Origin of the sequence: Burkholderia sp. Bp9031 (assembly GCF_003857965.1) — a bacterium.
Lineage (GTDB): Bacteria > Pseudomonadota > Gammaproteobacteria > Burkholderiales > Burkholderiaceae > Burkholderia > Burkholderia ambifaria_A.
Genome location: NZ_QTPW01000002.1, coordinates 173,015 through 229,877, shown reverse-complemented (window position 1 = coordinate 229,877; position 56,863 = coordinate 173,015). Strand labels below are relative to the sequence as shown.

Genomic DNA, 56,863 nt, shown 5'->3' with positions numbered 1-56,863 from the left:
TCGTCAGGCTCGCGGCCGCCGACACGACCAGTTCGCCCGCGGCGGAAGCCGGCGCACTGAACGCGATGCCCGCGGCAAGCGTGGCGAGCGGCAACAGACGGAGCAGGGTGCGGCGAAGCGGGCGGACGGTCGAGCGCATGGTCTGGTCGTTTGAATGGTTGAAAACTGTAATCGTAATATAGGGCGGGTTATAACGCTCGACATACCGTTCATGCGATGGCGCGCATGAAACCTTCAGACTTGAAAGGCGGCGGGAATGACGCTCGTGCGGCCGGTCACGCGTGCAGCAATGGCAGCGACGATCCGGTGCGACGCAGCGACGACGGCTGCGACGCGGGCCGGTAGTTCGGGTTGGTTTTCCAGCGCGCGCGGACGAACGGCCGCTCGTGCCCCGACAGTTCCAGCGCGACCTTGGTGACCCACCGGTGCGACGGCACCGTGATGCCGTGCAGCGCGACGGTGACGAGCGCGAGGCTCGCGACGACCGCCGGCACCGACCAGCGGTGCGGCACCGCATGCCACGAGCCGGCGATGAACGCCAGCGCGGCGATCGCGCCGACGATGCAGCCGGTGATCGATTCGGACGGCGAATGCGCGTCGAGCGCGACGCGCGACACGCCGACCGCGATGCCGGCCGCCAGCCCGAGCGCGATGCCGGCGATCCGCGCCGGCGTGCGTGTGCGGATCAGCGCGAGGAAGATCGCCACGGGGTAGACCGACGTCGACAGCATCGCGTGGCCGCTGAACCCGGTGAAGTCCCACGAGCGAATGCCGATGCCCCAGCCGAGAAATGCGATCTTGGTGAGCGTGACGACCCCGATCGCGGCCGCGAGCACGCCGAGCCACGCGGCCGCGCGCTGCAACGAGTAGCCGAGCGCCAGCCATACGGCGATCGTGATCGCGAGCGGCAAGGTCAGGCCGGCGCCACCGAACGCGGTGATCGTGATCCACAGGTGAGACGACAGGTCGAACATCGGGAAGGGAACGAACGGAGGCGGGACGAATGCTTGAATCAACGCGCGAGCCGGAAAGAACGACTACAACGGATACGAGCGGCCAAGCCCCAGTATAGCGCCGCGTGTGATCGAGGCCCGTTTTTGCGCCGCGGGGAACTATCCGCGTGCAGGAAAAATCCCAGAAACAATGTTATGGTGCATTGCACAAAGTCGAACGATGCATCCGGCATCGTGTCCTTATTTTTCCTGATTGCGAGCCCGATCGATGACCAAAAGTCTGACGAAGGTATGGCTGGGCGGCATGAAACGCATGCTGTCCCCGGCGACCAAACACGCGGCGCGCGATGCACAGCGCATCGCGCGCGATACGCTCGAGGCTGCGGCGTCGAGCGCCGCAACCGATCCGTCGCCGCCGCGCGAGTCGCGCGTGCGGCCGCGCGCAGCTGCATGGGCAGGCGGCGAGTGGACGCGCGGCGAGCATCCGATGGCGCCCGCGCTTGGCCGCCTCGTCCAGCAGCTTGCATACGGGCTTTATGTCCCGTCTGGCCGCCGGCGCGGCGCGATGCCGCTCGTCGTGATGCTGCACGGCTGCCAGCAATCGGCCGACGCGTTCGCGCAGGGCACCCGGATGAACCTGCTGGCCGACAAGCACGGCTTCGCGGTGCTGTATCCGGAGCAGTCGCAGCGCGCGCACGCGCACGGCTGCTGGCACTGGTATGAGGATACCGACCGCGCGGGCCGCGGCGAAGCGGATGCGGTCGCGTCGCTCGTCGACGCGCTCGTCGACGAGCACGGCTTCGACGCATCGCGCGTCTACGTCGCCGGGCTGTCGGCCGGCGCGGGTCTGGCCACGCTGCTTGCGTTGCACCATCCGGACCACTTCGCGGCGGTTGCGCTGCACTCGGGCCCCGCGCTCGGCGAGGCGAATTCCGGCATCAGCGCGATGGACGTGATGCGGCGCGGGCTGCGGCAGAACCCGGCGGCGGCCGTCGATGCGCTGGTCGATGCCAGCGCATATCCGGGCATGCCCGCGCTGATCGTGCAGGGCGACGGCGATCATGTCGTCGCGCCGAAGAATGCGGACCAGCTGACGGTGCAGTTCATGCGCCTGAACGGGCTCGCGGACAGCCGCGGCGCACTGCGCGGCGGCGAGCGCGTGGAGACGCGCGAGGCAGGTGCGCGGATCACCGACGTCCGCCGCGACGGCGAGTCGGTGGTGCGGCTCTGTCACGTCAAAGGGCTCGATCATGCATGGGCGGGCGGCGACGAGGCGGTGCCGTTTCATGCGGCGGTCGGCCCCGATGCGAGCGCGATGATCTGGTCCTTTTTCGAACAGAATCGTCGCACTGTGGCGACCGAACGACGCACCGTCTGATCGATGCTAGCCAAGATCTAGGGTTTTCCCTATAATTCGGGAAAACCCTAGTCAAAGAACCTTAGATAGCGAGATCGAACATGTACCTGCTGAGCCACCTCTTCCTGATGCTGACCAAGAACGCCGAGAAGGCCGCGAAAGAGCGCGCCGATGCGTACCTGTCCGAAGCAACCGACATCTACGATCTCGAATTCCGTATGCGCAAGATCGACCGCGAAGCGGCGATGAACCGTTCGTTCTCGTTCGGCGCGCGTTAAGCAGCGCAGCGCGGGCCGGCTTGTCAGCCGGTCCGGCGAATCACGCAAAAGGGCGTGTGCGGCAAGCAGCCGCACACGCCCTTTTTGCATTCGGCGCCGCGCGGGCGCCGCGCGGCGCGTCAAACGACCGTCAGGCGCACCGGCACGTTGTTGCGGGTCGCGTTCGAGTACGGGCACACGTGGTGCGCCTTGTCGACCAGTGCCTGCGCATCGGCCTTGTCGAGCCCCGGCAGCGATACGCGCAGTTCGATGTCGAGCCCGAAGCCGCCTGCGTCGTTCGGGCCGATGCCCACTTCCGCGGTGACTTGCGTGTCGGCCGGCAGCGTTTGCTTGTTCTGGCCGGCGACGAATTTCATCGCACTCAGGAAACAGGCCGAGTAACCTGCGGCAAACAGCTGCTCCGGGTTCGTGCCTTCCGCGCCCGTGCCACCGAGCTCACGCGGCGCGGCCAGCTTCACTTCCAGCTTGTGGTCGGCGGATACCGCGCGGCCGTCGCGGCCGCCGGTGCTCGTGGCGCTGGTCTTGTACAGAATGTTCATCGTGCAGCTCCTGTCGGAAGAAAGGGAGGAAAGCGGTCCGGTCGGATGGAGTATCGCCGGCCACGAACGAAATATAGAACACAAATAATTTGTGTGCAAATGAAATTTTGAAGAAAAAGCCCGACACTACCGCGCCCGTTTGCGATCGAGCGGCGCTTCAGTCTTCGTTGGCGGTCGACAGTGCGCCGCGCAACTGGTGGAGATCCGCGCGCAGCCTGACCAGGAATTCGGGCGTTTGCTGCATCGCGCAAAAGAGATCGGCGGGCACCGAGCGAGCCTTGTCCTTCAGTGTGCGGCCTTCCGCCGTCACGCGCACGTTCACGACGCGCTCGTCGGTCGCGCTGCGCACGCGCTCGACGTAGCCGAGCGCCTCAAGCCGCTTCAGTAGTGGCGTGACGGTGGCCGGGTCGAGGTCGAGGCGGGCGGCGATGTCCTTCACCGCGATATCGTCGCGCTCCCACAGCACGAGCATCGCGAGATATTGGGGATAGGTCAGCGACAGCTTGTCGAGCAACGGCTTGTACGCCTTCGTCATCGCATGCGAAGTGGCGTAGAGCGCAAAGCACAGTTGCTCGTCGAGCGTCTGGGGCAGCGGGGGCAGGCGGTCCATGATTCGGGCGGCGCGGCGGACGCGCTAACGATTTGCACACAAATTATTTTGCGCGCAAAAGGTTCGATTGAACAGGGCCGGGCGGCGGGGAGCCGGGCGTGAGCGGGGGCCGCGAGACTGGCGCCGAGTCGGCCGGGAGGAGGATGGACGGCCGGCGGCGTGCGCCGGCCGAGCGGCGTCAGCGGCCGGACGTGGGCGTCGCGGCGCCCGGTTCCTGCACGCCGAAGCAGCCGCGATAAGTCGCGTAGAACGAGCAGTACATCATCGTGACGATGATAATCGTCACCGGCATCATGATCGTCAGCACATAGGCACCGGCGCCGAGCGCCTGCAGCAGCAGCGACAGGCCGAACGACGCGCCGAGCGCGACACCGAACCACAGCAGGCCGTACACGACGAATGCGCCGCGATTGCGCCAGCAGCTGACGATGCTGAAGAACAGCGCCTTGGCGGGCGGGATGTCGTGCCACGCGGTGAGCACCGGCGCGAACCAGAACAGCATCGCGACCGGCGCGTAGAGCAGCGTCGCCAGCAGCAGCGCGCCGAGCGTGCCCTGCGCGGCAAGCGCTTCGGGCGCCGGGCTTGCGTCGCTCGTCGCGCCCAGCATCATCTGGAGCAGCCCGCCGCCGTCCACGAGCGACGATGCGGCAAACACCAGCACCATCAGCGCGACATAGACCACGCCGAGGACGAGCAGCCGCTGCGTCGTCGCGGTGCCGTACGAGCGGAACCCGTCGATCAGGATCGTCGGCATCACCGGCTTGCCGGCGACCGTGTCGCGGCACGCGGCCATGAAGCCGACGGCGATGCCGGGGATGAACAGCAGCGGCAGCGCCGCGCCGATCACCGGCACCATCGACACCAGCGTGATCGCCAGTAGATACGTGAAAAACAGCGTGATGAACGCGAGCGGGTTCCGGCGGAACAGCCAGATGCCTTGACGGAACCAGACATAGCCCGCTTTCGCGGGCACTTCGATCAGTTGCATGCGGTATGGGTCTCGGGAAGCGCGGGCGTGTGGGCGATACGCTCACGCAGGATGCGTTCGAAATGACCGGGGTCGTGCGGTTTGAGCATTTCGGCCGCGCGCGGCAGGTAGAAGTCGTACAGGCGCGACACCCAGAAGCGGTATGCGCCCGCGCGCAGCATGTCGCTCCAGTGGCGGCGCTCCTCGGCCGTGAACGGCCGCACCGTCTGGTACGCACGCAGCAGCGCGTCCGCGCGTGCGACGTCGAGCACGCCCGTCGCGAGGTCGACGCACCAGTCGTTGACGGTCACCGCGACGTCGAACAGCCATTTGTCGCAGCCCGCGAAATAGAAATCGAAGAAGCCGCCGAGCCGTACGTCATGACCGGTGCCGGGCGCCGCGTGCGCGAACAGCACGTTGTCGCGGAACAGGTCGCAGTGGCACGGCCCGCTCGGAAGCGCCGCGTAGTCGTCGGACGCGAAGAACGCGGCCTGGTGCGCGAGTTCGCCCTCGAGCAGCGTGCGCTGCTCGTCGGTAATGAACGGAACGATCGCCGGCACGTTCTCCTGCCACCACGGCAGGCTGCGCAGGTTCGGCTGGTGGCGCGCGTAGTCACGGCCCGCGAGGTGCAGGCGCGCGAGCATCTGCCCGACCTCGATGCAGTGTGCGACCCCCGGCGCGAGTTCGGCCGCGCCGTCGAGCTTCGTGACGATCGCCGCCGGCTTGCCATGCAACTCGCCGAACAGCGCGCCGTCGTCGCGCGGGACCGGATCCGGCACCGGCACGCCGTGGCTCGCCAGATGGCGCATCAGGTCGAGGTAGAACGGCAGCTGTTCCGCCGTCAGTTTCTCGAAGATCGTCAGGACGTATTCGCCGCGCGTCGTCGTCAGGAAGAAGTTGCTGTTTTCGATACCGGACGGAATGCCGCGGAACGCCAGCACGTCGCCCAGTTCATAGTGGCGCATCCATTGCGCGAGATCGGAGTCGGAAACAGCAGTGAAAACGGCCATGCGAGATGCGTCTGGTCAGTTGTCGGCACGCGCGCGGCGTGCAGCGCGACAGGAGGTGAAGGGGAAGCCGGCGCGCCGCGTCGGGGCCGACGCGGCGCGGCAGGAAATCAGTAGCGCAGGTTGACCGACGGCAGGCGCGTGATCGGTACGCCCGCGTCGTGCGGCTTCGGCGACGTGTCGAGCGTCGAGCTCATCTGGTAGCGCGTGCCGAAGTTCGACTTCACGTCGATCTCGACCGGCTTGCCGCGATCGCGGTATTCGGTGACCTCGGTGCCGTTCTTGCTTTTTTCATGGAAGCTCGGCGTGCGGCGAATGTCGGCGAAGTCGACTTTCGACGTGACTTCGGCGCCGGGCCGGTTGATCTTGCGGAGATCGGGCAGGCCGGCGGCCTCGTTGGCCTCGGCCCGGGCCCGCGCGTCGGCGTCGGGCGTGCCGCCGGCGGCGTAAGCGGCGCCGGCAGCGGCAAACGTGCCAGCAAACACGGCGGCAGCGGCGACGAGAATGAGCGGCTTCATGATGAGTCTCCAGTGAACCTTCCGATTTTAGCAAATACTGCGCGCGGCCCGGCCCTCTCGTGCAAGCGGCATGCAAGCAGGCAGCCATGAGCGTGACCGGGTTCCGTGGTAATGTCGTTCGACCAGATGAGGTGATGAAAATGAAGAACGATTTGAGCCGCCGGCATCGGGTGCTGACGCCCGAGAGCCCGCCCGTCGAAGCATTCGACGATTCCGTTGCCGCCGTCGCGCGGCTGTCGGCCATCTACGACATCAATACGGGCTTCCTGCGCGACGCGTTCGCGCGTTATCGCCGCCACGAACCGATCACCGAGCACGTGCGCGCGTGCTATCCGTTCGTGCGGATTCGTACCGATGTCAACACGCACGTCGATTCGCGCCGCTCGTACGGCTTCGTCGCGGGCCCCGGCGTATTCGAGACGACGGTCACGCGTCCCGACCTGTTCGCGAACTACTACCGCGAGCAACTGCGCCTGCTGTCGAAGAACCACCATGTGAAGATCGAGATTGGCGTGTCGTCGCAGCCGATTCCGATTCACTTCGCGTTCCCCGAAGGTATCCACCTCGAAGGCGAACTCGACCGCGACCGCCTGCTCGCGATGCGCGACATCTTCGACACGCCCGATCTCTCCTACCTCGACGACCGGATCGTCAACGGCACGTTCGAGCCGGCACCGGGCGAGCCGCATCCGCTCGCGCTGTTCACGGCCGCGCGCGTCGACTTCTCGCTGCACCGGCTGCGCCACTACACGGCCACGTCGCCGACGCATTTCCAGAACTACGTGCTCTATACGAACTACCAGTTTTACATCGACGAGTTCGTGAAGCTGGGCCGCACGGTGATGACGGAGAGCGACGATCCCGAGGTGCGTGCGTACCGCAGCCAGTACAGCGCGTTTGTCGAGCCGGGAGATGTCGTGACCTACAACGCGAACCTCGGCAGCGAGCCGGCCGAGGGCGCCGCGCCGCCGCGCCTGCCGCAGATGCCCGCGTATCACCTGAAGCGCGCGGACGGTAGCGGGATCACGATGGTCAACATCGGCGTCGGTCCGTCGAACGCGAAGACGATCACCGACCACATCGCGGTGCTGCGTCCGCATGCGTGGGTGATGCTCGGTCACTGCGCGGGCCTGCGCAACACGCAGCGCCTCGGTGACTACGTGCTCGCGCACGGTTACGTGCGCGAGGATCACGTGCTGGATGCCGACCTGCCGCTGTGGGTGCCGATCCCGGCGCTTGCCGAAGTGCAGCTCGCGCTCGAGCGCGGGGTGGCCGAGGTCACCCGGCTCGAAGGCGCCGAACTGAAGCGCGTGATGCGCACGGGGACGGTCGCGAGCGTCGACAACCGCAACTGGGAGTTGCGCGATCACCGCGAGCCCGTGCAGCGGCTGTCGCAGAGTCGCGCGATCGCGCTCGACATGGAGAGCGCGACGATCGCCGCGAACGGGTTCCGCTTCCGCGTGCCGTACGGCACGCTGCTGTGCGTGTCGGACAAGCCGCTGCACGGCGAGCTGAAGCTGCCGGGCATGGCCGATACGTTCTATCGCGGGCAGGTCGACCAGCATCTGCAGATCGGCGTGAAGGCGATGGAGATCCTGCGCACGAACGGGCTCGACAAGCTGCATAGTCGCAAGCTGCGGAGCTTCGCGGAAGTGGCGTTCCAGTAACGCCACTGCGCAGCCGCACCGCCAACGAAAAAGGCCGCACGCGAACCTTCGTTCGCATGCGGCCTTGTTCCTTGCGCTTCAGTGCGCGGGCCGGAAGGCCCGCCGCTCGGATGCTCAGCATTCGCCTTTCTTTGCGTGTCCCGGCGGGCAGTGATAGCCGCGGCGCCCTTCGTGACCACGATAGCGCTGGTGGTCTTCCCACTCGCGGCGCTCCCAGTAGCGGCGGCCGTCCCAGTAGCGGTCGCCGTGCCAGCCGACCACCACCACGGGCGCAGGCGCGACGACGACCGGCGCGGGCGTGCCGATGTTGACGTCGACGTTGACGGCGTGGGCGAGGCCGGACAGCGAAAGACCGAGGCCGGTGAAGGCGAGGGCGATCAGCGAGCGTTTCATGTTGTTTTCCGTGATGTCGTTGTCAAAAAGCCGGCGCGACGCGATGGACGCGAGGGGGGATCGTTCCACCGGGGGGACGCCGCGCCGACGAGATGCAGTGTGCGGGCACTGCGCGGAAAAGGCGACGCGTATTTGTTACGGCGGATTCTCGTGCAGCGGGCCAGCCGGACCGATGGCAGGCCGCATGATTTGACAATGACGGGGCGCAGGCGCGGAACAGGGCAGCCGCGTTGCGCGGCACCGGCCCCCCGGATTTGACATTCGGCGGCGCGCGGCCGCGCAGCGCGATTAATGCGGCGTTACAAAATGACGCGCGGCAGATGGCGGAACCGCCACGCCTGCCGCGCGTGATGCGGGATGCCGGCCGCGAGGCCGGTCATCGACATCGATCGAATTACAGATAGAACATGCGGTCTTCTTCGGGCCGCGGCGGCTGGCCGTCGCCGTCCGGGCCTTCTTCCTCGCCGCTGTCCTCGTAGAACGCGAGCACGGCGTCGAGCACCTGGTCGGGATCGTCGATCACCTGCATCAGGTTCATGTCTTCCGGATTGATGAGGCCGTTCGGGATCAGTTGGTCGCGGAACCATTGCAGCAGCCCCTGCCAGAACGTGCTGCCGACGAGAATGATCGGCACGAGGCGCGATTTCTTCGTCTGGATCAGCGTGAGCACTTCGGACAGTTCGTCGAGCGTGCCGAAGCCGCCCGGCATCACGATCACCGCATCCGAATTCTTCACGAACGTGACCTTGCGCGTGAAGAAGTGGCGGAAGCGCAGCGAGATGTCCTGGTAGTGGTTGCCGGCCTGCTCGTGCGGCAGCTCGATGTTCAGGCCGACCGACGGCGCCTTGCCGGCGTGCGCGCCCTTGTTCGCGGCTTCCATGATGCCGGGGCCGCCGCCGGAGATCACCGCGAAGCCGGCGTCGGACAGCTTGCGCGCGATCTGCACCGCAAGCTTGTAGTGCGGCGTGTCGGGTTTGAGACGGGCAGAACCGTAGATGCTGACAGCCGGGCGGATCTCCGACAGGTACTCGGTCGCCTCGATAAACTCTGCCATAATCGTGAACATCTGCCACGATGCGCGCGCCTTCTTGGCCGTCGCGCGTTCTTGATCTGCGAGCGAACGCAGACTCGGAATCACTTTTCTCTTGTTCATAATGCCTGAAGAACGAAATCTGGAAGGTAAGACCCTGCTATTGGTTGACGGTTCGAGCTATCTGTATCGGGCTTACCATGCGATGCCTGATTTGCGTGGCCCTGGCGGGGAGCCGACCGGAGCGCTCTACGGAATCATCAACATGCTGCGCCGTATGCGCAAGGAAGTCAGTGCAGAGTATAGCGCTTGCGTGTTCGATGCAAAGGGCAAGACGTTCCGCGACGACCTTTATGCCGACTATAAGGCAAACCGTCCATCGATGCCGCCCGATCTCGCATTGCAGGTCGAGCCGATCCACGGCGCGGTGCGCGCGCTCGGCTGGCCGCTGCTGATGGTCGAGGGCGTCGAAGCCGACGACGTGATCGGCACGCTCGCGCGCGAAGCTGAGCGGCACGGAATGGACGTGATCGTGTCGACCGGCGACAAGGACCTCGCGCAGCTCGTCACCGATCGCGTCACGCTCGTCAACACGATGACCAACGAGACGCTCGATCGCGACGGCGTGATCTCGAAGTTCGGCGTGCCGCCCGAGCGGATCATCGACTACCTCGCGCTGATCGGCGACACCGTCGACAACGTGCCGGGCGTCGAGAAGTGCGGCCCGAAGACGGCGGTGAAGTGGCTGTCGCAATACGACAGCCTCGACGGCGTGATCGAACACGCGGGCGAGATCAAGGGCGTGGTCGGCGACAACCTGCGCCGCGCGCTCGATTTCCTGCCGCTCGGCCGCACGCTCGTGACCGTCGAGACGGCCTGCGATCTCGCGCCGCATCTCGAATCGATCGAGGCGTCGCTGAAGACGGACGGCGAGGCCCGCGACCTGCTGCGCGACATCTTCGCGCGCTACGGTTTCAAGACATGGCTGCGCGAAGTCGAGAGCGCGCCCGCCGAAGGCGGCGGCGCCGATGCGCCGGAAGGCGAGCCGGCGCAAGTGATCGCCGCGGACATCGTCCGCGAATACGACACGATCCAGACCTGGGCGCAATTCGACGCGTGGTTCGCGAAGATCGATGCGGCCGCACTGACCGCGTTCGACACCGAAACCACCTCGCTCGACCCGATGACCGCACGGCTCGTCGGCCTGTCGTTCTCGATCGAGCCGGGCAAGGCCGCCTATCTTCCGGTCGCGCACCGTGGCCCGGACCTGCCCGAGCAACTGCCGATCGACGACGTGCTCGCGCGCCTGAAGCCGTGGCTCGAATCGGCCGATCGCAAGAAGGTCGGCCAGCATCTGAAGTACGACGCGCAGGTGCTCGCGAACTACGACATCGCGCTGAACGGCATCGAGCACGACACGCTGCTCGAGTCGTACGTGCTGGAGTCGCACCGCACGCACGACATGGACAGCCTCGCGCTGCGTCATCTGGGCGTCAAGACGATCAAGTACGAAGACGTGGCAGGCAAGGGCGCGAAGCAGATCGGTTTCGACGAGGTCGCGCTCGAGCAGGCGGCCGCGTACGCGGCCGAAGATGCGGACATCACGTTGCAACTGCATCACGCGCTGTACCCGCAGATCGCGCGCGAAGCGGGCCTCGAGCGTGTGTATCGCGAGATCGAGATGCCGGTATCGCTCGTGCTGCGCAAGATGGAGCGCACCGGCGTGCTGATCGACGACGCGCGTCTGCAGGCGCAAAGCAACGAGATCGCGGTGCGGCTCATCGAGCTCGAAGGACAGGCGTACGAACTGGCCGGTGGCGAGTTCAACCTCGGCTCGCCGAAGCAGATCGGGCAGATCTTCTTCGAGAAGCTGCAGTTGCCGGTTGTGAAGAAAACGCCGAGCGGCGCACCGTCGACCGACGAAGAAGTGCTGCAGAAACTGGCCGAGGATTACCCGCTGCCGAAGCTGCTGCTCGAACATCGCGGGCTGTCGAAGCTGAAGTCGACGTACACCGACAAGCTGCCGCGCATGGTGAATCCGGAAACGGGCCGCGTGCACACGAACTATGCACAGGCTGTCGCGGTCACCGGCCGGCTCGCATCGAACGATCCCAATCTTCAGAACATTCCGGTGCGCACGGCCGAAGGCCGGCGGATCCGCGAAGCGTTCATCGCTTCGCCCGGTCACCGGATCGTGTCGGCCGACTATTCGCAGATCGAACTGCGGATCATGGCGCACATCTCCGGCGACGCGTCGCTGCTGCGCGCGTTCTCGCAAGGTGAGGACATCCACCGCGCAACCGCAGCCGAAGTGTTCGGCGTGACGCCGCTGGAGGTCAACTCGGACCAGCGCCGGATCGCGAAGGTGATCAACTTCGGGCTCATCTACGGGATGAGCGCGTTCGGTCTCGCGTCGAACCTTGGCATCACGCGCGATGCGGCGAAGCTCTATATCGACCGCTACTTCGCGCGCTACCCGGGCGTCGCGCGGTACATGGAAGACACGCGTGCCGTGGCGAAGGAGAAGGGCTACGTTGAAACCGTTTTCGGCCGCCGCCTGTGGCTGCCGGAGATCAACGGCGGCAATGGCCCGCGCCGTCAGGCCGCCGAGCGCGCGGCCATCAATGCACCGATGCAGGGCACGGCGGCCGACCTGATCAAGCTGTCGATGATCGCAGTGGATGACTGGCTCACGCGCGACCGGCTCGCGTCGCGCATGATCATGCAGGTGCACGATGAACTGGTGCTCGAGGTGCCCGACGACGAACTGTCGCTCGTGCGCGAGAAACTGCCGGAAATGATGTGCGGTGTGGCGAAGCTGAAGGTGCCGCTGGTCGCCGAAGTGGGCGCCGGCGCGAACTGGGAAGAGGCACACTGACGCACCCCGTGCGATTCCTGTTTCCCGCGGCATATTGTTGCAGGGATGCTGAATATCGAGATGGTTTGCTTGTGGTCAACGCGCAAGCTCCCGGACAATGCAGGTGACACGTCATTGTCGTTGGGGCGGCGTGCCCGCGTTCCGGGATCGGACGCGTCGAGGTGCTTCGAACTGCACATCGATGATGTCCGAACCGGTTAATCCAACGGGCGGCGCGAATGCATGCGTCTGCATCGTCCGGCGGCAGCAGTTTCGAATCGCAAAGGGGGGAATCAGATGCATCGGATCATCATCGTAGGCGGAGGCGCGGGCGGCCTGGAACTGGCGACGCGGCTCGGCGACCGTTACGGCGCGCGCGGCAATCGTCCCGCGCGTGCGCTCGTCACGCTCGTCGACCGCAATCCGACTCACATCTGGAAGCCATTGCTGCACGAGGTCGCAGCCGGCAGCATGGACCCATTCACGCAGGAACTCGAATACGCGGCACAGGCGCGCTGGCATGGCTTCGAGTTTCAGCAGGGCGAACTGACCGCCCTCGACCGCGCGGCCAAGCGCATCACGCTGTCGCCCGTCAACGACAGCGACGGCGAGGAACTGCTGCCCGCGCGTGACCTGGAATACGACACGCTGGTGATCGCGATCGGCAGCACGACGCACTTCTTCGGTGTGCAGGGCGCGGCCGAAAACGCGATCGCGCTCGATACGGTCGGCGAGGCCGAGCGTTTCCGCAAGCGCCTGATCGCGGCGTGCATGCGCGCCGAGCACCAGGCACCGGCCGAGCCCGCGCCGGGCGCGGCGGCCGAGCCGCGCATCCAGGTCGTGATCGTCGGCGGTGGCGCGACGGGCGTCGAGTTGTCCGCCGAGCTGCGCAATACCGCGCAGGTGCTGTCCGTGTACGGGCTGCACAAGCTCGACCCGCGGCACGACGTCGGCATCGTGCTGATCGAATCGGGGCCGCGGATTCTGCCGGCGCTCCAGGAGCGCGTGTCGGCCGCAACGGCCGAACTGCTCGAAAAGCTCGGCGTGCGATTGATGCTTTCCGAACGCGTGACCGAGGTCGCGCCGGGATTCGTGCACACCGCGAGCGGCAAGGCGGTGCGCGCGGACCTCACGGTCTGGGCAGCCGGCATCAAGGCACCGGCCGTGCTGTCGCATCTCGACGGCCTGCAGGTCAACAAGCTCGGCCAGCTCGACGTGCGCCGCACGCTGCAGACCTTCACCGACGACAACGTCTTCGCGCTCGGCGACTGCGCGGCATGCGTGTGGCCCGGCAACGAACGCAACGTGCCGCCGCGCGCGCAGGCCGCGCATCAGCAGGCGAGCTTTCTGCTGACGGCGATCGGATGCCGGCTCGACGGGCGTGCGCTGCCCGAGTTCACGTATCGCGATTTCGGTTCGCTGGTGTCGCTCGGTCACTTCAGCGCGGTCGGCAACCTGATGGGCGGGCTGATTGGCGGCAGCATGCTGATCGAGGGGCTCTTCGCACGCTTCATGTACATGTCGCTGTACCGGCTGCATATCGCGGCGCTGCACGGCTATCCGCGCATGATGCTCGATACGTTTGCGCACTGGCTGCGCCGCACGACGCTGCCGCGCGTGAAGCTGCACTGAGCGCACGTTCATGCACCGGGCGGGCAGGGAATGCGCATCGAGCGCGTTTCCTGCCCGTTGTCTTTTCGGGCGCAGGATGACTGCGCAGGCGCGTGCCAGACGACCCGTGCACCGCGCGTTTTCTCGTTTCGATCCGAAAGCATTCGATCGCGCAACGACACTCGCTGCGTGCGTGCGGCACATGGATCGGAGCGCCGGTCGGCAGCCATCGACACCACGATCGATGTCACCGGATTACACCGTCGTAATCGAGTCTTACACATCTGACAGTTGACGCGACAACGGATTATTGGGCATCTTGTCCGGGTTTCCGATTGCGGCGGGGTGCCAACCGCCGCGACATCCGCGCCGTCCGCCGGCGCGATGCCCCGTCAGGTCGAATCCGTGGCCATGACGGCGGCGCCCAATCGAGGAGTGCATTCATGTTGAAACCCGAAGTCGACAGCCTGGTTCCCCACGTTCCGTTCTCGCGCCGCAAGTTCATGCAGGCCGCGCTGGGCGGCACCTTCGCGGCCGCCGTGCTGCCCGTGTCGGCGCAGACGGTCACGACCGACAGCGTCGGGCTGGACGTCGACACCATCGAGATCCGCTCGGGCGACGCGAGTATCCCCGCGTATCGCGCGCAGCCGGTCAACAAGACGAACCTGCCGGTCGTCATCGTGATCCACGAGATCTTCGGCGTGCATGCGCATATCGCCGACGTCTGCCGCCGTTTCGCGAAGCTCGGCTATCTGGCGATCGCGCCCGATCTGTTCGCACGGCAGGGCAACGCGTCGAAGTATCCGACGATGAAGGAACTGTACGACAACATCATCAGCAAGGTGCCCGACCGCCAGGTTACCGAGGATCTCGATGCGACCGTCGCGTGGGCCGGCAAGAACGGCGGCGATCCGTCTCGTCTCGGCGTGACGGGGTTCTGCTGGGGTGGCCGCCAGGCGTGGCTGTATGCGGAGCACAATCCGCACGTGCGTGCGGCTGTTGCGTGGTACGGATTCGTCGAGGGCAAGACCGACGAGATGACGCCGTTCAATCCGGTCGATCATGCGTCGTTGCTGAAGGTGCCGGTGCTCGGCCTTTATGGCGAGAAGGACACGAACATCACGCAGGCGTCGCTTGCGGACATGCGCAAGGCAATCCAGACGAGCGATTCGAAGCTCGCGCGCGAGTCGGAGATCGTCGTGTATCCGGATGCCGGTCACGCGTTCTTCGCCGATTACCGGCCCAGTTACGTGAAGGGCGACGCCGAAGACGGCTGGAAGCGCGCGATCGAGTGGTTCCACAAGTACGGCGTGATGTAAACGACAAGCGGCGGCAGATGCCGCCGCTTGATCGTCGCGCCGTGCCGGTGCTTACGGCGTCGGGCCGGTCGCGATCGGCCGCGACGGATCGGCGCTCCATTCGCTCCACGATCCCGGATACAGCGACGCGCCATGCAGTCCCGCGATTTCGAGTGCGAGCGCGTTGTGGCATGCGGTCACGCCGGACCCGCACTGCAGGATCACGCTGTTCGGCTCGGTGCCGGCCAGCAGCGTGGTGAACGTCTCGCGCAGTTCATGGCCGGTCTTGAAGCGGCCGTCGGCGGCCAGGTTGTCCTTGAAGAACCGGTTGCGTGCGCCGGGAATGTGGCCGCCGACACGATCGATCGTTTCGTTTTCGCCGCGATAGCGGTCGGGCGCGCGCGCATCGATCACGACGCGCTTGGCTGACGTCACGTTCGCGAGCACCGCTGCCGCGTCGACCGTCGATTCGAGCGGAGTGGCTGCGCGGAAGTCGCCGGCGGCCGGGTGCGGCACGTCGGCGGTCACCGGCTGGCCGGCCGCTTCCCATGCCTGCAGCCCGCCGTCGAGCAGCGCGACGGAATCGTGCCCGAGCCAGCGCAGCAGCCACCACAGGCGCGCCGCATAGGCGCCGCCTTGTGCGTCATAGGCGACGACCTGCTGGCCCTGCTTGACGCCGCGGCTGGCGATCAGCGTGACGAGTGCGTCGCGGGTCGGCAGCGGATGGCGGCCGTTGGTGCCGGTCTTGCGGCCGGACAGGTCGCGATCGAGATGAAGATACTGGGCGCCCGGGATGTGTCCGGCCGCATAGGCGGCTTCGCCTGCGGCCGGATCGACGAGATCGAAGCGGCAGTCGAACACGACGACGCTGCCTGGCGCCGCGGCCAGGCGCTCGGCGAGATTGGCTGCGGAGATGAGCGTGGTGTAGTGGGTGTGTGGCATGACGGCTCCCTGGAGTGCAAACGGCCTGATATTCCAAGTCTAAACAAAAAAAGACGGGCCGAAACCCGTCTTTTCATATGCCGAATGCCGTGCGGCGCTGGAGCGCCGCGCGCGGTCAGAGATCGCCGAGGTGGCGGCGCAGGAATTCGTGGAAGTGTTGCATGCCGTCTTCCATCGGGCTCTGGTACGGGCCGACCTGCGATTCGCCGCGCGCCATCAGTGCACGGCGGCCTGCGTCCATCCGCATCGCGATTTCGTCGTCCTCGACGGCCGTCTCCATATAGGCGGCGCGCTCGGCTTCAACGAACTCGCGTTCGAACAGCGCGATTTCCTCGGGGTAGTAGAACTCGACGATGTTGGTCGTCTTCTGCGGGCCGCGCGGAATCAGCCACGACACGACGAGCACGTGCGGATACCACTCGATCATCAGGCCCGGGTAGTAGACCATCCAGATTGCGCCGAACTCCGGCGGCACGCCGTTGCGGAACTTGAGCACCTGCTCGTGCCACTTCTGGTAGGTTGCGCTGCCCGGCTTCGCGAGGGCGTTGTGCACGCCGACCGTCTGCACGCTGTACCAGTCGCCGAACTCCCACTTGAGATCGTCGCACGACACGAAGCTGCCGAGGCCAGGGTGGAACGGGACGACGTGGTAATCCTCGAGGTAGACCTCGATGAACGTTTTCCAGTTGTAATCGCACTCGTGCACTTCGACGTGATCGAACTGGTACTCGGAGAAGTCGAAGTGATGTTTCGTGCCGAGGTTCGCGAGATCGCGCGCGACGTTGCGGCCTTCGGCCTCGAACAGCAGCCCCTGCCAGTTCTGCAGCGGGCTCTTGCCGAGGTTCAGGCACGGCTTGTCGGGGAAGTGCGGTGCGCCGAGCAACTGGCCTTCCAGATCGTACGTCCAGCGGTGCAGCGGACATACGATGTTCTGCGTGTGGCCGCGCCCGTTGAGCATGATCGCCTGCCGGTGACGGCACACGTTCGACAGCAGTTCGATCTGGTTCGCCGGGTTGCGGACCAGCACGCGGCCTTCCTTCTCGGACGGCAGCGCAAAATAGTCCCCCGCCTCCGGCACCATCAACTCGTGCCCGACGTAACGAGGTCCTTTCTTGAAGAGGGTTTCGATCTCGCGCTCTAGCAGCGCCTCATCGAAGTATGCAGTGACTGGAAGCTGGCTGTGAGCCGACTTCAACTGAAGCGCATCGCTCAGATTGGACATTCCCACTCCCGGTGATAGCGTGAAAGCAGTGAACAACCCAACCATCGAAAAATCGATTTAGGGAAACGGGGAATTATACCCGGTTCGCCTCGCAAGGCTAGGATTAAGTGCCTGATTTGTGTCAATTTTTTGTCGGGCGACGATCGGGTGGCGCACAATGTGTGTCGAAGAAGGGGCCCGAATGCGTGCCCGGGTGCCCAAGTCGGCAGGTCGGAAAATTCTCTTTTGCCGTAGAATGTCCGACTTGTTTTGAAATTTGACACCCTCGTCCATGGCGAAAACCGCATCCCCAGGCGCCACCCCGCCCGACAACGGCACCGAACCGTTGCCGGACAATTACGAAACGGCGCTCGCGGAACTCGAGACGCTGGTTGCCCGGATGGAAGGCGGCACGTTGAGCCTCGAGGATTCGCTCGCTGCGTATCGCCGCGGTGCGACCCTCGTTGCGTTTTGCCAACAGCAGCTTGAGAAAGTGGAACAGCAGGTTCGCGTGCTCGACGGCGCGACGCTGAAGCCGCTTTCGTCCGGAACGGCCGCCACGGACGGCGAAGACGACGATCTATGACATTCGAACAATGGATGCGGTCCGTGCTCGACCGTGTCGAGGACGCACTCGGCCACTATTTGCCGGCTGACAACGTGGTGCCCACGCAACTCCACGAAGCGATGCGCTACGCGGTCCTCGGCGGCGGCAAACGCGTTCGCCCGCTGCTGTGCCATGCGGCAGGCGAACTGACCGGCGCGACCGAAGCGGCGCGCAACGCGGCGGCGGCGGCTCTGGAGATGATCCACGTCTACTCGCTCGTGCATGACGACATGCCGTGCATGGACGACGACGCGCTGCGACGCGGCAAGCCGACCGTGCACGTGCAGTACGACGAGCCGACGGCGCTGCTGGTCGGCGATGCACTGCAGTCGCAGGCCTTCGTCGCGCTGACCGACGCCGCGGCGCTGTCGCCGGTGCAGCAGGCCGCGCTCGTGCGCGAACTGGCGCTGGCGAGCGGCTCGATCGGCATGGCCGGCGGGCAGGCGATCGACCTGGCGAGCGTCGGCGTGAAGCTGACGCGCGCGCAGCTCGAGACGATGCACCGGATGAAGACGGGCGCGCTGCTGCGCGCGGCCGTGCGGATGGGCGCGCTGGCCGGCGACACGCCGTCGGCGGAAGCGCTGGCCGCGCTCGATGTTTACGCGGGGGCTGTGGGCTTGGCCTTCCAGGTCGTCGACGACATTCTCGACGTCACGACCGATTCGGCGACGCTCGGCAAGACGGCCGGCAAGGATGCGGCGAACGACAAGCCGACCTACGTATCGATCCTCGGCCTCGACGCGTCGCGCGAGCTCGCAGCCCAGCTGCGTGCCGAAGCGCACGATGCGCTGAAACCGTTCGGCGCACGCGCACAGCGTCTCGCCGAACTTGCCGACCTGGTGGTGAACCGGGTCAGCTGACGCGAAGCCCGCCGCTGCGCACACGCTACGCTACGGTGCGTGCAATAGAATGCGGGCGCGTTTGATTTCCTACAATGGAACGACGATGTACGACTTGCTGAAAACCATCGACGACCCGGCGGATTTGCGCCGCCTCGATCGTCGCCAACTCCAACCGCTCGCGGATGAACTGCGCGCGTTCGTGCTCGACAGCGTGTCGAAGACGGGCGGCCATCTGTCGTCCAACCTCGGGACGGTCGAGCTGACGATCGCGTTGCACTACGTGTTCAACACGCCGAACGACCGGATCGTCTGGGACGTGGGTCACCAGACCTACCCGCACAAGATCCTGACGGGTCGCCGCGACCAGATGCATACGCTGCGCCAGTACGATGGCATCTCGGGTTTCCCGCGCCGCAGCGAGTCGGAATACGACACGTTCGGCACCGCGCACTCGAGCACGTCGATTTCGGCTGCGCTCGGCATGGCGATCGGCAGCCAGCTGAACGGCGACGACCGCTTCTCGATCGCGGTGATCGGCGATGGCGCGATGACGGCCGGCATGGCGTTCGAGGCGATGAACAACGCGGGCGTGTCGGAGGATGCGAAGCTGCTCGTGATCCTCAACGACAACGACATGTCGATTTCGCCGCCGGTCGGCGCGCTGAACCGCCATCTCGCGCGCCTGATGTCGGGCCGCTTCTATGCGGCCGCGCGTGCGGGCGTCGAACGCGTGCTGAGCGTGGCGCCGCCGGTGCTCGAACTCGCGCGCAAGCTCGAGGAGCACGCGAAGGGCATGGTCGTGCCGGCCACGCTGTTCGAAGAGTTCGGCTTCAACTATATCGGCCCGATCGACGGTCACGATCTCGATTCGCTGATCCCGACGCTGCAGAACATCCGCGAACTGCGCGGCCCGCAATTCCTGCACGTGGTGACGAAGAAAGGCCAGGGCTACAAGCTCGCCGAAGCGGATCCCGTGCTCTATCACGGCCCCGGCAAGTTCAACCCGGCGGAAGGCATCAAGCCGTCGACCACGCCCGCGAAGAAGACGTACACGCAGGTGTTCGGCGAATGGCTCTGCGATGAAGCCGAGCGCGATTCGCGCGTCGTCGGCATCACGCCCGCGATGCGCGAAGGCTCGGGCATGGTCGAGTTCGAGAAGCGTTTCAAGGATCGCTACTACGACGTCGGCATCGCCGAGCAGCACGCGGTGACGTTCGCGGGCGGCCTTGCGACCGAAGGGCTGAAGCCCGTTGTCGCGATCTACTCGACGTTCCTGCAGCGTGCGTACGACCAGCTGATCCACGACGTCGCGCTGCAGAACCTGCCGGTCGTGTTCGCAATCGACCGCGCGGGCCTCGTCGGCGCCGACGGGGCGACGCATGCGGGCGCATACGATCTCGCGTTCATGCGCTGCATCCCGAACATGACGATCATGGCCGCGTCCGACGAGAACGAGTGCCGCCAGATGCTGCACACGGCGCTTCAGCAGCCGAACCCGACCGCGGTGCGCTATCCGCGCGGCGCGGGCACGGGTGTGGCGACGGTGAAGGAACTCACCGGGATCCCGCTCGGCAAGGGCGAAGTGCGTCGCCGTACGTCGCAGCCGGAAGGCAAGCGCGTCGCGATCCTCGCGTTCGGCACGATGGTCGCGCCGTCGCTCGCGGCGGGCGAGGAGCTCGACGCAACGGTCGCGAACATGCGCTTCGTGAAGCCGGTCGATGCGGCACTCGTGCGTGAACTTGCCGAGACGCACGACTACCTCGTCACGGTCGAGGAAGGCTGCGTGATGGGCGGTGCGGGTTCGGCCTGCGTCGAAGCCCTGATGGAGAGTGGGGTTATCCGACCCGTAATACAATTGGGCCTCCCTGACCAGTTCATCGATCACGGCGATCCCGCGAAGCTGCTGTCGCAATGCGGCCTCGACGGCGCGGGCATCGCGAAATCGATTCGCGAACGCTTCCTGAGCCCGGCGGCCGATGTCGCCAGCCAGGCGAAGCGCGTCGCGTAAGCTGGCGCCGCCCGCGGGCGGCGTCGGTGCGACTGGCGCAACCGGTCTACATTGATGCGGAAAACATGGGCCTGCGGGCCCATGTTGCTTTTCCGGCTGCCGCGTGACGCGGCGTGCGCGTCGTCGAACGCGCGGCTTACAAGGATTGAACAAGATGAACCAGATGAATCCCGCCTTCGTGATGCCCGACGTGCAGAGCACGGTGGATACCCGCCAGATTCCGATTCAGCGCGTGGGCGTGAAGGCGGTCCGGCATCCGTTGACGGTGTGTACCGAAAGCGGCGACGTGCAGCCGACCGTCGGTGTCTGGAACCTCGACGTGCGCCTGCCCGCCGATCAGAAGGGCACGCACATGTCGCGCTTCGTCGCGCTGCTCGAAGAGAACCGAGCGCCGCTGACGGTCGAGCGCTTCCGCACGATGCTCGCGTCGATGCTCGTGAAGCTGGAGGCGGAAGCCGGCCGCATCGAGGTCACGTTCCCGTACTTCGTGAACAAGACGGCGCCGGTGTCGGGTGTGCAGAGTCTGCTCGACTATGAAGTGACGCTCGCCGGCGAAAGCCGCAACGGCGAAGCGCGCCTGTTTCTGAAGGTGCTCGTGCCGGTGACGAGCCTGTGCCCGTGCTCGAAGAAGATCTCGCAGTACGGTGCGCACAACCAGCGCTCGCACGTGACGATCGACGCCGAGCTCGCGGCCGACCTGCCGGTCGAGGCGCTGATCCGCATCGCGGAAGAAGAGGCATCGTGCGAGCTGTGGGGTTTGCTGAAGCGTCCCGACGAGAAGTTCGTCACGGAGCGCGCGTACGAAAACCCGAAGTTCGTCGAGGATCTGGTGCGCGACGTCGCGCAGCGTCTCGATGCGGACGAGCGCGTGGTCGCCTACGTGCTCGAAGCCGAGAACTTCGAGTCGATCCACAATCACAGCGCGTATGCGCTGATCGAGCGCGACAAGCGACACGCCGCGTAACGCCGCGTTATTTTGCCGCTGCAACGAAAAATGGCCGCTCGATCGAGCGGCCATTTGTTTGTCGACGTGTGTCGGCGCGTGCGATGTCGCGTCGTACGAATCAGCGTGCGAGCGACGCGAGATCCCAGCGCGGCTTCACCGTGAACGCGTAGTCGGCATTCGCCTGCTCGGGCCAGCGGCCGAGCCGCAACGCGCCGGCGAGCGCGATCATCGCGCCGTTGTCGGTGCAAAGCGCGAGATCGGGATAGTGCACGTCGAAGCCGCGCTTGGCCGCGGCGGCCGACAATGCCGCGCGCAACTGCCGGTTCGCGCCGACGCCGCCCGCGACCACGAGGCGCTTGAGCTTCGTCTTCTTGAGCGCGGCCAGCGATTTCGCGACGAGCACGTCGACGGCCGCGTCGACGAAGCCGCGCGCGAGGTCGGCTTTCGCGCGCTCGAGCGCCTCGCCCTCCAGCTTCGCCGCCTCGAACTTCTTCATCTGCGTGAGCACGGCCGTCTTCAGGCCGCTGAAGCTGAAGTCGAGATCGCCCGAATGCAGCATCGGGCGCGGCAGCACGACCGCGCCCGGCGTGCCCGTTTCCGCGAGCTTCGACACTTCCGGGCCGCCCGGATAGCCGAGGCCGATCAGCTTCGCCGTCTTGTCGAACGCTTCGCCGGCCGCGTCGTCGAGCGTTTCGCCGAGCGTCTCGTACACACCGACATCGGTTACGCGCATCAGTTGCGTATGGCCGCCCGACACCAGCAGCGCGATGAACGGGAACGGCGGCGGCTCGTCGACGAGCAGCGGCGACAGCAGGTGGCCTTCGAGGTGATGGATGCCGACGGTCGGCTTGTTCCATGCCAGCGCGAGCGCATTCGCGATGCTCGCACCGACCAGCAGCGCGCCGGCGAGGCCGGGGCCTTGCGTGAACGCGATCGCGTCGATGTCGTCGCGGTGCGTGCCGCTTTGCGCCATCACTTCCTCGAGCAGCGGCAGCGCGCGACGGATGTGGTCGCGCGACGCGAGCTCGGGCACGACGCCGCCATATTCGCGATGCATCGCGATCTGCGAATGGAGCGCGTGCGCGAGCAGGCCGCGCTGCGTGTCGTAGAGCGCGAGGCCGGTTTCGTCGCAGGAGCTTTCGATGCCGAGAACGAGCATGGGTAAGGGCGGGGCGCGCCGTATCGAGCGCGCCGCAGGAAGGTCAACGTAACCGGAAATTATAGCAGGCGGGGGCTCGCTGCCGCTGCGGGCGGCCCGGGCCGAAGGCCGGGCAGGTACAATCCGCGCCATGGAAACTTATGACATCGCCGTGATCGGCGCGGGCGCCGCCGGGATGATGAGCGCCGCGGTCGCCGGGCAGCTCGGGCGCCGCGTGGTGCTGATCGACCACGCGCCGCGGCTGGCCGAGAAAATCCGCATCTCGGGCGGCGGCCGCTGCAACTTCACGAACCTCTACGCGGGCCCCGACAACTACCTGTCGTCGAATCCGCATTTCGCCCGCTCGGCGCTCGCGCGCTACACACCGCGCGACTTCCTCGGGCTGCTCAAGCGCCATCACGTTACCTGGCACGAAAAGCACAAGGGGCAGCTCTTTTGCGATCACGGCAGCGACGCGGTCATCGACGTGCTGAAGCGCGAATGCGACGCGGGCGGCATCGCGTGGCGCCGGCCGGTGGTCGTCGACGCGGTGCGTCACGCGCCTACCGACGGTTTCACGCTCGACACGCAGCAGGCGGGGCCGATCCGCGCGCGCGCGTTGATCGTCGCGACGGGCGGCCTGTCGATCCCGAAGATCGGCGCGACCGACTTCGGCTACCGACTCGCAAAGCAGTTCGGCCACAAACTCGTCGATACGCGCCCCGCGCTCGTGCCGCTCACGTTTGCACAGCAGGACTGGGCGCCGTTCGCGGCGCTGTCCGGCGTGTCGCTCGAAGTACGCGTGTCGACCGGCGACAAGAAGCGCGGCGGTGAATTCGTCGAAGACCTGCTGCTGACCCATCGCGGCCTGTCCGGCCCCGGCATCCTGCAGATCTCCAGCTACTGGCAGTCCGGCGACCCGATCCGTATCGACTTGCTGCCGCAGCGCGACGCGGTGGCCGACCTGCTCGACGCGAAGCGCACGTCGAAGCGCCAGATCGGCTCGCTGCTCGCGGACTGGGTGCCGTCGCGCCTCGCGCACGCGTGGCTCGACACGCACCGCGTCGCGGCCGATGCGCGGCTTGCGGACCTGCCCGACAAGACGCTGCGCCAGATCGGCGATGCGCTGTCCGGCTGGACGCTGACGCCGAACGGCACCGAGGGCTACAAGAAGGCCGAGGTGACGAAGGGCGGTGTCGATACGCGCGAACTGTCGTCGGCGACGATGATGAGCGCGCGGGTGCCCGGGTTGTTCTTCATCGGCGAGGCGGTGGACGTGACCGGCTGGCTCGGCGGCTACAACTTCCAGTGGGCGTGGGCGTCCGGCACGGCGGCCGGGCAGGCGGCGGCGGAGTTTTCGCGCGGCGCCTGACGCGCCCGCGCAGGGCCGCCGTTCACGGGGCCCGGCCCTTAGTCTTTGCTCGACGCTCTGCTATACTCGTAAATCTTCCTTGCAAACCTTTATTCGTGTCGGATCATGACGATCATTCGCGTTAAAGAAAACGAGCCGTTCGAAGTCGCCATGCGTCGCTTCAAGCGCACGATTGAGAAGAACGGTCTGCTGACCGAACTTCGTGCGCGGGAGTTTTACGAGAAGCCGACCGCCGAGCGCAAGCGCAAGAAGGCTGCTGCGGTGAAGCGTCACTACAAGCGGATCCGCAGCCAGACACTGCCGAAGAAGCTGTACTGAACGATTGAGCGCCGCGCGATTCACTGAGCGGCGCACCGGCGAACTCCGCACGATCGGTCTCGATCAGGGGCCGCGAGTCGCCGATGCCGGATTCGAGCAACCCGCTTGAGACATAGTCCCAAGCGGGTTTTTGTGTTGACGTCCGTTCGCGGGCGTCGAAGTCACGTTTCCATCCCGGGTGCAAGATGAGTTTGAAAGAGCAGATCAGCGAAGACATGAAGGCCGCGATGCGCGCGAAGGAAAGCGAGCGTCTGGCGACGATTCGCCTGCTGCTGGCCGCGATCAAGCAGCGCGAGGTCGACGATCGGGTGACCCTTGACGACGCGGGCATCACCGCCGTGATCGACAAGATGATCAAGCAGCGCAAGGACTCGATCAGCCAGTTCCAGGCTGCCGGCCGCGACGATCTCGTCGCGAAGGAGCAGGCTGAACTGACCGTGCTGGGCGCCTATATGCCCGCGCAGCTGTCGGACGCCGAAGTGGCCGCCGAAGTCCAGGCCGCGGTCGCGGCAACCGGCGCAGCCGGCCCGCAGGACATGGGCAAGGTGATGGGCGTGCTGAAGGGCAAGCTCGCCGGCCGCGCCGACATGACGGCCGTTTCCGCGCAGGTCAAGGCCGCACTGTCGAAGTAAAACCCGCTTCCCGGCGCGTCGCATGCGCGTGCGCCGGGGCGTCGTATTGTCTTTTTTTCGTTCGATCCCACGGTGATTCCGCATTCGTTCCTGCAGGATTTGCTGAACCGCGTCGATATCGTCGACGTGGTGGGCCGGTATGTGCAGCTCAAGAAGGGCGGCGCCAACTTCATGGGGTTGTGCCCGTTCCATAACGAGAAGAGCCCGTCGTTTACGGTCAGCCCGACCAAGCAGTTCTATCACTGCTTCGGCTGCGGCGCGCATGGCACGGCGATTGGCTTCCTCATGGAGCATGCGGGGCTCACGTTCCCGGAAGCCGTGCAGGAACTCGCGCAGTCGGTCGGGCTGACGGTGCCGCACGAGCCGTCGATGCGCGGCGGCGGCGGGGGCGGCGGCGATTATCCTGCGCCCGTGTCGAAATCGGTTGCGACCGCGCTGTCCGACGTGATGTCGGCCGCATGCGACTACTACCGCAAGCAATTACGCGGCGCGACCGTCGCGATCCAGTACCTGAAAAACCGGGGCCTGACCGGCGAGATCGCTGCGCGCTTCGGGCTCGGCTATGCGCCGGACGGCTGGCAGAACCTCGAAACCGCGTTCCCGGACTACCGCGAAGAGTCGCTTGTCGAATCGGGGCTCGTAATTGTCAGCGAGAAGACCGACGCGCAAGGCGTCGCGCGACGCTACGACCGGTTCCGCGAGCGGATCATGTTCCCGATCCGCAATGTGAAGGGGCAGGTGATCGGATTCGGCGGCCGCGTGCTCGGCAGCGGCGAGCCGAAGTACCTGAACTCGCCCGAAACGCCGCTGTTCAACAAGGGCAGCGAACTGTACGGGCTGTTCGAGGCGCGCCTCGCGATCCGCGAGCGCAAGTACGTGCTGGTCGTCGAAGGCTATATGGACGTCGTCGCGCTCGCGCAGCTCGGGTTTCCGAACGCGGTCGCGACGCTCGGCACGGCATGCACGCCGATCCACGTGCAGAAGCTGCTGCGCCAGACCGATACGGTCATTTTCAGCTTCGACGGCGACTCGGCCGGCCGGCGTGCGGCGCGCCGCGCGCTCGAAGCGTGCCTGCCGCATGCGGCGGACAACCGGACGATCCGATTCCTTTTCCTGCCGGCCGAACATGATCCGGACAGTTACGTACGCGAATTTGGCGCGGACGCGTTCTCCGAGCAGGTCGAGCGCGCGATGCCGCTGTCGCAATTTCTGTTGAACGAAGCAATTGCCGGCAAGGCGCTCGATCAGCCGGAAGGTCGCGCGAAGGCGTTGTTCGACGCGAAGCCGCTGCTGCAGGCGCTGCCCGCGAACGCGTTGCGTGCGCAAATCATGCACATGTTTGCCGACCGTCTCGATATCCCGTTCGAGGAAGTCGCGGGGCTGTCGGACGTCGACGCGCGCATCGCCGCGCCGGCGCGCCAGGCGCCCGCACGCAGCGAGCGGCGGCGCGTGACGGACAGCGAAAAGCGGGCGTTGCGCACGCTCGTGATGCATCCGCGGATCGCGTCGCAGCTCGACGACGAACAGCTTGCGACCCTGTGCGCGCTGCCGCGCATCGGCGAGCTGTTCGCCGAAGTCGTCGAGCATGCGCGCGCGCTGGGCGATGGCGCGGAGTTCCGGTTGCTGTCGGACGTTCTGCGGACGTCCTCGAACGGAGCGACTTACGAGGAAATCTTCCGCGAAATTCTGGACTATGATGAAAACGTCCGTGACTTGCTGTTACAGAATCCGGAAGACGAGACGGTGCCCGAGCGGCAGCGTGAACAGGAACGGATCGCGGGGGAGGAACTGCAGGCGGCGGTGCTCAAGATGCGCTATGACGCTTGCTGCGACCGGCTCGATCGGCTGGCGCGGCAATCCACCTTCACACCCGAGGAGTTGGCCGAATTGACGGAATTGAACCAGCAGCGAACCGACATGAAACGTCGGCTCGGGCTGTAGGCGGCCGGGGTGCCCGGAGAGGGGTTCCCCAGCGTGCTATAATATAAGGTTTCCAGCGGTTTGTTTTCTAAGCAGAGGCGAGATTCGCAATGGCAAAGACGACAGGCGGAAAGAAAGCAACGGGCAAGGGCTCGACGGAGCCGACCACCAAGGTCACAGCGGCCAAGTATGCTTCTTCCACCAGGACAACGTCTTCAGCCGCGTCAGCCCCTGCAGGAAAAAAAACCGCGGCCGGCACTGCTCAGGCTGCGCCGGCGCCGGTAGCCAGAACACGGGCTGCCGCCAGACCCGACTCCGGGCCGGCCAAGCCGGCGGCGAAGCGGGCAAGTGCGAAAAGCGCAAGGGACACGACTGCCGCCGCGGACGAAACGGCAGTACGTACTACTCATGCACCCACGGTTCAACCGGCTGTCGTCCAGCAGCCGCGAGTCGATATAGCCGGTACGGCGAACTCCATGACCAAAAAGCTGAACGAAGTATCCGTCGATGACGACGCAAATCAGAGCGACGGGCAGCCCGCAGCCGCGGCTGCCCCGGGCAAATCCAAGGTGCGCGATCGTCGCGCCAAGGAAAAGGCGCTGCTGAAGGAAGCGTTCGCGACGAGCACGCCCGGCACGGCCGAGGAGATCGAAGAGCGCCGCGTGAAACTGCGCGCGCTGATCAAGCTCGGCAAGGAGCGCGGCTTCCTCACGTATGCCGAAATCAACGACCACCTGCCGGACAACTTCACCGAGACGGAAGCCCTCGAAGGCATCATCGGCACGTTCAACGACATGGGCGTGGCTGTATACGAGCAGGCACCGGACGCGGAAACGCTGCTCCTGAACGACAACGCGCCGGCCGCGTCGTCGGACGATGAAGTTGAAGAAGAAGCGGAAGTCGCGCTGTCGACCGTCGATTCGGAATTCGGCCGCACGACCGATCCGGTCCGGATGTACATGCGCGAAATGGGTACGGTCGAGCTGCTCACGCGCGAAGGCGAAATCGAGATCGCGAAGCGGATCGAGGACGGCCTGCGCCACATGGTGATGGCGATTTCCGCGTGCCCGACGACGATCGCCGACATCCTCGCGATGGCCGAGCGCGTCGCGAACGAAGAGATCCGCGTCGACGAACTGGTCGACGGCCTGCTCGATCCGAATGCTTCGGACTCCGCCGACACGGACGGTTTCTCCGCGAAGGAAGCGGAAGCGATCGAGAACGAGGACGAGGAAGCCGAAGAGGAAGAGGAAGAAGAGGAAGAGGAGGAGGATGACGGTGCCGCGCAGGCGTCGGCCAACGCCGCCCAGCTCGAAGCCCTCAAGCGTGCATCGCTCGACAAGTTCTCGCAGATCAGCGAGTGGTTCGACAAGATGCGCCGCGCGTTCGAGAAGGAAGGCTACAAGTCGAAGTCCTACCTGAAGGCGCAGGAAACGATCCAGACCGAGCTGATGACGATCCGCTTCACCGCGCGTACCGTCGAGCGTTTGTGCGACACGCTGCGTGCGCAAGTGGATGAAGTGCGTCAGGTCGAGCGTCAGATCCTGCACATCGTCGTCGACAAGTGCGGCATGCCGCGTTCGGAATTCATCGCGCGCTTCCCGGGCAGCGAGACGGATCTCGACTGGGCAGAGAAGATCACGGCCGAGGGCCATGGGTACAGCGCGGTCCTGTCGCGTAACGTTCCGGCGATCCGCGAACAGCAGCAGCGTCTGATCGACCTGCAGGCGCGCGTCGTGCTGCCGCTGAAGGACCTGAAGGAAACCAACCGCCAGATGGCGGCCGGCGAACTGAAGGCGCGTCAGGCGAAGCGTGAAATGACCGAGGCGAACCTGCGTCTCGTGATCTCGATCGCGAAGAAGTACACGAACCGCGGCCTGCAGTTCCTCGACCTGATCCAGGAAGGCAACATCGGCCTGATGAAGGCGGTGGACAAGTTCGAATACCGTCGCGGCTACAAGTTCTCGACCTACGCGACGTGGTGGATCCGTCAGGCCATCACGCGCTCGATCGCGGACCAGGCGCGCACGATCCGTATTCCGGTTCACATGATCGAGACGATCAACAAGATGAACCGCATCTCGCGGCAGATCCTGCAGGAAACCGGTCTCGAGCCGGATCCGGCAACGCTCGCCGAGAAGATGGAGATGCCGGAAGACAAGATCCGCAAGATCATGAAGATCGCGAAGGAGCCGATCTCGATGGAAACGCCGATCGGTGACGACGACGATTCCCATCTTGGCGACTTCATCGAGGACAACAACACGGTCGCGCCGGCGGACGCCGCGCTGCATGCAAGCATGCGCGACGTCGTGAAGGACGTGCTCGATTCGCTGACGCCGCGCGAGGCGAAGGTGCTGCGGATGCGCTTCGGTATCGAGATGAGCACCGATCACACGCTCGAGGAAGTCGGCAAGCAGTTCGACGTCACCCGCGAGCGGATCCGTCAGATCGAGGCCAAGGCGCTGCGCAAGCTGCGTCACCCGAGCCGTTCCGACAAGCTGAAGTCGTTCCTCGAAGGGAACTGATTTCCAGCGTCTCACTTGCGAACGCCGCCGGTATCCACGTGATGCCGGTGGCGTTTGTCCTCTCTGCCGTCTTTGTTGTTACAATGCCGGCCCGGCTTCATTGCCGGAGCGCCGTGTAGCACGCCTTGCTTCTCATCTGGGCCCCTAGCTCATGCTTGGTTAGAGCAGCGAACTCATAATTCGTTGGTGCCGGGTTCGACTCCCGGGGGGCCCACCAGATTCTCTTCCGGGATCATCCGCGGAATGTGTGCCGTTAAGCATAAGTTGTCCACCTGGACACGTTATGCTTTATTTCCCGATCGGCCACGTTTTGCTTTATCGGGAATCGGTTGTATGTTTGAAGGTTTGGTTCGCGGTGGCAATCGACCGCGATTCGACGCGAAAAAGCCGACCCGGTGGGTCGGCTTTTTCGTTTCTGATGTGCCGCTGCCTAGCTCAGTCCGAGCGCCTCCTAACCGCTCTGACGTCTGTCTATGACGCCTCGGATGCCGGGCACGACCTGCCTGCTGGGGCATCCGGGCGAAACGACTGCGCAGACGACTGATCGACCGGCCCCCAGCTCTCGCTCGGCGATGGCTGTCTGCGCGTCGGCTCTCGGCGGGCGGTAACCCCGGCATCGTCTGTGCTCAAACAGGTGCGCGCCTGTCCATAACGGAGTCGCGATATACACGAGCGAGGAGGGGCCGGTTCTGTCGACGGTGCGTCCCTGAGCGGCTTCCTCAAGACAATGAAGAACCTCGAGCGCATGATTACCGCAGGCATCGCGGTCTCGCCTCGCGAACTCGAGTTCCGTCTTCAGCCCGGTTCTAGCAAATTGAGCGCAAAGCCAATCGAACGTAAAGGCAGCGTCGGATGACCGGCTCGTTGCGCACGGCGGGACTGCGATCGTGTCGGAAACGCCGGAAATCTACGGCGCGGAGCACCTGCTGACGCGCCGCGCGGTGTCGCCGGCCGTCGGCGCGAAGTTGCTCGAACGGGTCCGCTGGTGGGAGGCCTACTGCACGCAGATGAACGCGAGCATGGACAACAATCCGTCCGCGGGCAACAAGGCGGGCGGGCTGACGACGATCCTCGAGAAATCGCTGGGCGCGGTTGCGACGGGCGGCACCGCGAACAGGTCAGGGTGAACGTCAACATCCGGGGGGGCGCCGCTTGTTGCGGCCGCCTACGAGCGACCGCAACAGCATCAATGATGCGCGCAGCGGTGCAATTCTGCGATGCTCACCGGCGTCAGTCCGCCACTTCCTTCAGAAGTGCCGCGGCGGCCAGTTTGCCGATGTTATTGGACGCGAGCGGGCTATCGCCCGTGATGAGTTTGCGGTCCTGGTGGCACCGGCCCGTCATGTCCTTGTTCAGCACCTTGACCCCGAGTTTCTCGAGGCTCTCGGCGACGAGCCAGGGAAGCGGGCCCGGCATGTAACCGATATCGAGATTGGGTCCCTTGTCGAGCGCATCCGGAAACACGCAAACTTCGTAGTCCTTGAACGGATAGTTCTCCGGCTTTTCGTCTACGGCCGAAGCCAGCAAGCATGAAGGGCCATGACATAACGTGATGATGTGCCTGTCGTTGTCGAGGGCCCACTTGAGCGCCCGCTTGACCTCCGTGCTGTGTGGAATGCCGGCCAGCACGCCGTGGCCACCGGGAATGAATACCGCGATGTAAGGCGAATCCGTTCCCAAGTCCTTTTCCAGCACATCGGACAATTTGAGCGGGACTTTAAGTTTCGGCAGGTATTTCCGGTACGTACTCTGCACCGCTTCGTCATCACCCGGCATCGCCCATAGTTCCAGCTTGGCTGGATTGCCCGAAAGCGTGGCGATGTCGATTTCGAAGCCAGCCTTGTCCATGTGATGCATCGGCAGCAGCATCTCGACCGGATGATTGCCGGTCGAGAACATCTTGCCGTTCGTCATCAGCACGTAGCGCTCGTCAGTCGCGATCATCAGCACTTTCCACTTACCACCCTTATAAGGGTTCGGGTAATGTGCGCCGTCGAAGTCGGTCTTCGAAGACGTGTACTGCGATAACGAGTACGGAGACGGAAAGTAAGCGTTGTTCTCAGCGGGATCGGGGGAGGGCATCTTGTCCGTTTGCTGCGGTTCGGTGGTCATGACTACTCCTTTCACTGGACTGGATACAGGAATCGGCTGGGACTCGATAATCGATCGTGCTGGACCGACGGATGCCTTTGAATCTGCTCAAATGAATCGCTTTGCACTTCGAAGCGCAGACGAAGATTCCTCTGGGCCGCACGAGCGCGGCCAGCAAATCTTACAATAGGGGCCGCGATTCAACGCCCCCCCGATCAGGTGGGTTGCGTTCGACGCGTGAGCGTCACGTGCGTGATGGCTCGTCTTGTCGCCAATGCACTCCAGCGCGCTGGCTTGTCCCCCCGAATGTGGGGGTGTTCGGTGAATGCCGGTACTGTATCTTGAATGTCATCACGGCCGACGTGAACCAGCGTCAAAGACGGCTGCTCCGTCGCATGTAGCCTTTCATCGCGCCACGCCGGCCGCTCACGGAGACATTCATGAACCCTTCGTATCCCCGCTCTCGGGATGAGCCATTGCCGTCCGCCTACACCTATCCGCTTCTGATCAAGCAATTGCTTCACACGCCGCTGGCGACACGGCCGGAGCAGGAGATCGTCTACAGCGACCAGGTGCGACACAACTATTGGACTTTTCGCCATCGCCTGGGCCAACTCGCAAGTGGATTGTCGTCGATCGGAGTCGAGGCCGGAGATACGGTTGCCGTGATGGACTGGGACAGTCATCGCTATCTCGAGTGTTACTTTGCGATTCCGATGATGGGTGCGGTGCTGATGACCGCCAACGTTCGATTGTCTCCCGATCAGCTTCTGTACAGTCTCAATCATTCCGGCGCGCAGGTTGCGCTGGTGCATCGCGACTTCCTGCCGATGCTCGCCGGCATCCGTGACCGGCTGGAGACGGTGAAGCGCTTCGTGCTGATCGCCGATGGCGCGGAGATCGACGTTCCGCAGGGGTTTGCCGACGAGTACGAGCATTTGGTTGACGCCAGCCCGCCGGATTTTGTGTTTCCCGATTTCGACGAGCACACGCGGGCGACGACGTTCTACACGACGGGTACGACCGGCCTGCCGAAGGGCGTTGCGTTCACTCATCGACAACTGGTTTTGCACACGCTCGCCGGAATGGCCGCATTGTCGAGTGCGCGCGAGCATGGGCGCATACATCGGGACGACGTCTACATGCCGATCACCCCGATGTTTCACGTGCACGCGTGGGGCATGCCTTACATTGCGACCGCGCTTGGGCTGAAGCAGGTTTACCCGGGCCGCTATACCGCGGAGGGGCTGCTTGCGCTGATAGGGCGCGAATCCGTAACGTTCTCGCATTGTGTGCCAACTTTGCTGGGGATGATTCTCGATAGCCCGTCGTCGGCGGCCGTCGACCTGTCCTCGTGGAAAGTCATTGTCGGAGGGGCGCCGCTACCCGAGGGGCTCGCTCGTGCGGCGATCAAGCGTGGCATCGACGTCTATACCGGTTACGGGATGTCCGAGACTTGCCCGTTAATGACGATCGCGCAAGTCGATTCAGTGCAGCCGGGCATTGATGGAACGCCTGACGACAACGTTGCGCGCAGGACGCGAACGGGTTTGCCGCTACCGCTCGTCGATTTGCGCATCGTCGACGAGAATCTGCGCGATGTACCGCACGATGGTCGCTCGGCGGGCGAAGTCGTTGTACGGATGCCGTGGGCGACACAAGGTTACCTCGGCGACGTGCCGGCATCGGAGGCGCTGTGGGCTGGCGGTTATCTTCATACCAATGATATCGGCGTAATCGACAAGGACGGTCGGTTGCAAATCACGGATCGAATCAAGGACGTGATCAAGACGGGCGGAGAATGGGTGTCGTCGCTGGAACTCGAGGACATTCTGTCTCGGCATCCCGCCGTACGCGAATCCGCCGTCATTGGCATCAAGGATGCCAAATGGGGCGAGCGGCCGCTCGCGCTCGTCGTGCTGACCGACGAATACGTCGGACGAGTCGACTCCGCGGAATTGCAGGCGCACATCAAGCAGGTGGCCGATCGCGGATTGATCTCGAGATACGCCGTGCCAGACACGCTGCTCATCGTCGATGCAATCGAAAAGACGAGCGTCGGGAAAATCAACAAGCGCGTACTACGCGAGCGCTATCAGGCAGCCTGACCAACGCCGATACCGGCTGCGCGATGAGCGACCGGTATCGGAATCGAGTCATCCGAGCGTCGTTTTACCGAGGTCTTCGAAGAGCTTGACGTTGTCCCAATAGGCGGCAAGCCGTGTGATGCGGGCTTCGGCATCAAATTCGAACAGAAATGCATGTCTGACCGAAAACGATTTCCCGCGATTCACGATGCCGAGGAAATTCTGTGCCTGAGTGCCGCGAATCGTGACCTCTACGGTTGCGTGACGCCCGGAACTGTCGGCATGAATTGCCTCGACCTCATTGGTCAAATCGGGAAAAGCGCTAACGAGCGCTGTCCATATCGCCGAGCCCTGGACGGCCGCAGCGCCTGTCGCGGCGATCGGCACGTAGTCGACGGTGGCGCCCGACACAAACAGGGCAAGCATTCCTTCGATGTCGTGCTGTCGATAGCGATCGAAAAATGCTTCCGCAATGTCTCGGCAATTCATGGCAACTCCCGGGCGATAACCGCGGTTGACGGTTTTGGGCGACCGGCCGCCTATCGGTCGCGCAGGGGGGGCGGGCAAGTGGTTGGCGCCGACTGGCGGCACCGTCGAGCTAGCATGGAGCGAGTCGCCGGATTGAGGTAGCCCCCCAAATGGGGGGCTGAACATTGGATGTCGGATCGAGAACAATGCGAATCCCTCGCACTCGACCGGTACCGGCTGCGATTCCGGTACTGATCAGTCCGGAGATCACCTAGTGTTGATGGTGGATATCGCGTGGTTATGCTGTATTTGCCGCGCATCGAACCTGACGCGCGTCGGGCAGGTCGGCCGAGAACCTTTTATCCACGCGGGCGGACAGTACCGGGAGAACAGGAAATAAATGACGTCCACAGACAGCAGAAAGTCGGCCATGCCTGCGGACGCCGATGCGATCGAGGTACTGGTACGTACCAAGCTGATGCCTGCATCGGCGCGGGAGATCGTGCCGCGCATGGCCAGGATCGGCCGCCTTGCACGCGCGCTTGATCGCCGAATAACCCTCGTGTGCGCACCGGCCGGTTACGGGAAGACGACGCTGCTTTCGGAATGGCGAAAGGAACTCGTCGCGACGAATGCCAAGGTCGGGTGGGTGAGTCTTGACCGGGACGACGACAATGCGTCGATCTTTTCGTCATATGTCGTCGCGGCCGTCGTCGAAGCTACCGGCGGTATCGGCAGTCGTGCCCAGCGATTGCTGCGCGACCGCGCGCTCATTCCGCTGAAGGTCGTGTTCGACGAGCTGCTCAACGAACTCGCGGATGCGGGCGTTGAAATATTCTTGATGCTCGACGATTTTGACCGTCTCGCCTCGCCGATCATTCACGACGCGATGTTTGAGTTGTTGCGTTACGCGCCGCCGAACTTCCACGTCGTCCTGGCATGTCGATCCACACCGGCGTTGCCGTTCAGCTATTTCGAATCGCGTGACGAACTGGTGCGAGTCGATGCGGATGATCTCTGCTTCGACGAGGCGGAAACGCGATCGTTCTTCGACCGAGTCGCAGGCAAGCACCTCAGCACGGAGAGCATCGAGCGTCTGCGTGCCGCAACTGAAGGCTGGGTGTCGGGTCTGCAACTGGCCGCGCTCGCACTGCGCGACGACAGCGATGCGGCGCATGTGGCCGAACAGGTGAGCCATGCGAGGGCTGGGATCGCCACCTATCTCAACGAGAATGTCATGTCCCGCGTGCCGGAAGCCGTTCATCACTTCCTGTTGTGCACGGCCGTACTGGAGCAGATGACCCCCTCGTTGTGCAACAGGCTGACGGGTCGCGATGACGCGGCAGACTGCCTTGAATGGCTGAGTACCCATAACCTCTTCATCAAGTCGGTCGATGGAGGGCGTCAGAACTATCGCTATCACGCGCTCTTTTCGCAGTATTTACGCGAGGAACTGGCGCTGCGCAGGCCCGGCGAGATCACGATTCTCCATCGTCGCGCGAGCGAATGGTATGCCGGCGAACGACAATGGCCGGATGCCGTTCGGCATGCGCTTGCCGCCGGCGATTTCGACACGGCCGCCGGCTGGGTCGAGACCTGCGCGATGAGGCTCATCGCTTCCAGTGACGTGCGAACCGTGCTCGACTGGGTTTCGCGTCTTCCGCAGCGTGCCGTGGCGGAACGCTTGCGGCTGAGGATCGCCCATACATGGGCGCTCGCGTTGTCGATGAGTATCGTCGATGCGCGCCGCTCGTTGGAGTCGATCGAGGCAGACGTGAATGCGCGCCGCCTTGATATGGATGGTGTCATTGCCACCGAATTGCTCGCGGTTCGCTCGTTGATCGCGGGCTTGTCGGACAGGAGTGCCGAATCGTTGATTCTGGGTGAGCGTGTACTGGCCGCGGGCCCGAAGCCGGGATCGTGGATAGAACAGATCGGGCAAACCACGATGATCTTCGGGCTCGGTTATGCGGGGCGGATCGGCGACGTGCTCGCACTCAGAACGCGAGCGGAAACTTCCTTGTCCGGGGACGAGCCGCTCTATGCGAACGTCTACCGACAGAACATGTCCGGTCTCGCGGAATTCGTCTCCGGTCGCCTGCACGATGCATCGAAGACATTCGAGGCTGCCCTGCGGTTTGCCGAGCAATCCGCCGGACGCCTGTCGGCGGCGACTGCGCTGTCGGCTGGCTATCTGTCGGCCATCTATTACGAATGGAACGACTGGGCGAAGGTCAGCGAGGTTCAGCGCGATCGCTTCGAGGTCGCGATGCAGGCATGCTCGCTCGGGCCTTTGCTGCGCTTCATGCAGACAGCAGCACTGATCGAGTTCCAGTCCGGCCGCGAGGCGCGTGCACACGAAATCATAGACGCCGCCGATCACATCGCATGCAGCCGGCAATGGCTGAGACTGCGTGTGGCATGCATGGCGACCAGCATCCGGATCTGCGTAAGTGTCGGAAAATTGTCGCAGGCCAATCGTGTCGGAAAGGCGCTCGCGGCACTCGTGCCGGCAGCACTGCCCGAGGTGGCGTCGAGTTACATTGAAACGTGGCAGATGGCGCAATCCGCGCGAGTCAGGCTGATGCTGGCGGACGGGAGCGCGGGCGACGCCGAACGGGCGATCGCGATCGTGCACGAGGCGCTTCTCTCGCATGGATTCGACTGGTTCGCCGCGCAGGCTGCCACGTTACGTGCGGTGGTACTTGAACAGGCCGGCCGGGAAGACGAAGCGCTCGATGTACTCGGTCAAGCGCTCGAATACGGTCAGGTCAACGGGCTGGTGCGCACGTTCATCGACGAAGGCGCAATCGTGGAGCGCATGGTTGGGCGTGCGCTAAAGCACGCCGGGCGCTTGCCGGCCGTCAATGCGTGGTACTTGCGAGAACTTGTGCGCGCATTCGACGCACAGCGGGCATCGAACGCGACGCAGGCCGCGCGGCCGAGTGCGACCGGCAACCTGAGCGCGCGAGAAGCCGAGATCCTTGATTATGTGGCGCAAGGACTGTCGAACAAGGAAATCGCACGTGCGCTCCGCGTTGCGCCTGAAACAATCAAATGGCATCTGAAAAATATCTTCGAAAAGCTCAATGTCACGTCGCGCATCCAGGCCGTACGTAGCGGGCTGGCGCGTGAGCCGTCGGGCACAAAGCGCGACGATGAATGACCCGTCGCGGCGATGCCGCCTTGCGTTATCCATGCGCGGCGAATGATGACACGATCTCGTCGATCGCCGCGCGGATGCGCGCGGTGTGGTGCAGGTCACGGTGCGTGACCAGCCAGACCTCGTACGGCGACTGCCTGACCCGCTCCGGCCAGAGGCGTGCGAGCCCGTCGCGCTCGCCCATGTGAACGGGAATCTCGCCGATGCCGAGGCCCGAGCGCAGCGCGGCGCGCATCATCAGGTTCGTGCTTGTACGCGTCACGATGCGACCCCCGGTAATCGGTTCGCCGGCGAGCGTCGGCTTGCGGCTGGAGTCGATGTACGGTTGGTAGACGACGAGGTCGTGGCCCGTGAACGCATGGCCGCGCTCCGGCTCGCCGTGCCGGCGCAGATAGTCGTGCGACGCGAACAGGCCCATGTCCCAGCATGCGAGGCGGCGCGCGACGAGATCGGGGTTCTCGGGCCGAACCGTGCGGATTGCAATGTCGGCTTCGCGCTTCGCGAGATTCAGAATCTGTGTCGACGTATTTAGCGCGACGGAGACGTCGGGATGCTTCGCATGTAGTCGTGCGATCGACGGCATCACGAATTCGATCGCAAGTGCATCGGTCGTCGTGATCTTCACCTCGCCGGCAAGCCGTCGGTCGACACCGTGCGTCAGTCGCACCAGTTCGTGTGCGCTCTGCTCCATCGCCTCCGCGGCGCGTAGCGCCAGCTCGCCGACCGGTGTCGGCAGATAGCCTTTTGATGAACGGAGAAACAATGTCGCGCCGAGCATGTGCTCGAGCGTTGCAAGCCTCCGTCCGACGGTCGCCTGATCGACCCCGAGCATCTCCGCTGCTCGACGCAGCGTGCGCTCGCGATGGATTGCGAGGAATACGCGCGCGTCGTCCCAGTTCATCGCTTGTCCAGACTGATGCATTTTTGCATTCCTCGACAGGTAATTCGCTGCGTGCCCTCAACGGGCATTGGCCATAAACTTTTCTCACTTACATCGGTTGCGACGCCGCGATTGGGGATGGCCCGCGAATCGGCCGAGCATCGAAGAACGTTGAGGATCATATCGTGATGGGTGACAAACAAAACCTTCCAGTTGAAATGACCGCGATTGAAATCGTACATCCTGGCGGCCCAGAAGTGCTTGTGCCTGCCAAGCGCCCGGTGCCGTCGCCAGGTCACGACGAAGTACTGATTCAGGTTCATGCTGCGGGCGTGAACGGTCCTGACGTTTTCCAGCGCAAGGGGCTGTACGATCCGCCGCCCGGCGCGTCCGACATTCCCGGCCTCGAGGTCGCAGGGGAAGTCGTCGCGATCGGGCGTGACGTCACGCGGTTCGCGATCGGAGATCGTGTCTGCGCGCTGATTCCGGGCGGCGGATACGCGGAATACGCGGTCGCGAACGAGAGCAATACACTTGCGATCCCGGACGGCCTCGACATGACGGAGGCGGCGGCGATGCCGGAAACCTTTATGACCGTCTGGTTGAATCTGTTTCAGCGTGGCCGTTTCGCAGCCGGCGACAGTGTGCTGATTCACGGTGGGGCATCGGGTATCGGCACGACGGCGACGATGCTGGCGAAGGCGTTCGGCGCGTCGAAGATCATCACGACGATTGGCTCGGATCCACAGCGCGACGCGAGCTTGCGCCTCGGCGCGGATCTTGCGATCGACTACCGGAACGAGGATTTCGTCGACGAAGTTCGGCGCTTCACGGATGGCAAGGGTGTCGACGTGATCGTCGACATCATCGCCGGCGACTACGTCGCACGCAATTACGCGGCGGCAGCGATGAACGGTCGCATTGTCCAGATCGGCGTGATCAATGGGCCGGCTAGGGAACTCGACCTGTTCCCGATGTTGACGAAACGTTTGACGCATATCGGCTCGACCCTGCGCTCGCGTACCTACGCGGAGAAGGCAAAGATCATTCACGAGCTGGAAGAGGCCGTGTGGCCGTTGATCCGGCAGGGTGTCGTCAAGCCGCAGGTCTATCGGCTGTTCGATCTGCGCGATGCGCGCGCGGCACATGAATTGATGGATTCCGGCCGCCATATCGGCAAGATCGTGCTTCGTACGCACGGGCAGTGAACAACCGGGCGTTACCGCTCGTTTGTTGAATTCATTTAGCTTCGCACACGAACGATCGATGGAGTAACCCCCCGTGCGGGGGGTGATCGTTTGGTGGCGAATGTTCGAGAATTCTCGCTATCGAGTTGAGCGTGGCGGCGGGTGAAATGGAATGTTCCGTCCACTGCGCTCGCGTCGTCCATCCAGGTCGAAAACTCCAGACGGTTATGTCGGGCGTCACTTCTACAGCGTGCAGAAGCAGGCTTTCGGATTGCCCGTTCCGTGCGTAGACAGTGAAGGGCGGTGGACAAAAATGGATATGCTCGAAAACATGCGGACATTCGTGCGTGTCGTTCAGGCCGGCAGCTTTACCGCAGTGGCGAAACAGACGGACGTGGCGATTGCGCAGGTATCGCGAGCAGTAGCTGGCCTCGAAGAATATGCTCAGACTCGCTTGTTGAATCGAACGACTCGGAGAATTTCGCTGACCGACAGCGGGCGGCGCTATTTCGAACGCCTGTTATCCATTCTTGGCGATGTCGATCAGGCGAATGCCGAGGCCAGAAACGCGCTGATTCGACCGTACGGTCGATTGCGTGTACATACCATGCCCGGGTTGGGGCAGAGCCATGTTACCGAGGCGGTGGTTGCTTATCAGGCGGCTTTCCCCGAGGTCGCCGTCGACATCACGTACTCGCAGCGGATGCCGAATCTGGTGGAAGACGGCTACGACATTTCGGTGGTCACGGCATCGAGTCTTCCGGATTCGGGGTACATCGCACACACCTACGGACGCTGCTACAGCGTCCTGGTCGCGTCGAAAGCGTATCTCGATCGACATGGCACGCCATCGAAGCCGGCAGATCTTGCCGACCATACGTGTCTGCGTCTCGATACGCCAGCCGAGTCGAGCGACGAATGGTTGCTTCATGGCGCGAGCGGTGAAGTGGCATCACATTCTGTTCTCTCCGCGTTGTTTCAGGCGAATGCACCTGAGGCGCTGGCAATTGCATTGCGTGCTGGAATGGGCATCGGGTCGCTGGCCACCTATTCGGTTATTGACGATTTGCGAACCGGGAGGCTGGTAAGGGTGTTGCCGGACTACCGCCTAACGATGCTGGACATTTATGCGATGTACATATCCAGGCAGTTCATGGACGCGAAGATACGGACATTTCTCGACCATCTGCGCGTGACGCTTTCGCCGGCGCTGGAAGCCGACGAAAGTGCATTGAATTCGATTGCTGCATAAGGCCGTACCACACGGCAATCGGCCGTTGCGGGAGGCATGCAAGCGCAATACCGGGTGCCCGATTCTGGCATCTGCCAATCCGTAGTTGTCCGTTTGTTTTTGTTGAGGAGAGGATGATGAAGTCACGTTTTATGATCGTTGTTGCCGGTATCGTCGCGTTGACGTCCGTCACGTGTTACGCGCAATCCAGTGCCCCCGACGCGCAAACGGCCAAGAGCGCGACCACGTCGCCGCGTTCGGCAAAGAAGGCCGAACGCGTGGAAAATCGCGCGTTTGCGAAGAAGGTCCGCCAGGCGATCGTCAAGGCGCCTGGCATCGGCAATGCGCAGGTCACTGTGTTTGCGAAGGCAAAGACTGGTGAAGTGACGCTGGCCGGGATGATAACGGACGAGGCACAGGATAAGGCTGCAGTGGAGGCGGCTCGCAAGGTGCCAGGCGTCACGTCGGTGACAAGCAAGCTCGAGTTGCGAATGGAGGGCGGACAGTGATGCGCGGGATTGGGCGCGGCTGAGCGATACCAGGCCCTCCGGACGTCAGCGTCCGGAGGAATTCGCAGAATGAATGACCGGGCATTCGACAAATGAGCGCGGAACGTTCGGCGAGCCGCTGAATCGGCGCGGCTCGATCGGCGAACGGATCGCGCGCTCGCGCATCGAGATCGACCAGGCCGGCCTGCTGGTGCTGACGGCTCGCCCGGCTCGGTGCTCGTTGCGCACGAGACCTAGAAGAGATGACGAATCCCGACCACGGTGCCGAACGTTGATCCCGAGACGCCGTAAAGCGCGCCATTGGTGGACAGGCCAGTGTTCATCCTGCCATGGTTGTTGACGAACCCGAGTTGGCCATAAATCAGCGTCGCCTTCGACAGGCTGTAGGTCAAGCCCGTTGCGGCCAGAATGGAATGGTTGCCGGTATCGTTCCCGTCGCTCGTATACCAGACGCCCGCGTCCGCGTGGATCGTCGGCGTGAATCGGTAGCTCAGGCCTCCTCCGTAGACGCGGCTGTCGAACGAACCCGCGACCTTGTAATTGACGAATACCGCGTTTACGGTCAGGTCGTTGAATTCATAACGTGCACCGATCGTGCGGCCCGAGAACGCGACCGTGCTCGGCACGGGCGTCGTCGCGGCGGTGCCGCCGGCGTTGCCGCTATACATCGCCGCGCTGACGAGCATCGGGCCGTACGTGTAGTTCAGGCTGGCCGAATACTGACGGCCCGCCTGGAAATCGCCGGCGACACCGCCGAACGCGAGCATCGCGTTGCCCTGAAAGCCTGCGATCGTCGGGCTCGCATATGAAATGGCATTCGCGTTGAAGATGCCGGTGACGAGTACGTTACCCACGTAGATCGGCACCTGACTGCCGAAAAACGAGACGGAGCGCGGGTCGGTCGAGATCAGCGAGAGCACGAACGGGGAAAACTGCAGGCCGGCCTTGATCGTACCCACACCGCTCTCGATGCCGATCCATGCATGGCGGCCGAAGAAGTTTCCGTTTGAATCGGTGAAACCGCCTTTCGAGATATCGATGCCGCTCTCCAGCGTGAAGATCGCCTTCATGCCGCCGCCGAGATCCTCGCTGCCTTTCAGGCCGAACAGCGACGGCGTCATCCCGCCGCTGATCAGCGAAAACTGATGGCCGGCGTTTTGCCCGCTCGCTGGATCGGCTGTCTTGCTCGTGTACAGGAAGCCGCTGTCGACGATGCCGTAGAGCGTCACATTGCTCTGCGCATGTACCTGCGATACCGCGCCTCCCATGATGACTGCCGCCAGTGCGATCGAACGAATTCGGGAACGAAATGACATCGTTGATTATCTCCAGGGTAATTGTGATTTTTAATGATTGGCGTTCTTTTGAGATTAAAAAAATGAATCAGGAAAATTCCACTGCGGGATTTCCGTTTCATTGCGATCGCATGTTAGATCACGTTTTAGCTATATTGAAATACGGTAGTAGTACTAGATATGCGCGAGATTGATTGGGGTGAATGAAAACAATTCATTTGCCTCGAAATTTCTGCCCGCCTACGCTCTCAACCATTAAAAATCGACAACCCCGGCGATATGGGCGGACGTTTTCCGCGCATGCACTCGACGGGGGAGATTGGATCGGTGGACTTGAAAAGGAGACAAGGCATGGAGTCGAAGAACGTTCCGGAGATGGCTGAACTGTTGCGTGATGCACCGAAGAACTGGGGCAAGTGGGGGCCGGACGATGAAGTCGGTTCGCTCAACTACCTGACCGAGACGGAGGTGCTGCGCGGCGTCGCGGCCGTGCGCTCCGGCAAGACCTTCACGCTGCAGATCCAGATGGGAAATCCGAAGGGCGATCCTGTCTGGCCGGGTCGCTCCCAGGCATGCCGCATGAATGTGATGGACAAGGGGCACTACATGTGCGGCAAGGGGCCGCTGTTCCCCGGGCTCCTCGAGTATGCGGACGACATGATGATCATGTATCTGCAGGGTTCAACGCAGTACGACGCCCTCGGACACGTTTGGTACGGCGACCAGATCTGGAATGGCTACGATGCGAAATCGACCATCGGCGGCCTCGCGAAGGCCAGCGTATTGCCGATCGCGGAGCGCGGCGTCGTCGGGCGCGGCGTGCTGATCGACATTGCCCGGCATCGCGGCAAGGCCGTGCTCGATCCGGGCGAGACCTTCACGCATCGCGATCTGCTCGAGGCTGCCGAAGCGCAGCGCGTGACGATCGAAAAGCGTGACGTCCTCGTGATCCGCACCGGCTGGATCGGCTCGTTCTACGAGCGTGACAAGAGCGAGTTCTACAAGAATTTCATCGAGCCGGGCCTGACCTACAGCCCGGAACTCGTCGAGTGGTTCCAGCGGATGGAGATCCCGAATCTCGTCACGGATACGATCGCGAACGAAGTGACCATCGATCCGGAATCGGGCGTGGCGCTGCCGCTGCACAACGCGTTGATGCGCAACCTCGGTGTCACGCTGACCGAGATCGCGCAGCTCGATCCGCTTGCTGCCGACTGCGCGGACGACGGGCAATGGTCGTTCCTCTATACCGCGGCACCGCTCAAGGTCGTCAGCGGTAGCGGCGCGCCGGTCAACCCGGTGGTCATCAAGTAAGGCCGTTTCCAACTCCGGTCCGACCATGCCCGGCGCTTGCACGCGCCGGGCGCACAGTGCAATTTCGGTGACGCGCGCACGTGATGCCGCGCGCCCAATCCTGGAGTTCCCATGACGCCCCATGACAAGAAGCCCTGGCTCGCGAACTATGCGGCCGGCCATCCGGCGATGATCTCGCCGGTATTTACCGATGTGCTCGGCATGTTCCGGGCAGCCGTCGCGCGCGCACCGGAGCGTGCCGCGATATTGTATTTCGACGGCGTGCTGACCTATGCCGAGCTCGATGCGCAATCGGACGCCCTTGCCAGCGCGTGGCGCGAGCGCGGCTGCGTAGCCGGCGATCGCGTTGCGCTTTATCTGCAGAACGTGCCGCAGTTCGTGATCGCGCTGGTCGCCGCGTGGAAGCTCGGGATGATCGCGGTGTCGATCAATCCGATGAACCGCTCACGCGAGCTGCGTGTATTGCTCGCCGATTCGGGCGCGCGAATGCTGATCTGCCACGAGTCGCTCTATGCGGACGTGGTACGCCCGTTCCTCGAGGAGGAGGCCCAGGCCGCCGCGCAGGGTGAGCCGGCGGTGCAGCCGGCCGTGATGACCACATGCGAACTCGAGTACCAGAGCCGAAACGATGCACGGCTCTTTGCCGGTACGCGACGGCAGCCGGCGGAAGGCGTGGAGGACCTGTCGACGACGATTGCCGCTTATCGCGGCCACCGGCCCCTACCTGTCACGCTCGCGCCGACGGATGTCGCGATGCTCGTATACACGTCAGGCACCACCGGCGTGCCGAAGGGGGCGATGAACACGCACGGCAACATTGCATTCAACGCGCAGGTGTACCGTGACTGGATCGAGCTGCGGGAAGGCGGTCCGATCCTGGGCGTCGCGCCGTTGTTTCACATTACGGGGCTGGTTGGACATATCGGCGCGGCATTGATCTGCGCGGCGCCGCTGATCCTTGCGTGCCGTTTCGAGCCGGGCGTCGTCCTCGATGCGATTCGCGAGCATCGCGCGGAATTCACGATCGGCTCGATCACGGCGTTCATCGCGCTGATGAACCATCCGCATGCGACCCGCGAGCATCTGGTGTCGATGCGACGCATCTACTCCGGCGGTGCCCCGATTCCGCCGAGCGTCATCGATGCGTTCCGCGAGCGCTTCGGCCACTACATTTACAACGGCTACGGCTTGACCGAGACGAGCTCGCCGACGCACTGCGTGCCGCTCGATCGTGACGCACCGGTCGATCCGTCAACCGGCACGCTCGCTGTCGGCGTGCCGGTATTCAACGTGGAGTCGTACATCGGCGATGAAGCCGGCTTGCCACTGTCGCCGGGTGAGATCGGCGAGATCATTTCACGTGGACCGATGGTCGTGCCGGGCTACTGGAACAAGCCGGACGAGAGTGCGAAGGCGATCGTCGACGGCTACTTCCGCACCGGCGACGTCGGCTTCATGGACGAGCAAGGCTGGTTCTATCTCGTCGATCGCAAGAAGGACATGATCAACGCGGGCGGCTACAAGGTTTGGCCGCGTGAGGTCGAGGACGTCCTGTATTCGCATCCGGCGGTACGCGAGGCAGCGGTCGTCGGCGTAGCGGACAGTTACCGGGGAGAAACGGTCAAGGCCGTCGTGAGCCTGAAACCGCATGCCGAAATCTCGCCCGACGCGCTGATCGCTTACTGCAAGCAACGGATGGCGGCGTACAAGTATCCGCGCATCGTCGAGATCATCGACGAATTGCCGAAGACCATGACGGGGAAGATCCTGAGGCGCGAGCTGCGCAGGTAAGCGAGCGGCGTCGGCCGACGCGGCAGGCGAGGCACCGCATTACGGGTGGTTCGCCGTGTCCGCGCGAACGGACTCGAATACTTCGCCCAGTTGCCGACGCAGCCAACTATTCGCGGGATCGGCATCGGAATTCGTGTGCCAGTAGAGATAGGTATCGATCGATGCATCGAATGGGCATTCGAGCATCCGGGTGCCGCACATCTCGTTGAGCAGCCGTGCGTACCGCTCCGGCATGGTCAGCAGCAGGTCGGTCTGGTCGACGACGCGGCATGCGGCGAAGTAGCGGACGCATCGCAGGCGGATGCGGCGTTCGGCGCCGAGCTTGACGAGTGCGGCATCTTCGACGCCGCCGCCGCGTTGCCGGCTCGTCACGAGCACGTGCTCTTCGGCGAGGTAGGTGTCGAGGTCGAGGCGTTGACCGACCCGCGGGTGATCGCGACGGCACAGAACGACGTACCGGTCGGTAGAGAGTTTTGTACTGCGAATGGATTGCGGGTGAGGAAGAAGAACGTCGATCACTGCATCGAGCGAGCCGGTGAGCAGGTCCGCTTCTATCGCGCGACGATCGTGTTGCACCGCGGCGATGTCGATCGACGGTGCATGCTTGGCGACGTAATGCGCGATGGGCGGCAATACCACCGGTTCCTGTGCATTGAGAATGCCGATTGTGAAGCGTCTGACCGTCGATTCGACATCGAACCGACTGGCTTCGTGCAGCGTGCATTCGAGCGTATGCAGGGCATTGCGCACGCGCGCAATGATTGCTCTCGTAAATGGGGTGGGCATCATTGCATTGCCGTGACGCTCGAACAGCGGGTCGCCGAGCAGTTCGCGCAACCGGTTCAGCGCATGACTGACTGCCGATTGACTGAGATTGAGCTGCTGCGCCGCGCGCGTGATGCTCTGCTGCGCGTAGATGCGCTCGAGCACCACGAGCAGATTCAGGTCGGTCCGGAAAATGTTCATGACATCGGGAATGAAGGGAGGGCGCGGTGGCAGCGTCGATTCGCCAGAAATACCGCGTGACGACGCGTTTTTGCCACCCCCCGGACGGGGGGCAGGGCGCATCGCGATGCCGGTTCCGAAAGCGCATGCGCGCGCCAGCCCCGAGCTCCGGGCGTCACCGGGAGCAGTCGGTGTTTCCCCGGAGAACACGTGAATGCGCTGCTGCCCCCCACCTGAGGGGGCTGCTATTCGCCAATGGCGGAAATAAGCTCGGTCGTCTCGGTGCTCACGCGGGGCATGTCGACCCGGTAAGGGAGCGGATGAAATTTTATGGATGCCGAATCTATTGGTGAGGTGACGGATTCGGAAGGTGATACCGATTTTCCAGATTGGTGACGGAGGAGACATATGACGTTGAATGAAAGCGCAGTTTCGCGCATCCGGGAGCACGTGAAGTTTCGTGAGCTGGTCGACGAACGCACACGCCTGGGCCGGGTGTCGATGATCATCGTGCTGGGTGCGTATTTCGGGCTGATCGCGCTGGTCGCGTTGCGGCCTGATCTGTTGCGCAGCGCCGCGTGGGCGGGAAGTGTCACGACGGTCGGCGTGATATTCGCGATTGCCGTGATCGTCGCGGGATGGGGGCTCACGTGGCTCTATGTCCGGGTCGCGAATGATCGGTTCGAAAGGCTGACCAACGAATTGCTTGGCGAGGTGGGGCAATGAAATCGATCGTACGCGTTTCGACCGCGGTACTCGCGCTTGCCGCCACGCCGGGCGGCCTTGCCTGGGCCGGCCCGGTCGTGGAGGCGGGGCAGCGGCAGCCGCTCAATCTTGCCGCCATCGCAATGTTCATGGTGTTCGTCTGCATGACGCTGGGCATCACGTACTGGGCGGCGCGCCGCACCAGGACGGTGAACGACTTCCTCACCGCCGGCGGCGGAATCAGCGGGCTTCAGAACGGCCTTGCGGTCGCCGGCGACTACATGTCCGCCGCGACGCTGCTCGGCGTCGTGAGCCTCGTCTACGCGAAAGGCTACGATGGCCTGCTCTATGTCGTCGGCTTCTTCGTGGGATGGCCGGTGATGCTGTTCCTCATGGCCGAGCGCCTGCGCAATCTCGGCAGGTTCACGTTCGTCGACATCATCGCCTACCGGCTCGATCCGGTCAGCACGCGCTGGATGGGCGTGGTCAGTTCGTTGACGGTCGTGTTCTTCTATCTCATCGTCCAGATGGTCGGCGCGGGAGAACTCGTTCAGCTGCTGTTCGGCATCGACTACAACTATGCGGTCGTCGGCGTCGGGTGCCTCATGATCGTCTACGTGACTTTCGGCGGGATGATCGCGACGACGTGGGTCCAGATCATCAAGGCCGTCCTGCTGATGTTCGGCGGCACGTTGCTGGCGCTATTGGCGCTCGGTCACTTCGGCTTCAGTTTTGAACGGCTTGCGCAGTCTGCGATCTCGGTGCACAAGGCAGGGAAATCGCTGATGGAACCGGGCCGTCTGTTCTCGGATCCCGTTTCGGCCATCTCGATGTCGCTGGCGACGGTGTTCGGGCTCTCCGGGCTGCCGCACGTCCTGATGCGCTTCTTTACCGTTCCGAATGCACGGGAAGCCAGAAAGAGCGTATTCGTTGCAAGCACGTGCATCGGCTTCATGTTCATTGCGATGTTCGTCATCGGCCTCGCGAGCGTCGTGATCGTCGGTACCGACCCGCAGTTCTTCGAGGGTGGACGCGTGGGCGGCGTGCTGCGCGGCGGGAACAATATGGTGGCGATGCATCTCGCCAATGCGACGGGCGGCAGCCTGTTCCTCGGCTTCCTCGCGGCGGTGACGTTCGCCACCATCCTGGCCGTGGTGTCGGGCCTGGTGCTAGCGGGAGCGTCGGCCGTATCGCACGACCTCTATGCGAGCGTGCTGTGCAAGGGGCGAGCCAGCGGGGCATCGGAGATTCGCGTCACGCGGTGGACGACGCTGGCGATCGGTGCCGTGGCCGTCGTGCTTGGCCTCCTGTTCAAGGGGCAGAATCTCGCCTTTCTCGTCGCACTGGCGTTCAACGTTGCCGCGTCGGCAAACTTCCCGCCGCTCGTGCTTTCGATGTACTGGAAGGGATTGACGAGTCGCGGCGCCGTCTGCGGTGGCATCGTCGGACTCGTCTCGTCGGTCTCGCTGGTCATTCTGTCGCCGGCGGTATGGAAGTCGGTGCTCGGGCATCCGGCTGCCGTGTTCCCGTACGATCATCCGGCGTTGTTTACGATGCCGCTGGCGTTCCTGGCGAGCTACGTGATGTCGGCACTCGATCGCAGTTCGAAGGCCAGCGCGGAACGGCGTGCGTTCGACGCGCAGTTCGTACGCGCCCAGACCGGACTCGGTGCGGAACGGGCGGTCGAGCATTGACCTGAACGAGCAGCCCTCCCCGACGCGCGCTGGGTGAACCAGTCAGTGTGTGCGGCCTGGTGCCGACGCGTCGTCATTGGGCGCCGGCGCGGGTAGCGGCGAGTCGGGTGCCGCGAGCGCGCTGTGAACGAAATGCAGACTACCGAGCGCCGTTTGAAGGTAGGGTGTCGCCGGGCGAGACGTATCGGCGGTCTGCATCGTCCGTTGCAGTGTGGCGATGGCAATCTGTACCGCATGCGTGGCAGCGGCGCTGGCCTTCGGTGTCGGCGTCTCGAACAGACGCTGAATCGCGCGGCAGGCGAACGCGCAATCGTCGAGCCACGCCGGTGCGGCGTTCGGTGCGATCCGTGCCGCCTCGCTGGTCATTGCGCTGCGCAGGTCCACGACGGCCGAGCCGATCTCGAGGACGGACAGGAACCATTCGACGGACTCGCCGTTCGCCACCGGGTCGTCACGCGATATCGACCGAACCTGATACATGAGGTCGCGCGTGCGGCTTTCGAATCGCGCGCGCAGCGTCGCGGCGGAGTCGGTGCAGGCGAACACGACCTGCCTGCGCAGGTCGGTCAGCAGGTGCTTGCGCAACCCGAGCATCGTCGGCGGCAGGAACAGTTCGAACGCGACTGATGCCATCAGCATGGACAGGACCAGCGCGATTGCGTCGTTCATGAAGGATGTCGGATCGTAGGCGACGACATTGTCGGGGCCTGTCAGAAAACAGAAATAGATGCAGTATCCGATGCCGTACCCGGCCAGCGACGGGCGCGTCGTCATCCAGCATCCCAATGCGAGCGGTGGAGCCAGTACCACGCAGAGCAGCGGGAAGCCGTCGATGACCGGGTAGATGACGAACATGACGATCAAGCCGAGGGCGGATGCGAGCGCCGTGCCGATCGCCATCTGGAACGCCGTGCGAGACGGGCGCGCAGAGGACGCGACCAGTGCGCAGATTGCGCCGCCGTTCAGCACGAGCAAGGCGCCCGACGGCCATGCGGTTGCGATCCAGAACGCGCTCAGCACGAGTGTCAGCAGCATCGCGCGGATGCCGGCGACGGCCGCGATGACCGGATTGGTTCGCGGTTCGTATGGCGCCACCCACTGCTCGCGATCGTGCGCGGCGGCGCTCAGCGACAGATAAGTGCTCGCATAGGCGATATAGCTGTCCAGGAACCGGTCGAGCAGGTCGACCGCCGTGTCGAAGTCGAGCGCGGTCGCGCCGCTGCCGAGCCGGTTTCGCGCCAGCTGCGCGCGGCCGGGCAGCGACGTGCGGCAGCGTTCCAGGGTGGCGGCCAGCGACGTGGCGAGTGCGTCGATATCGTCGGCGTGCGCCGCATCGTGGCGTTCGAGTCGAAGCGGTGCCGCGATACTTGCCATCAGTGCCTCGATCTCTGTCAGCACGACATCGGCTCGCGCGACACGCAGCCGGGCGATCAACTGACTCAATGCGTGCAGGCGCGTCGACGCCGCCATGCGCTCCGCATTGAGACGAGTCAGGCGGCCGTTTCGCAAGCGTGTGTCGGGGCTTTCGAAAACCGCGGCGCTGCGTGCGGCTTCCGAGCTGACGGTCTCGTCGACGACGCGCACGTTTAACGCCTCAAGAAATGCTCGGTCGGTTTGGCCGGACAGAATCGACAGCACGTCGTCCGCAAACTCGGTGAACCGCGTTCGGTTGACGCGGCTGATCTGTTCGCTGACATGCTGCGGAAAGACGAGCGCGCTGACCGCGCCCGAACTCAGGATGCCGATCGTCACCTCCGTCACACGCGTCATCGCCGAAAGAAAGGCCGCGTCCGGATGCTGCCATGACGGGATGCCGATGAGCGCGGCAGTGTAGCCGGCGAGCACGAAGCCATAGGTCCGGAAGTTGCGGTTTCGCGCGGCACCTGCCGTGCAAATGCCGATCCAGAGTGCGGTTGCGCCGAGGAAGAGTTCCGGAGCCTGCCCGAACAGACTGATCAACACCAGCATGGCGAGCAGGCCCACGATCGTGCCGCAGATCCGGTACAGGCTTTTTGCGAGCACCATGCCGCTTTGCGGCTGCATCAGCACGAAGACCGTTGTCATAGCCGTTCGCGGCATCGGGAGTTCGAGCTTCATCGCCACGCCGAGCGCCAGAAGTGCGGCGAGAATGGTCTTGAAGACGTACAGCCAGGTGACGCCGCTCGTGCTGGCCCAGTTTCGGGCGGTATCGGCGACGGCGGTACCTGATTTGGTATCCGAAATATATGACGTGAATTTGAAGAGCGGCGAAGACATGATGTGTGTAGCGCGTGATGCAGGCGTGCGGCGACAGGACGAACGTGATTGTATTTTCCGCAGGCGCGCCCGAGTATTGCGTGTGGTGTTAAACGCTTTTTCCGGATCAGGATCGATGTCATCGCGCGACGACCCTCGGTGGGCTGACGATCGCGCTCCCGCGCGTTTCGTTCTTGCGCGAGACCCGCGGTGAACAGGGCGTCCGCCGCCGGTGCGGAGCTCGCTCCGTGGTCAGGCGCGCGTCAGCATGTTCAACAGCGCCTGGGCGGCCGGTTCGGACGACGCCGGATTCTGGCCGGTGATCAACAAGCCGTCGACAACCACGTACGGTTGCCAGTCATCGGTCTTCGAATAGCGGCCGCCCTTCGACTTGAGCTCGTCCTCGACGAGAAACGGCACGACGTTCGTCAATCCGACCGCATCCTCTTCCGAATTCGAGAAGCCGGTGACGGCTTTGCCGGCGACGAGCGGCTCGCCGTCCGGCCCCTTGGCATGGCGCAGCACAGCCGGTGCATGGCAGACGGCCGCGACCGGCTTGCCCAGTGCGATGGCCTGCTCGATCAGCGAGATCGACCGTGCGTCTTCGGCGAGATCCCAGAGCGGGCCGTGGCCGCCCGGATAGAACACTGCGTCGAACGCGTCGACGGCAACCTCGGACAGCTTTTGCGTGGCCGCGAGCGCGGCCCGCGCGTCCGGATCCGCTTCGAAGCGGCGCGTGGCGTCGGTCTGGAATGCGGGATCCGCGCTTTTCGGATCGAGCGGCGGCTGGCCGCCGGCCGGCGACGCGAGCGTGATGTCGGCGCCCGCGTCTTTCAGCGTGAAGTAGGGCGCAGCGAATTCCTCGAGCCAGAAGCCGGTTTTCTCGCCGGTCGAACCGAGGGTGTCGTGGGATGTCAGGACGAACAGAAGTTTCATGATGACTATGGATGAAGATGGCTGATGGATGCGCGAATCCGCTTTACGCAGCGGTTTCGGCGACGCGCACGACTACCTTGCCGAAGTTCCTTCCCGCGAGCAGACCGATGAGCGCGTCCGGCGCGTTTTCCAGGCCGTCGGTGACGTCCTCGCGTGGCGTGATCTCGCCGGCCTTGACCCATCCGCCCATTTCGGCCAGGAACGCCTGATAGCCGGTCGCATAGTGATCGAGGATGATGAAGCCCTCCATGCGGATCCGTTTCTTCAGGAGCGTGTCGGTCAGGAACTGCAGCCGGTCAGGGCCGGGCGCCGGTTCGCTATCGTTGTATTGCGAGATCAGGCCGCAGAGCGGCACGCGCGCACCGACGTTGAGGAGCGGCAGCACGGCGTCGAAAATCGCACCGCCGACATTCTCGAAGTAGACGTCGATGCCGTCGGGGCAGGCTTGCGCGAGCTGCCGTGCAAGATCGGGCGCACGCCGATCGAGGCATACGTCGAAGCCGAGCGTCTCGGTGACGTACCGGCATTTCTCCGCGTCTCCTGCAATGCCGACGACGCGGCAGCCTTTCAGTTTTGCGATCTGGCCGACGACGGCACCTACCGCACCGCTCGCCGCCGCGACGACGACCGTTTCGCCCGGCTTCGGTTGCCCGATCCGCAGCAGGCCCGTGTAGGCGGTGAAGCCCGGCATGCCAAGCACGCCAAGCGCATGGGACGGGTGGTCGAGATCCGTGCCGAGCGGCATGAGATCCACGCCGTCGGAGAGCGCGTAGTCCTGCCAGCCGCTGTCGCCAAGCACCAGGTCGCCGACTGCAAAGGCGGGATGCTTCGAGGCGACGACGCGGCTGACGGTGCCGCCCACCATCGCATCGCCGAGCGCAACCGGCGGTGCGTAGGACGGCGCGTCGCTCATGCGCCACCGCATGTAGGGATCGAGCGACAGGTACAGCGTCTGCAGCAGGACTTCGCCTTCGGCGGGCGTCGGCACTGCCGTGGTTTCAAGTCGGAAGTTGTGCGCTGCCGGCGCGCCGACGGGGCGGCTGGCCAGGACGATCCGTCGATTGACGGATTGGGATTGCGGCATGGGTGACCTCTGTGTGACGGTTGCGCCGCCCGGATCGGGCCGGTTGGCGACGGGTTTTTCGTGTGACGGTCGCGATGCGCTTGCAACATGCCGGAGCACGTTGCAAGCGAAAGTAGACCAGTCGTCTAGTGTTTGTGCGCTTGCGGGGCTACGTCGCAGGGCTTGACCTGCGGGGGTGCGCCGGGTTGTGCCATGCATCGCATGAATGCGAGGGCCGACCACCCGGTCGAACCGTGATGCGGATCATACGATCGAGTAGACCAGTCGTCTAGTGAGCATGTGGCGCGATTTCGCGCTCCACGATCTGTCCCGTTTGCGGTTGACGAGGGACGCACGGCAACGGCGAACAGAGCATCCGCTCGCCGCAATGGCCGTGTCGTAAGGCGCGCGCCGAAATCGGGCGTTCCGGCAAATGACGGCGTGCGATCGCTTCCGAACCGCGTCGGCGATGCGGCCCGCCTCCCCATTCGGGGGGGCGCGTTGGCTGCGCGAAACGCCGTAAGGTAGTTGGCAAGGTCGCCGTCCGAGTCGGTCCGGTCGGCGCAATCATCGTGTACCGAGCGGGAGGGGGCATGACCAGAACGGTGCTGATAACCGGTGCGGGGTCCGGATTCGGGCGAGGTGTTGCGTTCGCGCTTGCCGAACGCGGGCATCGCGTGATCGCGGGTGGCCAGATCTGGCCGCAGGTCTGGGCGCTGCGGCAGGAGGCCAAGGCACGCGGGGTGGACATGCAGGTCATCAAGTTCGATGTGACGAACGAAATCGATCGTGCGCATGCATTGACCCACGACGTCGATGTCCTGCTGAACAACGCGGCCATCATGGAATCCGGCCCGCTTGTGGAGATTCCGATATCCGTGTTTCGCTCGGTGTTCGAAACGAATGTCTTTGCGGCGCTCGAAGTCGCGCAGGGGTTCGCGCGCAGGATGGTCGTGCGCGGGCATGGCCGGATCGTCTGGATGTCGTCGGTCGCGGGACTCGTCAAGGTGCCGTTCGACGGCGCCTACGCCGCGTCGAAGCATGCCGTCGAAGGCATCTGCTCCGCGATGGAGGAAGAGTTGAAGCCATACGGCGTCGAAGTCGTGACGATCAATCCTGGCGCCTATCGTACGGGCTTCAACGATACCGGCATGGAAAGCATGGATCAATGGTGGAACCACGGCGAACGCGTCGTGGCCCACTGGCCGACGCGCGAACTGAACCGGCAGCACGATCCCGCGGAAATGATCGACGCCATCGTCACGGTGATCGAGGCGGAGGCGCCGCCGTATCGGACCGTCAAGCCCGAAGCCGCCGAACAACTCGTGCGCGATGAACAGGCCGCCGCATGGCAGCGGATCGTAGGCGGCAAGCAGTGAGCGGCGCGAACGAGCCCGACACGCGGTCAGCCTGTCCGGCACGCACGCGACACGAGCTGCCGGCAGCCGCAAGGTGGCGCCTCCGCCTCTAGACGAAATGGAGCAGCGCGATCGTCAACGTCAGCGTCACCGCTGACAGGATGCTCGACGCGACCAGCGTCGCACCCGCGGTCGGATCGTCGATGTCGTAGCCGAGCCCGAACAGGATGCCGAACGAACCGCACGGTATGGCCGCAAGCAGCACGAGCTGACCGGCCATCGGCGGCGGCACGGAGAAGAGCCGGACGCAGAACCATGCGAGCAGCGGCTGCACGATGTGGCCGAGCAACAGCGCAACACATACCTCCGCGTTCAGTCGGATCGGCAGGGCGGCAAGGATGAGGCCGGTGGAAAACAATGCGAGACCGGCCGTCGTTCCACCGATGATGCCCAGCGATTGGGCGATCAGCGTCGGCAGGTGCCATCCGAGAATGGAGAAGGCGATGCCGCCGAGCGGTGCCAGAACGACCGGCTTCAGGAAGGTATTGAGCAGCGCGCCGGCGAGTGGTGGCGCATTCGATCGACTTGGGTGTTCGGTGCTGCGGGCGCGCTCGAGCAGGATCAGGCACGCCGGGGACATCACGACTGACGCGATGGTGATGGCGAACGCGACCGTCAATGTACTCGACTCGCCGTACACGGCGACGAGAAGAGGCAGGCCGACGGCCGCAAAGTTCGGCATGCCAACCGTTACGGCGCGCACGGCGGCATGACTCGGGTCGACATGAAAGACATGTTTCGACAGGACGAGCGACGCGAAATACGGTACGAGCATGAAGATCACGATGACGGCGACGGGAACCAGATGGTTCATCAGTTCCGCGCGCGGCATCTTCGCGGTATAGACGAACAGCGCGAACGGCAGCGCATAGTCGACCAGCATCTTATTGATCGACACGATCGGCATGTTTCCGGCATGGGTTTTCCCGGCGAAATAACCCATCGCGATCGAAAAGAAAAACGGCACCAGCGCGGATGATATTTGTGCGGTCATGGATGCTCCAGAGCGGGTCGCCAGGCACGGTGCCGGTATCCGGCGCGATCGCCCGCATGCTGACTGGGCGATCTCGACGCGGCGAAACAAGCCGGCCCGCGAGTCGTAGCGTTGCTGCCAACATGAACGTCTTGCGGGTTTTTTTGACCCCCCCGTAGTGGGGGTAGAGCGCTCGGCTCGACAGCGCTATCGTTGGCGCATCGTGGCAACCGGTCGACGCGACGCAGGCTGGCCGGTTCGTATCGAGCAGGTGCCGTTGCGTGGTTCGCTTTTGAAGCGAGTCGTCTTTCCACGCGAACCGGCAGCAGGGCAGCGCGCATGCGCGTGCATGCCTACCCGGAATGTCCGGCACGGGATCGATGCCGGCAGCGTGTCAATTGCACTGCGCGACTGTTCGCGTCGCGCGGAGAAACCCGTCATGATTTTTGAGATTGCCCAGATCGACATACAGGAAAACGGCGAGCCGGGGTTTGAACGTGCGGTCGCCGACGCGAGGTCGTTCATCGAACGCGCGCCCGGTTGCCATGGCTTGCATCTGTATCGCGGTATCGAGCAACCGTCGCGCTATCGTCTGATGGTGCAATGGGAAAGCGTCGAGCGGCACGACGCCTTTCGTCAGACAGCCGATTTTCAGCGTTGGCGCGAACTGGCCGGACCCTTCTTCGTGGGTCCGCCTTCAGTCGAGCACGTGCGCGAAGTCTGATCAGCGTGCGGCACGGTGTGCCGCCGCGTCCTTGCGGCGTGCACGATCCGCATCGCTGGCGCTATGGTTTTTTGCAAGATGCTGGTCAGGATCGCGTGACCGATTGAACACGAGCGGTCGACCGGGCACCGGGTTCGATCGCGCCGGCTTGCGAGTGGGACATGCCTGATGCGACTTCACGACTGGACGACGGGCCGCGCGTGGGTTCCGCCCGCGAGTTCGCGGGTGCCCAGGTGACGGTGCTGGAATGCGACGGAAGCGTGCTGGTGGTGCGTTGGGTCGAGCCCGGTGTCCGGCATTTCGGTGAGCAGCGCTGGCGGCGCGCCATCGCTTCCCGCCGCGGCATCTGCGTGCTGTCGCATTTGCCTATCTTCCCCGGAGACGCGGTGTTTCGTCCGGCGGAGCGGCCGAGACCGACCAATGCCGCCGCGATGATCCTCGCGAGCGATGTGCTGGGCATGCAGCCTGCCTGAACGCGTGCCGGCGCGCGCAGCGCCGGCACGACCGGATCACGATTGCGCGACGGTATTCCTGAGTACGCCGATCCCTTCGATCTCGACCTCGCACACGTCGCCTGCGCGCATCCAGAGCGGCGGATTGCGCGCCATGCCGATG

50 protein-coding genes, 1 tRNA gene and 1 pseudogene (2 of these 52 cut by a window edge) are annotated in these 56,863 nt (G+C 64.1%); 29 read left to right on the top strand and 23 right to left on the bottom strand.

Annotated elements, in window-relative coordinates:
- On the bottom strand, positions 1-139 hold the start of the coding sequence (gene modA, locus DIE15_RS04210) for a molybdate ABC transporter substrate-binding protein (protein WP_124832462.1). 659 nt of this gene lie to the left of the window's left edge; only the first 139 of its 798 coding nucleotides appear in the window; its start codon is at positions 137-139; its stop codon lies off the left edge, out of view.
- A gap of 136 nt (positions 140-275) precedes the next feature.
- Positions 276-974, bottom strand: coding sequence for a phosphatase PAP2 family protein (locus tag DIE15_RS04205; RefSeq protein WP_124832461.1), 699 nt, complete (start codon positions 972-974; stop codon positions 276-278).
- 247 nt (positions 975-1,221) lie between these two features.
- On the opposite strand from DIE15_RS04205, the gene DIE15_RS04200 reads away from it, so the two are divergent.
- Together DIE15_RS04200 and DIE15_RS04195 are read left to right on the top strand one after the other, a co-directional pair.
- A complete protein-coding gene (locus DIE15_RS04200; RefSeq protein ID WP_124832460.1) occupies positions 1,222-2,331 on the top strand; it encodes a PHB depolymerase family esterase in 1,110 nt (369 codons plus the stop codon).
- An 80-nt stretch (positions 2,332-2,411) separates the two neighbouring features.
- Positions 2,412-2,588, top strand: coding sequence for a DUF3563 family protein (locus tag DIE15_RS04195; RefSeq protein ID WP_071290495.1), 177 nt, complete (start codon positions 2,412-2,414; stop codon positions 2,586-2,588).
- A gap of 119 nt (positions 2,589-2,707) precedes the next feature.
- Here DIE15_RS04195 and DIE15_RS04190 read toward each other — a convergent pair whose 3' ends face one another.
- The 5 genes from DIE15_RS04190 to DIE15_RS04170 form a co-directional block, all read right to left on the bottom strand.
- The gene (locus DIE15_RS04190; protein ID WP_048988685.1) at positions 2,708-3,127 is read right to left on the bottom strand and encodes an organic hydroperoxide resistance protein; all 420 of its coding nucleotides are present in this window, start codon (positions 3,125-3,127) and stop codon (positions 2,708-2,710) included.
- Positions 3,128-3,284: 157 nt separating this feature from the next.
- Positions 3,285-3,737: a MarR family winged helix-turn-helix transcriptional regulator gene (locus tag DIE15_RS04185; protein ID WP_057924038.1), complete on the bottom strand. Its 453-nt coding sequence runs from the start codon at positions 3,735-3,737 to the stop codon at positions 3,285-3,287.
- Positions 3,738-3,915: 178 nt separating this feature from the next.
- Positions 3,916-4,725, bottom strand: coding sequence for a BPSS1780 family membrane protein (locus DIE15_RS04180; protein WP_057924037.1), 810 nt, complete (start codon positions 4,723-4,725; stop codon positions 3,916-3,918).
- A complete protein-coding gene (locus DIE15_RS04175; protein ID WP_057924036.1) occupies positions 4,716-5,714 on the bottom strand; it encodes a homoserine kinase in 999 nt (332 codons plus the stop codon). The genes DIE15_RS04180 and DIE15_RS04175 overlap by 10 nt, the downstream gene beginning before the upstream one ends.
- A gap of 107 nt (positions 5,715-5,821) precedes the next feature.
- Positions 5,822-6,229, bottom strand: coding sequence for a hypothetical protein (locus DIE15_RS04170; RefSeq protein WP_057924035.1), 408 nt, complete (start codon positions 6,227-6,229; stop codon positions 5,822-5,824).
- A gap of 140 nt (positions 6,230-6,369) precedes the next feature.
- Between DIE15_RS04170 and DIE15_RS04165 the strand changes: the two genes are divergently transcribed.
- Positions 6,370-7,896 (top strand): AMP nucleosidase, encoded by a 1,527-nt coding sequence (locus DIE15_RS04165; RefSeq protein ID WP_057924157.1) that lies wholly within the window; start codon positions 6,370-6,372, stop codon positions 7,894-7,896.
- A gap of 114 nt (positions 7,897-8,010) precedes the next feature.
- Here DIE15_RS04165 and DIE15_RS04160 read toward each other — a convergent pair whose 3' ends face one another.
- Positions 8,011-8,289, bottom strand: a complete 279-nt coding sequence (locus tag DIE15_RS04160; RefSeq protein ID WP_057924034.1) for a hypothetical protein — start codon at positions 8,287-8,289, stop codon at positions 8,011-8,013.
- A 394-nt stretch (positions 8,290-8,683) separates the two neighbouring features.
- Positions 8,684-9,442 carry a TIGR00730 family Rossman fold protein gene (locus DIE15_RS04155; protein WP_057924033.1) on the bottom strand — a complete coding sequence of 253 codons (759 nt, stop codon included), beginning with the start codon at positions 9,440-9,442 and terminating at the stop codon, positions 8,684-8,686.
- A 1-nt stretch (position 9,443) separates the two neighbouring features.
- Here DIE15_RS04155 and polA point away from each other — a divergent pair, with 1 nt between their 5' ends.
- The 3 genes from polA (at position 9,444) to DIE15_RS04140 (ending at position 15,106) form a co-directional block, all read left to right on the top strand.
- A complete protein-coding gene (gene polA / locus DIE15_RS04150; RefSeq protein ID WP_124832459.1) occupies positions 9,444-12,197 on the top strand; it encodes a DNA polymerase I in 2,754 nt (917 codons plus the stop codon).
- Positions 12,198-12,473: 276 nt separating this feature from the next.
- Positions 12,474-13,808 carry an NAD(P)/FAD-dependent oxidoreductase gene (locus DIE15_RS04145; RefSeq protein WP_057924031.1) on the top strand — a complete coding sequence of 445 codons (1,335 nt, stop codon included), beginning with the start codon at positions 12,474-12,476 and terminating at the stop codon, positions 13,806-13,808.
- A 422-nt stretch (positions 13,809-14,230) separates the two neighbouring features.
- Positions 14,231-15,106 (top strand): dienelactone hydrolase family protein, encoded by an 876-nt coding sequence (locus DIE15_RS04140; RefSeq protein ID WP_124832458.1) that lies wholly within the window; start codon positions 14,231-14,233, stop codon positions 15,104-15,106.
- 51 nt (positions 15,107-15,157) lie between these two features.
- Here the strand turns inward: DIE15_RS04140 and DIE15_RS04135 are convergent, their stop codons facing one another.
- Both DIE15_RS04135 and DIE15_RS04130 read right to left on the bottom strand, forming a co-directional pair.
- Entirely contained in the window at positions 15,158-16,027 is an 870-nt protein-coding gene (locus DIE15_RS04135; RefSeq protein WP_124832457.1) for a sulfurtransferase, read from the bottom strand.
- A 115-nt stretch (positions 16,028-16,142) separates the two neighbouring features.
- Entirely contained in the window at positions 16,143-17,249 is a 1,107-nt protein-coding gene (locus tag DIE15_RS04130) for an aromatic ring-hydroxylating dioxygenase subunit alpha (RefSeq protein ID WP_124832456.1), read from the bottom strand.
- 271 nt (positions 17,250-17,520) lie between these two features.
- Here DIE15_RS04130 and DIE15_RS04125 point away from each other — a divergent pair, with 271 nt between their 5' ends.
- The 4 genes from DIE15_RS04125 to folE2 all read left to right on the top strand — a co-directional run bounded on the left by DIE15_RS04125 (position 17,521) and on the right by folE2 (position 21,649).
- Complete coding sequence (locus DIE15_RS04125) at positions 17,521-17,814, top strand: exodeoxyribonuclease VII small subunit (RefSeq protein ID WP_124832455.1); 294 nt, start codon at positions 17,521-17,523, stop codon at positions 17,812-17,814.
- Positions 17,811-18,695, top strand: coding sequence for a polyprenyl synthetase family protein (locus tag DIE15_RS04120; protein ID WP_057924026.1), 885 nt, complete (start codon positions 17,811-17,813; stop codon positions 18,693-18,695). The genes DIE15_RS04125 and DIE15_RS04120 overlap by 4 nt, the downstream gene beginning before the upstream one ends.
- Positions 18,696-18,780: 85 nt before the next feature.
- Positions 18,781-20,685, top strand: a complete 1,905-nt coding sequence (gene dxs, locus DIE15_RS04115; RefSeq protein WP_057924025.1) for a 1-deoxy-D-xylulose-5-phosphate synthase — start codon at positions 18,781-18,783, stop codon at positions 20,683-20,685.
- 154 nt (positions 20,686-20,839) lie between these two features.
- Positions 20,840-21,649 carry a GTP cyclohydrolase FolE2 gene (folE2, locus tag DIE15_RS04110; protein ID WP_057924024.1) on the top strand — a complete coding sequence of 270 codons (810 nt, stop codon included), beginning with the start codon at positions 20,840-20,842 and terminating at the stop codon, positions 21,647-21,649.
- 100 nt (positions 21,650-21,749) lie between these two features.
- Here folE2 and tsaD read toward each other — a convergent pair whose 3' ends face one another.
- Positions 21,750-22,790 carry a tRNA (adenosine(37)-N6)-threonylcarbamoyltransferase complex transferase subunit TsaD gene (gene tsaD, locus DIE15_RS04105; protein WP_057924023.1) on the bottom strand — a complete coding sequence of 347 codons (1,041 nt, stop codon included), beginning with the start codon at positions 22,788-22,790 and terminating at the stop codon, positions 21,750-21,752.
- A gap of 130 nt (positions 22,791-22,920) precedes the next feature.
- Between tsaD and DIE15_RS04100 the strand changes: the two genes are divergently transcribed.
- The 7 genes and pseudogenes from DIE15_RS04100 to DIE15_RS04070 form a co-directional block, all read left to right on the top strand.
- Positions 22,921-24,141, top strand: a complete 1,221-nt coding sequence (locus tag DIE15_RS04100) for an NAD(P)/FAD-dependent oxidoreductase (RefSeq protein ID WP_124832454.1) — start codon at positions 22,921-22,923, stop codon at positions 24,139-24,141.
- Between the two features lie 105 nt (positions 24,142-24,246).
- Positions 24,247-24,459 (top strand): 30S ribosomal protein S21, encoded by a 213-nt coding sequence (rpsU, locus tag DIE15_RS04095; RefSeq protein ID WP_006479415.1) that lies wholly within the window; start codon positions 24,247-24,249, stop codon positions 24,457-24,459.
- 185 nt (positions 24,460-24,644) lie between these two features.
- Entirely contained in the window at positions 24,645-25,091 is a 447-nt protein-coding gene (locus tag DIE15_RS04090) for a GatB/YqeY domain-containing protein (protein WP_040139376.1), read from the top strand.
- 72 nt (positions 25,092-25,163) lie between these two features.
- Positions 25,164-27,032 carry a DNA primase gene (gene dnaG / locus DIE15_RS04085; RefSeq protein WP_057924021.1) on the top strand — a complete coding sequence of 623 codons (1,869 nt, stop codon included), beginning with the start codon at positions 25,164-25,166 and terminating at the stop codon, positions 27,030-27,032.
- 89 nt (positions 27,033-27,121) lie between these two features.
- Positions 27,122-29,539: an RNA polymerase sigma factor RpoD gene (rpoD, locus tag DIE15_RS04080; RefSeq protein ID WP_082664544.1), complete on the top strand. Its 2,418-nt coding sequence runs from the start codon at positions 27,122-27,124 to the stop codon at positions 29,537-29,539.
- Between the two features lie 138 nt (positions 29,540-29,677).
- Positions 29,678-29,756: transfer RNA gene (locus tag DIE15_RS04075), tRNA-Ile, on the top strand.
- 628 nt (positions 29,757-30,384) lie between these two features.
- A pseudogene (locus DIE15_RS04070) lies at positions 30,385-30,654 on the top strand (altronate dehydratase); the annotation flags it as partial.
- A 115-nt stretch (positions 30,655-30,769) separates the two neighbouring features.
- On the opposite strand, the gene hchA reads toward DIE15_RS04070, so the two are convergent.
- On the bottom strand, positions 30,770-31,651 hold the full coding sequence (gene hchA / locus DIE15_RS04065; protein ID WP_057924018.1) for a glyoxalase III HchA: 882 nt from the start codon (positions 31,649-31,651) through the stop codon (positions 30,770-30,772).
- A 419-nt stretch (positions 31,652-32,070) separates the two neighbouring features.
- Between hchA and DIE15_RS04060 the strand changes: the two genes are divergently transcribed.
- Positions 32,071-33,738 (top strand): fatty acid--CoA ligase, encoded by a 1,668-nt coding sequence (locus DIE15_RS04060; protein WP_057924017.1) that lies wholly within the window; start codon positions 32,071-32,073, stop codon positions 33,736-33,738.
- A gap of 48 nt (positions 33,739-33,786) precedes the next feature.
- Here DIE15_RS04060 and DIE15_RS04055 read toward each other — a convergent pair whose 3' ends face one another.
- Complete coding sequence (locus DIE15_RS04055; RefSeq protein WP_057924016.1) at positions 33,787-34,206, bottom strand: nuclear transport factor 2 family protein; 420 nt, start codon at positions 34,204-34,206, stop codon at positions 33,787-33,789.
- Between the two features lie 379 nt (positions 34,207-34,585).
- On the opposite strand from DIE15_RS04055, the gene DIE15_RS04050 reads away from it, so the two are divergent.
- Positions 34,586-37,351, top strand: a complete 2,766-nt coding sequence (locus tag DIE15_RS04050) for a LuxR C-terminal-related transcriptional regulator (RefSeq protein ID WP_124832453.1) — start codon at positions 34,586-34,588, stop codon at positions 37,349-37,351.
- A gap of 25 nt (positions 37,352-37,376) precedes the next feature.
- Here the strand turns inward: DIE15_RS04050 and DIE15_RS04045 are convergent, their stop codons facing one another.
- On the bottom strand, positions 37,377-38,249 hold the full coding sequence (locus DIE15_RS04045; RefSeq protein WP_124832452.1) for a LysR family transcriptional regulator: 873 nt from the start codon (positions 38,247-38,249) through the stop codon (positions 37,377-37,379).
- Positions 38,246-38,551, bottom strand: a complete 306-nt coding sequence (locus DIE15_RS37475; protein WP_162492261.1) for a hypothetical protein — start codon at positions 38,549-38,551, stop codon at positions 38,246-38,248. The genes DIE15_RS04045 and DIE15_RS37475 overlap by 4 nt, the downstream gene beginning before the upstream one ends.
- On the opposite strand from DIE15_RS37475, the gene DIE15_RS04040 reads away from it, so the two are divergent.
- The 3 genes from DIE15_RS04040 (at position 38,447) to DIE15_RS04030 (ending at position 41,155) form a co-directional block, all read left to right on the top strand.
- Positions 38,447-39,436, top strand: a complete 990-nt coding sequence (locus tag DIE15_RS04040) for an NAD(P)H-quinone oxidoreductase (RefSeq protein ID WP_124832451.1) — start codon at positions 38,447-38,449, stop codon at positions 39,434-39,436. The two genes, DIE15_RS37475 and DIE15_RS04040, sit on opposite strands and share 105 nt — an antisense overlap.
- 292 nt (positions 39,437-39,728) lie before the next feature.
- Positions 39,729-40,667 carry a LysR family transcriptional regulator gene (locus DIE15_RS04035; RefSeq protein ID WP_124832450.1) on the top strand — a complete coding sequence of 313 codons (939 nt, stop codon included), beginning with the start codon at positions 39,729-39,731 and terminating at the stop codon, positions 40,665-40,667.
- Between the two features lie 116 nt (positions 40,668-40,783).
- On the top strand, positions 40,784-41,155 hold the full coding sequence (locus tag DIE15_RS04030; RefSeq protein ID WP_057924156.1) for a BON domain-containing protein: 372 nt from the start codon (positions 40,784-40,786) through the stop codon (positions 41,153-41,155).
- Positions 41,156-41,388: 233 nt separating this feature from the next.
- Here DIE15_RS04030 and DIE15_RS04020 read toward each other — a convergent pair whose 3' ends face one another.
- Positions 41,389-42,471: a porin gene (locus tag DIE15_RS04020; RefSeq protein ID WP_124832448.1), complete on the bottom strand. Its 1,083-nt coding sequence runs from the start codon at positions 42,469-42,471 to the stop codon at positions 41,389-41,391.
- A gap of 330 nt (positions 42,472-42,801) precedes the next feature.
- Between DIE15_RS04020 and DIE15_RS04015 the strand changes: the two genes are divergently transcribed.
- On the top strand, positions 42,802-43,764 hold the full coding sequence (locus DIE15_RS04015; RefSeq protein ID WP_057924010.1) for a cyclase family protein: 963 nt from the start codon (positions 42,802-42,804) through the stop codon (positions 43,762-43,764).
- A 111-nt stretch (positions 43,765-43,875) separates the two neighbouring features.
- A complete protein-coding gene (locus DIE15_RS04010; RefSeq protein ID WP_124832447.1) occupies positions 43,876-45,555 on the top strand; it encodes a class I adenylate-forming enzyme family protein in 1,680 nt (559 codons plus the stop codon).
- Between the two features lie 39 nt (positions 45,556-45,594).
- Here the strand turns inward: DIE15_RS04010 and DIE15_RS04005 are convergent, their stop codons facing one another.
- On the bottom strand, positions 45,595-46,521 hold the full coding sequence (locus DIE15_RS04005; protein ID WP_124832553.1) for a LysR family transcriptional regulator: 927 nt from the start codon (positions 46,519-46,521) through the stop codon (positions 45,595-45,597).
- A 387-nt stretch (positions 46,522-46,908) separates the two neighbouring features.
- Between DIE15_RS04005 and DIE15_RS04000 the strand changes: the two genes are divergently transcribed.
- On the top strand, positions 46,909-47,226 hold the full coding sequence (locus tag DIE15_RS04000) for a DUF485 domain-containing protein (protein WP_057924007.1): 318 nt from the start codon (positions 46,909-46,911) through the stop codon (positions 47,224-47,226).
- Complete coding sequence (actP, locus tag DIE15_RS03995) at positions 47,223-48,899, top strand: cation/acetate symporter ActP (RefSeq protein ID WP_124832446.1); 1,677 nt, start codon at positions 47,223-47,225, stop codon at positions 48,897-48,899. The genes DIE15_RS04000 and actP overlap by 4 nt, the downstream gene beginning before the upstream one ends.
- Positions 48,900-48,941: 42 nt before the next feature.
- Here actP and DIE15_RS03990 read toward each other — a convergent pair whose 3' ends face one another.
- From DIE15_RS03990 to DIE15_RS03980, 3 genes are all read right to left on the bottom strand, one after another.
- Entirely contained in the window at positions 48,942-51,155 is a 2,214-nt protein-coding gene (locus tag DIE15_RS03990) for an FUSC family protein (protein WP_124832445.1), read from the bottom strand.
- A gap of 231 nt (positions 51,156-51,386) precedes the next feature.
- The gene (locus tag DIE15_RS03985) at positions 51,387-52,070 is read right to left on the bottom strand and encodes a type 1 glutamine amidotransferase domain-containing protein (protein WP_124832444.1); all 684 of its coding nucleotides are present in this window, start codon (positions 52,068-52,070) and stop codon (positions 51,387-51,389) included.
- A 43-nt stretch (positions 52,071-52,113) separates the two neighbouring features.
- A complete protein-coding gene (locus DIE15_RS03980; RefSeq protein WP_124832552.1) occupies positions 52,114-53,154 on the bottom strand; it encodes an NADP-dependent oxidoreductase in 1,041 nt (346 codons plus the stop codon).
- 572 nt (positions 53,155-53,726) lie between these two features.
- Here DIE15_RS03980 and DIE15_RS03975 point away from each other — a divergent pair.
- The gene (locus DIE15_RS03975) at positions 53,727-54,512 is read left to right on the top strand and encodes an SDR family oxidoreductase (protein WP_057924002.1); all 786 of its coding nucleotides are present in this window, start codon (positions 53,727-53,729) and stop codon (positions 54,510-54,512) included.
- An 88-nt stretch (positions 54,513-54,600) separates the two neighbouring features.
- Here DIE15_RS03975 and DIE15_RS03970 read toward each other — a convergent pair whose 3' ends face one another.
- Positions 54,601-55,545 carry an AEC family transporter gene (locus DIE15_RS03970; RefSeq protein ID WP_082664542.1) on the bottom strand — a complete coding sequence of 315 codons (945 nt, stop codon included), beginning with the start codon at positions 55,543-55,545 and terminating at the stop codon, positions 54,601-54,603.
- 418 nt (positions 55,546-55,963) lie between these two features.
- Between DIE15_RS03970 and DIE15_RS03965 the strand changes: the two genes are divergently transcribed.
- Both DIE15_RS03965 and DIE15_RS03960 read left to right on the top strand, forming a co-directional pair.
- Positions 55,964-56,248: an antibiotic biosynthesis monooxygenase gene (locus DIE15_RS03965; RefSeq protein WP_057924000.1), complete on the top strand. Its 285-nt coding sequence runs from the start codon at positions 55,964-55,966 to the stop codon at positions 56,246-56,248.
- A gap of 161 nt (positions 56,249-56,409) precedes the next feature.
- Positions 56,410-56,721 (top strand): DUF3331 domain-containing protein, encoded by a 312-nt coding sequence (locus tag DIE15_RS03960; RefSeq protein ID WP_242431731.1) that lies wholly within the window; start codon positions 56,410-56,412, stop codon positions 56,719-56,721.
- A gap of 36 nt (positions 56,722-56,757) precedes the next feature.
- On the opposite strand, the gene DIE15_RS03955 is transcribed toward DIE15_RS03960, so the two are convergent.
- Positions 56,758-56,863, bottom strand: partial view of a fumarylacetoacetate hydrolase family protein gene (locus tag DIE15_RS03955; protein ID WP_124832443.1) — the end only. 755 nt of this gene lie beyond the right edge of the window; the window shows 106 of its 861 coding nt (coding positions 756-861); its start codon lies beyond the right edge, outside the window; the stop codon is at positions 56,758-56,760.

Coding starts and splice junctions, on each gene's coding strand:
- DIE15_RS04130 (WP_124832456.1), bottom strand. CDS start 17,249: ATGTCCAATCTGAGCGATGCGCTTCAGTTGAAGTCGGCTCACAGCCAG.
- DIE15_RS03980 (WP_124832552.1), bottom strand. CDS start 53,154: ATGCCGCAATCCCAATCCGTCAATCGACGGATCGTCCTGGCCAGCCGC.
- rpoD (WP_082664544.1), top strand. CDS start 27,122: ATGGCAAAGACGACAGGCGGAAAGAAAGCAACGGGCAAGGGCTCGACG.
- tsaD (WP_057924023.1), bottom strand. CDS start 22,790: ATGCTCGTTCTCGGCATCGAAAGCTCCTGCGACGAAACCGGCCTCGCG.
- DIE15_RS04050 (WP_124832453.1), top strand. CDS start 34,586: ATGACGTCCACAGACAGCAGAAAGTCGGCCATGCCTGCGGACGCCGAT.
- DIE15_RS04035 (WP_124832450.1), top strand. CDS start 39,729: ATGGATATGCTCGAAAACATGCGGACATTCGTGCGTGTCGTTCAGGCC.
- DIE15_RS04100 (WP_124832454.1), top strand. CDS start 22,921: ATGGAAACTTATGACATCGCCGTGATCGGCGCGGGCGCCGCCGGGATG.
- DIE15_RS03985 (WP_124832444.1), bottom strand. CDS start 52,070: ATGAAACTTCTGTTCGTCCTGACATCCCACGACACCCTCGGTTCGACC.
- DIE15_RS04190 (WP_048988685.1), bottom strand. CDS start 3,127: ATGAACATTCTGTACAAGACCAGCGCCACGAGCACCGGCGGCCGCGAC.
- DIE15_RS04030 (WP_057924156.1), top strand. CDS start 40,784: ATGAAGTCACGTTTTATGATCGTTGTTGCCGGTATCGTCGCGTTGACG.
- DIE15_RS04045 (WP_124832452.1), bottom strand. CDS start 38,249: ATGAACTGGGACGACGCGCGCGTATTCCTCGCAATCCATCGCGAGCGC.
- DIE15_RS37475 (WP_162492261.1), bottom strand. CDS start 38,551: ATGAACCTGAATCAGTACTTCGTCGTGACCTGGCGACGGCACCGGGCG.
- DIE15_RS04020 (WP_124832448.1), bottom strand. CDS start 42,471: ATGTCATTTCGTTCCCGAATTCGTTCGATCGCACTGGCGGCAGTCATC.
- DIE15_RS04180 (WP_057924037.1), bottom strand. CDS start 4,725: ATGCAACTGATCGAAGTGCCCGCGAAAGCGGGCTATGTCTGGTTCCGT.
- DIE15_RS04000 (WP_057924007.1), top strand. CDS start 46,909: ATGACGTTGAATGAAAGCGCAGTTTCGCGCATCCGGGAGCACGTGAAG.
- DIE15_RS04145 (WP_057924031.1), top strand. CDS start 12,474: ATGCATCGGATCATCATCGTAGGCGGAGGCGCGGGCGGCCTGGAACTG.
- actP (WP_124832446.1), top strand. CDS start 47,223: ATGAAATCGATCGTACGCGTTTCGACCGCGGTACTCGCGCTTGCCGCC.
- DIE15_RS04005 (WP_124832553.1), bottom strand. CDS start 46,521: ATGAACATTTTCCGGACCGACCTGAATCTGCTCGTGGTGCTCGAGCGC.
- DIE15_RS04170 (WP_057924035.1), bottom strand. CDS start 6,229: ATGAAGCCGCTCATTCTCGTCGCCGCTGCCGCCGTGTTTGCTGGCACG.
- DIE15_RS04165 (WP_057924157.1), top strand. CDS start 6,370: ATGAAGAACGATTTGAGCCGCCGGCATCGGGTGCTGACGCCCGAGAGC.
- DIE15_RS04185 (WP_057924038.1), bottom strand. CDS start 3,737: ATGGACCGCCTGCCCCCGCTGCCCCAGACGCTCGACGAGCAACTGTGC.
- DIE15_RS03990 (WP_124832445.1), bottom strand. CDS start 51,155: ATGTCTTCGCCGCTCTTCAAATTCACGTCATATATTTCGGATACCAAA.
- DIE15_RS04175 (WP_057924036.1), bottom strand. CDS start 5,714: ATGGCCGTTTTCACTGCTGTTTCCGACTCCGATCTCGCGCAATGGATG.
- DIE15_RS03970 (WP_082664542.1), bottom strand. CDS start 55,545: ATGACCGCACAAATATCATCCGCGCTGGTGCCGTTTTTCTTTTCGATC.
- DIE15_RS04120 (WP_057924026.1), top strand. CDS start 17,811: ATGACATTCGAACAATGGATGCGGTCCGTGCTCGACCGTGTCGAGGAC.
- DIE15_RS04155 (WP_057924033.1), bottom strand. CDS start 9,442: ATGAACAAGAGAAAAGTGATTCCGAGTCTGCGTTCGCTCGCAGATCAA.
- rpsU (WP_006479415.1), top strand. CDS start 24,247: ATGACGATCATTCGCGTTAAAGAAAACGAGCCGTTCGAAGTCGCCATG.
- DIE15_RS04090 (WP_040139376.1), top strand. CDS start 24,645: ATGAGTTTGAAAGAGCAGATCAGCGAAGACATGAAGGCCGCGATGCGC.
- dxs (WP_057924025.1), top strand. CDS start 18,781: ATGTACGACTTGCTGAAAACCATCGACGACCCGGCGGATTTGCGCCGC.
- DIE15_RS04015 (WP_057924010.1), top strand. CDS start 42,802: ATGGAGTCGAAGAACGTTCCGGAGATGGCTGAACTGTTGCGTGATGCA.
- DIE15_RS04160 (WP_057924034.1), bottom strand. CDS start 8,289: ATGAAACGCTCGCTGATCGCCCTCGCCTTCACCGGCCTCGGTCTTTCG.
- DIE15_RS04195 (WP_071290495.1), top strand. CDS start 2,412: ATGTACCTGCTGAGCCACCTCTTCCTGATGCTGACCAAGAACGCCGAG.
- folE2 (WP_057924024.1), top strand. CDS start 20,840: ATGAACCAGATGAATCCCGCCTTCGTGATGCCCGACGTGCAGAGCACG.
- DIE15_RS04200 (WP_124832460.1), top strand. CDS start 1,222: ATGACCAAAAGTCTGACGAAGGTATGGCTGGGCGGCATGAAACGCATG.
- DIE15_RS03965 (WP_057924000.1), top strand. CDS start 55,964: ATGATTTTTGAGATTGCCCAGATCGACATACAGGAAAACGGCGAGCCG.
- DIE15_RS04125 (WP_124832455.1), top strand. CDS start 17,521: ATGGCGAAAACCGCATCCCCAGGCGCCACCCCGCCCGACAACGGCACC.
- DIE15_RS04060 (WP_057924017.1), top strand. CDS start 32,071: ATGAACCCTTCGTATCCCCGCTCTCGGGATGAGCCATTGCCGTCCGCC.
- polA (WP_124832459.1), top strand. CDS start 9,444: ATGCCTGAAGAACGAAATCTGGAAGGTAAGACCCTGCTATTGGTTGAC.
- DIE15_RS03975 (WP_057924002.1), top strand. CDS start 53,727: ATGACCAGAACGGTGCTGATAACCGGTGCGGGGTCCGGATTCGGGCGA.
- DIE15_RS04040 (WP_124832451.1), top strand. CDS start 38,447: ATGACCGCGATTGAAATCGTACATCCTGGCGGCCCAGAAGTGCTTGTG.
- DIE15_RS03960 (WP_242431731.1), top strand. CDS start 56,410: ATGCCTGATGCGACTTCACGACTGGACGACGGGCCGCGCGTGGGTTCC.
- DIE15_RS04205 (WP_124832461.1), bottom strand. CDS start 974: ATGTTCGACCTGTCGTCTCACCTGTGGATCACGATCACCGCGTTCGGT.
- DIE15_RS04140 (WP_124832458.1), top strand. CDS start 14,231: ATGTTGAAACCCGAAGTCGACAGCCTGGTTCCCCACGTTCCGTTCTCG.
- hchA (WP_057924018.1), bottom strand. CDS start 31,651: ATGACCACCGAACCGCAGCAAACGGACAAGATGCCCTCCCCCGATCCC.
- DIE15_RS04135 (WP_124832457.1), bottom strand. CDS start 16,027: ATGCCACACACCCACTACACCACGCTCATCTCCGCAGCCAATCTCGCC.
- DIE15_RS04010 (WP_124832447.1), top strand. CDS start 43,876: ATGACGCCCCATGACAAGAAGCCCTGGCTCGCGAACTATGCGGCCGGC.
- DIE15_RS04055 (WP_057924016.1), bottom strand. CDS start 34,206: ATGAATTGCCGAGACATTGCGGAAGCATTTTTCGATCGCTATCGACAG.